The 57,671-nt window shown below is 43.4% G+C and carries 42 protein-coding genes and 2 riboswitches (1 of these 44 running past the window's edge); of the genes, 36 read left to right on the top strand and 6 right to left on the bottom strand.

Features of this window, described 5'->3' with window-relative positions; genetic code table 11:
* The 4 genes from L990_RS14455 to L990_RS14440 all read left to right on the top strand — a co-directional run.
* Positions 1-290, top strand: the end of a protein-coding gene (locus L990_RS14455) for an AraC family transcriptional regulator (protein WP_047450822.1). Its footprint begins 577 nt before the window's first position; 290 of the gene's 867 nt are visible here — the last part of the coding sequence; its start codon lies beyond the left edge, outside the window; its stop codon occupies positions 288-290.
* A 106-nt stretch (positions 291-396) separates the two neighbouring features.
* A complete protein-coding gene (locus L990_RS14450; RefSeq protein ID WP_231562285.1) occupies positions 397-1,242 on the top strand; it encodes a nuclear transport factor 2 family protein in 846 nt (281 codons plus the stop codon).
* Between the two features lie 367 nt (positions 1,243-1,609).
* Positions 1,610-3,118 carry a M20/M25/M40 family metallo-hydrolase gene (locus L990_RS14445; RefSeq protein ID WP_197057303.1) on the top strand — a complete coding sequence of 503 codons (1,509 nt, stop codon included), beginning with the start codon at positions 1,610-1,612 and terminating at the stop codon, positions 3,116-3,118.
* A gap of 371 nt (positions 3,119-3,489) precedes the next feature.
* The gene (locus L990_RS14440; protein ID WP_047450818.1) at positions 3,490-4,098 is read left to right on the top strand and encodes a hypothetical protein; all 609 of its coding nucleotides are present in this window, start codon (positions 3,490-3,492) and stop codon (positions 4,096-4,098) included.
* 389 nt (positions 4,099-4,487) lie between these two features.
* Here the strand turns inward: L990_RS14440 and L990_RS14435 are convergent, their stop codons facing one another.
* Positions 4,488-5,780 carry a retropepsin-like aspartic protease gene (locus L990_RS14435; protein WP_047450816.1) on the bottom strand — a complete coding sequence of 431 codons (1,293 nt, stop codon included), beginning with the start codon at positions 5,778-5,780 and terminating at the stop codon, positions 4,488-4,490.
* A 490-nt stretch (positions 5,781-6,270) separates the two neighbouring features.
* Positions 6,271-6,466, top strand: a riboswitch (cobalamin riboswitch).
* A 111-nt stretch (positions 6,467-6,577) separates the two neighbouring features.
* Here L990_RS14435 and L990_RS14430 point away from each other — a divergent pair.
* The 4 genes from L990_RS14430 to L990_RS14415 all read left to right on the top strand — a co-directional run bounded on the left by L990_RS14430 (position 6,578) and on the right by L990_RS14415 (position 11,705).
* Positions 6,578-8,860, top strand: a complete 2,283-nt coding sequence (locus L990_RS14430) for a TonB-dependent receptor (RefSeq protein ID WP_081981728.1) — start codon at positions 6,578-6,580, stop codon at positions 8,858-8,860.
* 36 nt (positions 8,861-8,896) lie between these two features.
* Positions 8,897-9,835, top strand: coding sequence for a sirohydrochlorin cobaltochelatase (locus tag L990_RS14425; RefSeq protein ID WP_052181047.1), 939 nt, complete (start codon positions 8,897-8,899; stop codon positions 9,833-9,835).
* Positions 9,836-10,167: 332 nt separating this feature from the next.
* A complete protein-coding gene (locus tag L990_RS14420) occupies positions 10,168-11,133 on the top strand; it encodes an alpha/beta hydrolase (RefSeq protein WP_047450840.1) in 966 nt (321 codons plus the stop codon).
* 158 nt (positions 11,134-11,291) lie between these two features.
* Positions 11,292-11,705: a hypothetical protein gene (locus L990_RS14415; protein ID WP_047450814.1), complete on the top strand. Its 414-nt coding sequence runs from the start codon at positions 11,292-11,294 to the stop codon at positions 11,703-11,705.
* 226 nt (positions 11,706-11,931) lie between these two features.
* Here L990_RS14415 and L990_RS14410 read toward each other — a convergent pair whose 3' ends face one another.
* The 3 genes from L990_RS14410 to L990_RS14400 form a co-directional block, all read right to left on the bottom strand.
* Positions 11,932-14,316 carry an outer membrane beta-barrel family protein gene (locus L990_RS14410; protein ID WP_081981727.1) on the bottom strand — a complete coding sequence of 795 codons (2,385 nt, stop codon included), beginning with the start codon at positions 14,314-14,316 and terminating at the stop codon, positions 11,932-11,934.
* 758 nt (positions 14,317-15,074) lie between these two features.
* On the bottom strand, positions 15,075-15,782 hold the full coding sequence (locus L990_RS14405; RefSeq protein WP_047450811.1) for a hypothetical protein: 708 nt from the start codon (positions 15,780-15,782) through the stop codon (positions 15,075-15,077).
* 1,557 nt (positions 15,783-17,339) lie between these two features.
* Positions 17,340-17,474 (bottom strand): DUF417 family protein, encoded by a 135-nt coding sequence (locus L990_RS14400; RefSeq protein WP_231562287.1) that lies wholly within the window; start codon positions 17,472-17,474, stop codon positions 17,340-17,342.
* Positions 17,475-17,784: 310 nt separating this feature from the next.
* Between L990_RS14400 and L990_RS14395 the strand changes: the two genes are divergently transcribed.
* From L990_RS14395 to cbiD, 22 genes are all read left to right on the top strand, one after another.
* Positions 17,785-18,822, top strand: a complete 1,038-nt coding sequence (locus tag L990_RS14395; protein WP_047450807.1) for a DUF5677 domain-containing protein — start codon at positions 17,785-17,787, stop codon at positions 18,820-18,822.
* Between the two features lie 151 nt (positions 18,823-18,973).
* A complete protein-coding gene (locus L990_RS14390; protein ID WP_047450805.1) occupies positions 18,974-19,810 on the top strand; it encodes an AbiJ-NTD4 domain-containing protein in 837 nt (278 codons plus the stop codon).
* A 198-nt stretch (positions 19,811-20,008) separates the two neighbouring features.
* Positions 20,009-20,530, top strand: coding sequence for a hypothetical protein (locus L990_RS14385; protein WP_047450803.1), 522 nt, complete (start codon positions 20,009-20,011; stop codon positions 20,528-20,530).
* Positions 20,531-20,803: 273 nt separating this feature from the next.
* Positions 20,804-21,712, top strand: a complete 909-nt coding sequence (locus L990_RS14380; protein ID WP_047450801.1) for a ParA family protein — start codon at positions 20,804-20,806, stop codon at positions 21,710-21,712.
* Between the two features lie 2 nt (positions 21,713-21,714).
* Entirely contained in the window at positions 21,715-22,113 is a 399-nt protein-coding gene (locus L990_RS14375) for a hypothetical protein (RefSeq protein ID WP_047450799.1), read from the top strand.
* 528 nt (positions 22,114-22,641) lie between these two features.
* Positions 22,642-23,628 (top strand): hypothetical protein, encoded by a 987-nt coding sequence (locus L990_RS14370; protein WP_047450797.1) that lies wholly within the window; start codon positions 22,642-22,644, stop codon positions 23,626-23,628.
* A 161-nt stretch (positions 23,629-23,789) separates the two neighbouring features.
* Complete coding sequence (locus L990_RS14365) at positions 23,790-24,026, top strand: hypothetical protein (RefSeq protein WP_047450795.1); 237 nt, start codon at positions 23,790-23,792, stop codon at positions 24,024-24,026.
* A complete protein-coding gene (locus tag L990_RS14360) occupies positions 24,019-24,480 on the top strand; it encodes a hypothetical protein (protein ID WP_052181046.1) in 462 nt (153 codons plus the stop codon). Before L990_RS14365 ends, L990_RS14360 begins: the two co-directional genes overlap by 8 nt.
* A gap of 161 nt (positions 24,481-24,641) precedes the next feature.
* On the top strand, positions 24,642-25,481 hold the full coding sequence (locus L990_RS19390; RefSeq protein ID WP_052181045.1) for a hypothetical protein: 840 nt from the start codon (positions 24,642-24,644) through the stop codon (positions 25,479-25,481).
* A 323-nt stretch (positions 25,482-25,804) separates the two neighbouring features.
* Positions 25,805-26,425 (top strand): hypothetical protein, encoded by a 621-nt coding sequence (locus tag L990_RS14350; protein WP_047450792.1) that lies wholly within the window; start codon positions 25,805-25,807, stop codon positions 26,423-26,425.
* A gap of 323 nt (positions 26,426-26,748) precedes the next feature.
* Positions 26,749-27,930: a hypothetical protein gene (locus tag L990_RS14345; RefSeq protein ID WP_047450790.1), complete on the top strand. Its 1,182-nt coding sequence runs from the start codon at positions 26,749-26,751 to the stop codon at positions 27,928-27,930.
* A gap of 635 nt (positions 27,931-28,565) precedes the next feature.
* Positions 28,566-28,774: riboswitch (cobalamin riboswitch) on the top strand.
* 112 nt (positions 28,775-28,886) lie between these two features.
* The gene (locus L990_RS14340; RefSeq protein WP_047450788.1) at positions 28,887-29,771 is read left to right on the top strand and encodes a sirohydrochlorin cobaltochelatase; all 885 of its coding nucleotides are present in this window, start codon (positions 28,887-28,889) and stop codon (positions 29,769-29,771) included.
* Between the two features lie 145 nt (positions 29,772-29,916).
* Positions 29,917-32,121 (top strand): TonB-dependent receptor, encoded by a 2,205-nt coding sequence (locus L990_RS14335; protein ID WP_047450834.1) that lies wholly within the window; start codon positions 29,917-29,919, stop codon positions 32,119-32,121.
* A gap of 61 nt (positions 32,122-32,182) precedes the next feature.
* Positions 32,183-33,637, top strand: coding sequence for a PepSY domain-containing protein (locus L990_RS14330; protein ID WP_197057302.1), 1,455 nt, complete (start codon positions 32,183-32,185; stop codon positions 33,635-33,637).
* Between the two features lie 60 nt (positions 33,638-33,697).
* Positions 33,698-34,894 carry an ABC transporter substrate-binding protein gene (locus L990_RS14325; RefSeq protein WP_081981726.1) on the top strand — a complete coding sequence of 399 codons (1,197 nt, stop codon included), beginning with the start codon at positions 33,698-33,700 and terminating at the stop codon, positions 34,892-34,894.
* A complete protein-coding gene (locus L990_RS14320; protein WP_231562284.1) occupies positions 34,894-35,952 on the top strand; it encodes an iron ABC transporter permease in 1,059 nt (352 codons plus the stop codon). The genes L990_RS14325 and L990_RS14320 overlap by 1 nt, the downstream gene beginning before the upstream one ends.
* Positions 35,942-37,012, top strand: a complete 1,071-nt coding sequence (locus L990_RS14315; RefSeq protein ID WP_052181042.1) for an ABC transporter ATP-binding protein — start codon at positions 35,942-35,944, stop codon at positions 37,010-37,012. Before L990_RS14320 ends, L990_RS14315 begins: the two co-directional genes overlap by 11 nt.
* A gap of 332 nt (positions 37,013-37,344) precedes the next feature.
* Positions 37,345-38,043, top strand: a complete 699-nt coding sequence (locus L990_RS14310) for a precorrin-2 C(20)-methyltransferase (RefSeq protein WP_047450784.1) — start codon at positions 37,345-37,347, stop codon at positions 38,041-38,043.
* A gap of 698 nt (positions 38,044-38,741) precedes the next feature.
* Complete coding sequence (cobJ, locus tag L990_RS14305) at positions 38,742-40,148, top strand: precorrin-3B C(17)-methyltransferase (protein ID WP_047450783.1); 1,407 nt, start codon at positions 38,742-38,744, stop codon at positions 40,146-40,148.
* A gap of 477 nt (positions 40,149-40,625) precedes the next feature.
* Positions 40,626-41,822 carry a precorrin-6y C5,15-methyltransferase (decarboxylating) subunit CbiE gene (cbiE, locus tag L990_RS14300; RefSeq protein ID WP_047450781.1) on the top strand — a complete coding sequence of 399 codons (1,197 nt, stop codon included), beginning with the start codon at positions 40,626-40,628 and terminating at the stop codon, positions 41,820-41,822.
* Positions 41,823-41,962: 140 nt separating this feature from the next.
* Complete coding sequence (cobM, locus tag L990_RS14295; RefSeq protein WP_047450779.1) at positions 41,963-43,750, top strand: precorrin-4 C(11)-methyltransferase; 1,788 nt, start codon at positions 41,963-41,965, stop codon at positions 43,748-43,750.
* Complete coding sequence (cbiD, locus tag L990_RS14290; protein ID WP_047450777.1) at positions 43,747-45,573, top strand: cobalt-precorrin-5B (C(1))-methyltransferase CbiD; 1,827 nt, start codon at positions 43,747-43,749, stop codon at positions 45,571-45,573. The genes cobM and cbiD overlap by 4 nt, the downstream gene beginning before the upstream one ends.
* Before the next feature lie 172 nt (positions 45,574-45,745).
* On the opposite strand, the gene L990_RS14285 is transcribed toward cbiD, so the two are convergent.
* Positions 45,746-46,267: an NAD(P)H-dependent oxidoreductase gene (locus tag L990_RS14285; RefSeq protein WP_047450775.1), complete on the bottom strand. Its 522-nt coding sequence runs from the start codon at positions 46,265-46,267 to the stop codon at positions 45,746-45,748.
* A 253-nt stretch (positions 46,268-46,520) separates the two neighbouring features.
* Between L990_RS14285 and L990_RS19385 the strand changes: the two genes are divergently transcribed.
* Positions 46,521-47,213: a hypothetical protein gene (locus tag L990_RS19385; RefSeq protein ID WP_052181041.1), complete on the top strand. Its 693-nt coding sequence runs from the start codon at positions 46,521-46,523 to the stop codon at positions 47,211-47,213.
* A gap of 81 nt (positions 47,214-47,294) precedes the next feature.
* On the opposite strand, the gene L990_RS14275 is transcribed toward L990_RS19385, so the two are convergent.
* Positions 47,295-48,581: a DEAD/DEAH box helicase gene (locus L990_RS14275; protein WP_047450773.1), complete on the bottom strand. Its 1,287-nt coding sequence runs from the start codon at positions 48,579-48,581 to the stop codon at positions 47,295-47,297.
* 585 nt (positions 48,582-49,166) lie between these two features.
* Here L990_RS14275 and L990_RS14270 point away from each other — a divergent pair.
* The 5 genes from L990_RS14270 to L990_RS14250 all read left to right on the top strand — a co-directional run bounded on the left by L990_RS14270 (position 49,167) and on the right by L990_RS14250 (position 57,307).
* Complete coding sequence (locus L990_RS14270; RefSeq protein ID WP_047450771.1) at positions 49,167-49,772, top strand: RNA polymerase sigma-70 factor; 606 nt, start codon at positions 49,167-49,169, stop codon at positions 49,770-49,772.
* 41 nt (positions 49,773-49,813) lie between these two features.
* The gene (locus L990_RS14265) at positions 49,814-50,803 is read left to right on the top strand and encodes a FecR domain-containing protein (RefSeq protein ID WP_047450769.1); all 990 of its coding nucleotides are present in this window, start codon (positions 49,814-49,816) and stop codon (positions 50,801-50,803) included.
* Positions 50,804-51,074: 271 nt separating this feature from the next.
* On the top strand, positions 51,075-54,641 hold the full coding sequence (locus L990_RS14260) for a SusC/RagA family TonB-linked outer membrane protein (protein WP_047450767.1): 3,567 nt from the start codon (positions 51,075-51,077) through the stop codon (positions 54,639-54,641).
* 11 nt (positions 54,642-54,652) lie between these two features.
* Complete coding sequence (locus L990_RS14255) at positions 54,653-56,086, top strand: RagB/SusD family nutrient uptake outer membrane protein (RefSeq protein WP_047450765.1); 1,434 nt, start codon at positions 54,653-54,655, stop codon at positions 56,084-56,086.
* Positions 56,087-56,155: 69 nt separating this feature from the next.
* Positions 56,156-57,307, top strand: a complete 1,152-nt coding sequence (locus L990_RS14250) for a thioredoxin family protein (RefSeq protein WP_047450762.1) — start codon at positions 56,156-56,158, stop codon at positions 57,305-57,307.
* The last annotated feature ends 364 nt before the right edge of the window (positions 57,308-57,671 follow it).

Here is a 57,671-nt window from a genome sequence, read left to right as displayed (position 1 = left end):
TGCTCGAAAGGAACTACAAAACAATTAAGTCGGTAAGTAAGTATGCCTCCGATTTAAGTATTTCTGAAAAGCGTCTTAATAAGGCAACTTCGCAAGTTTTGGATAAAACACCCAAACAATTGATAGATGAAAGGGTGTTGCTTGAGGCAAAACGGCTACTAGCCCATAGCAATGCAACGGTAAAAGAGATTGCCTTCGATTTGGGATTCGAAGAGCCAACAAATTTCATTAAGTATTTTCGCAAGCATACCGAACAAACACCATCCGAGTTTCGCGAGGCGTATCGGTAGCCGTATTTGCTTAAAAGTATCATTTTAACTCCGAAAATAACCTTTTATCCCTTTTTGTTTGTTCTCAACTTTGCAGTGTTGGTTAGTAACACTTAAACGCATGCAAATGAGGACTCGAATTTTAATTGCAGCAGCATTAACGCTTAGTATTTCTGCTCATTCACAAGCTAAAAAGGTTAGTAAAATGGAAACATCAAACAAACAAAAGGTCGTTGCTTTACTAAAAAGCATCGAAACAGGAGCCACAGAGCCCGTTGGCTACATTAATCCCAACAAATACATTCAGCACAACCTCGGAGTTGCTGATGGACTTGCAGGTTTTGGCGCTCTGCTACAGCAGCTGCCACCCAATTCGGCTAAGGTAAATACGGTTCGGGTATTTCAGGATGGCGATTATGTGTTTACGCACACCAATTACAGCTTCTTTGGACCTAAAATTGGGTTCGATATTTTCCGTTTCGAAGATGGTAAAATTGTAGAGCATTGGGACAACTTGCAGGAAACACCTGCAAAAGCAAATCCAAGCGGGCATAGCATGATTGATGGCGCTACCGAAGTTCTAGATCTCGACAAAACCGCAGCCAATAAAGCATTGGTGAAAAATTTTGTAGAGGACATTCTGGTTAATGGTAAAATGGAAAAATTGGCCGGCTATTTCGATGGCGATAATTACATTCAGCATAACCCACAGATACCAGATAAGCTTTCTGGACTTGGAGCAGCCTTAGAAGCTTTGGGTAAAGAGGGTATCTTCTTGAAATACGACAAGGTTCATAAAGTGTTGGGCGAAGGAAACTTTGTGTTGGTTGTTAGCGAGGGGCATTTTGGCGGGTCTTACAATGCCTTTTATGACCTGTTCCGCGTTGAAAATGGCAAAATAGCAGAACATTGGGATGTTATCGAGCCTATTCCAGCAAAGGAAAGTTGGAAGAATAGTAACGGAAAATTCTAGCTGAAGCAATACAACAAGGAGGCTGTTTAAAAAAGTATCACGGTAAGTTAACCACGTTGCAGCATGCTTCGTAGTATTTGGTGATACTTTTGGGCAGCCTCTTTGCTATTTTTATATCTGGCTAAAGAAATTTGAGGGATAAGGATTTATAAGTGCTAACTTCTTAAAGGTTGTTGATCGGTATTTTTGATGATTCCTCTTGTTCAAGATTGCTTGGTCTCTACGTAAGGAATCTACTTCCATTCTCACATTAAGGGTAATCTATTTTTTTCTGTAGACGTAACAACCTGGTCATTGTTTCGTCTTCCTATAAAAATACAATATGATTACCGCCTATAAAACCATTACTAACACTGTTCTTCTATGTATGCTTACCTTAGCTGCAGTGGCTCAAGACCAAAGCGCAATTCAAAAGGGATTGGCTTCCGTAACTACCTCGTCTATTGGTGCACATGTTAATTTTTTAGCGTCTCCACTGCTCGAAGGGCGATACACCTCAGAGAAAGGGGCTATGTTAGCTTCAGAATATATTGCCACGATGCTGGCTCACTATGACGTACAGCCCGCCGTTACCTCCTCATCAGGTGCAAAGCGTAGCTACTTCCAAAATGTCAACCTGTTTCGTTACTCGGTGCCAACCAACCTGCGTATGGCCATAGAGGCTGAATGTGAAACTACGATTCCGACACCCAATTCCGACTTTTTTATCTACAACAAGGCACTCTACAATGGCTTTTCTGTTGGTGGTCAGGTTGTGTTTGTAGGATATGGTCTACGTCTGCCAGAGTATGGTATAGACAGCTACGGGCAACTCGACGTAAGGGGTAAGGTGGTGGTGGTAATACCAGCTACCAAGAAAAACCTGCTTGCCACATCGTTGGCTACAAGGGGACTGAACAACGAGAAGATATCGGCAATTCAAATAAACCAGGAGGAGGAGTTAAAAAAGCGTAATCCGAGGGCTGTTGTATACCTATGCCCAGCAGAGGAGGTTTCCAGACGAAATCAGCTGCGCAACCCTACCATTTCCCCTTTCGACGATCTTATGGGAGTTGCACCCGAAAGCAACAGCGCGTCAGACCTGAGAATTTTTCTTTCGAAGGCTATGATGGCTGCTGCGCTTAAGGAGTATGGCGTGGCGCTAGATTCTCCCATTGATATTAAAAGTAAAGCCATACAAACTCGCATAAAGTTCTCCGTTTCGGCAGAGGTTAGCGCAGCCCCGCTAAAGGATCGTAACGTACTTGGAGTTATTCATGGAGAGGATACCACCCGTTGCATTATTGTTGGTGCCCACTACGACCATAATGGAATGTTTAATGGCGTTATCTACCCAGGTGCCGACGACAATGCTAGTGGAGTTGCTGGCGTGCTAATGCTGGCTAAGGCGATGAAGGAGTCGGGTATAAAGCCAAGTGTAAGCATTCTGTTTGCTCTATGGACTGGCGAAGAGAAGGGGCTTGTTGGTTCTACCTACTACGTTCGTAACCCTGTATACCCGTTAACCCAAACGGTTATGTACGTAAACTACGATATGATTGGCCGAAATGGTTTGAAGGATACCGCTAAGCTCAGCGCAAACTTTTTTTATGCCGACAGCTTTAGCCGTGTAAAGGAAATTGTAGAGGCTAATAACGCTAAGTTGGGGGGAATCCTAAACCTGTGCGGTACTCCAACTAAAGGAGGCAACTCGAGCGACTATGGCCCTTTTTCCGATTGTCTCGTTCCGTTTATGGGGTGGACAACAGGTAACCATCCCGATTTTCATAAGCCAACCGATACGGCTGATAAAATTGATCCCGAAAAGATTCAACGGATAGTCAAGCTTAGCTTTCTGAATTTGCTAGACCTGTCAAAAGAGTTCGGTAAAAGATAGCAGTATCTCGATTGGGTAACCCTCGGCAAGCTGTTTACCTTCTAAAAAAACTGTATAGGAATCAGTGGAGGGGATGCTGGTGACGTGTTGATATAAATAAACGCGAGCCTTTTCTCAATTAAAGAGATATGCTTTTACTGATAGCCATTTAGGGCTGGGAAGTAGAATGTGGCTGGATTGCTTATTAAAACGATAAAAAAAAGAAAACTTGCCAGTCCCGATTTTGCTTTTCTAAATGAAGCTAGACCTTTACTGTTATTTTTTATTTTTACATGGTAGAAGATGCTCGAAGGTTTCGTTGGTGTAACGATTCGGCGGCAGCGGCTCAAAAAGAGATAAGGAATCAGAATATTGTTTATTGGGAATTTTAGATGAAAAGAGTTTGGATTAATGCAGAAAAAGGGGACGATAAGATTATTGCAGTAGCTAAGGATAAAATATTGAAAGCAAATCCCAAAGCACATAATCTGCATCAGTACGAGGTGGATATTATGAATGATAGGGTTGCTGATGACGTATTTGGAATTCCGTTTCAGTATATAAAATCAATTCAGCTTCAGGATAATAAAAAGTATATTCAAGTTTATTTTGGACAGGAGTCGGAAGAGCATATTCGGATTAGGGATGATGCTCGTAGGCAGGAAGTGTTCGATAGCTTTAAGGAGATTATCCCCAACACCACCTACAAGGTTGAAAAATTTTGCAACACTAGCGCTGTAAAAAAGCCTTTGATAGCAATGGCTGTAATTTTCTTGTTGTTCTTATGGACGGTTATTTTGGCGGCAGGTATCGAAAGTGGGAATGAGTACGAGGTTGTCGGGAATCAGCGTTCTGTTGCTTCTGTTGTTTTGTTAGTCGCAGGCTTAGGTATTCCTAAGGTATTAATTATTTATGGTTCGTTTATGGCGCTTGCCGTGTACTCCTTAGTCCGAAAAATGAGGAACAAAACTAATATTCACACAATACTTATTGCTAGATAAGACGAATAAATGCACCGGGTCCATCTGCATTTAGCTACGCTGAGCTCGGTTGGCTACGCTGCTCTCCATTTCGTTGCGAGTCGTTTCGGTTGCAATGGCGTCGAACATAAGTAATGGTTTTCATTAGCGCAGCCACTACCACGGTTGCGCTTTGTTTTTTAGTTACTTTTGATTGCGGTCTGAACCGATCGCTTTGGGCGAGTTCGGCGTAGCCAACCCGTTACCTAGCCTCGCTTGCTGATTTATAATATGGCTAGCGGGGAAATAGGATGAGGCTGCATTGCCAATCTCTATAGGCATCGATAATAAGGTGACTATTCAAATAGCCGCTTTATTATGATGGTTGGTGAACCTAGTTTCGTCGGCATAAATAGTTTAGTCTGCAATGGCTACTTTTCGATGGTTAAGAACATTTTATTGTAGTTTATGGTGACTTTTCGGAATAGGTTAATAAAATCCATTCCCATCGATCCATCCTCATCTTTTTGCACTTTAGTAACTGTTTGGGGGGCAACCGCAATGTTCGTTAATTCGAATGCTGTTCCACTAACGGTTAGCGGGATATGTGCTAACCGAATAATATTAACGGTTTGCATGGCTCCAAATCCGCCTCCTCGATATGTGTCTTTAGTCCCCTTGCTGTCAATCATCTTCTTATGTCTGAGATAGTAGGGGTTAAATAGATCTCCTTTTACGTCACCTGTGTCGAAGTGGAATATCAGCCGTTCGTCTCCCGAGTATGCCTTTAGGTACGATTGGCCTTCGTCAAGCATCAGGTTGCGACCTGTTGGTGGTAGGCTGCTTTGCTGGAGAGGGAAAATAACTTTCCCATCGCGCGGATAGAGCTGCGTCTCGCCAACCATCCGAATAAAATCAAGCCCCAGTATGGCATCTATCTGATACACGGTATCAACTTCTGGGTTGGAAGGTATGATGGTAAAAATGGGATGCTTAAAGGCGATATCTCCAACCATTATGCTATCTACGGTTCCACATCTACCGGTTCCACTACCTACACCTTCAATATGCATCGAATCGCGGACTGTTCGAAAGCCTATTTCAGCTGCCAGCCGTTCTGAAACAGCCGATGAACTTGCACCGGTATCAAAGATAAAGGGGTAGGTTTTTCCGTGTATGGTAACAGGTACAAACATCAGCATGCCTCTTCCTGCTTTTTTGATGCTCAGCGGAAGTTCGGTGTCTCTATTTGGCCGAATAATCTCGGGCTTCTGCTCGTTACGTACCTCGTTATAGTAATTTGCTAGCTGGGTATAGAAGGAGAAGTTCTCCTTTCTTGCTGCTTCAGGTATTTGATCGAGAAAGCGGTAGAGAAGATCTGCACTCTGGGCATAGCAGCCTTGTTCCCCAAGTATTTTACTCTTAAATAGTACCATGCTGCAAACATTCGAAGATCCTAACTCGCTTTGGCAGTGGGCAAGGAGGGAGTCTATGCCAGTAAGTGCCTTTTGCGGTTGATTGAAACGTATATTAATCATTACTTCTGAAAGACCTTTAAGAACAGGTGTCTGAATTTTGTCCTTCATCTTTGGGTAGTCTTCCTCCAGCGCAAACCAGCTATTTTGGTTCAGATGGTTTATTATTCGTTTATCTGCCGATTCTTGGGCCTTAGCACCTGTTGTCGAAAGAAAAAGAGCAAGTAAGCAAACGATGGTAATCCTCATGTTTTTTAGGTTTGGTAGTTAGATTTTTCTTTATGTAAGGTTGACTTGCAAAGTATTCTATCTAGCAAATCGCAATTCTACTTCGAGCGAGATGTTTTTCGAATGGTTAAATTTTAGCATGCTTATAGTAGGATTACGATTTAAAAGATGGTTTGCAAATTAGCGTTTATCCTTTCTTTTGGGCATTTGTAGCGCTAAATAATACCTTCGAAAAAAGTGTTTTGCAACAGTTGTTGGCCCTGTGGTTAGCCTTTTGCCATATTACGGTAGCTGGTTTGTATTAACCATCCAAAATGGTTTGGAACTGTCCTTGCTACGGCTAAATAGCGATAGGCACATTTGCTTATATCTTTTTTTGTCGGCTTACCTCCTTTTTTGCATTTGCCTACCCTGCTGTTTCGATGGTAGTTTAGAGTTTATTGGATAGCTGTCGGCAGCCAATGTAAGTCGTCTTTCCGAAAAGAGGCGCTTGTTTGCATGTTAAAATCCATTACATTTGCCCCCGATTGGTAATTGGGTGTTTTACGATGCCCAATGTAAGGGAATCCAGCGTAAATCTGGAACTGTACCCGCAGCTGTAAATTCTCACCTAGTGTGCCGGAATATCTTAGCCACTGTTCGTGCCGAACGGGAAGGCTTCCGGTACGAGAAAAGTCAGAAGACCTACCAGTAAGGAACTCAAAAAGACATAATGGATTCCGGGATTTGAGGATTATGTCGGTTCAACTTAGCATTTCATTCTCCGTTGTTGGCGATTATTTGCTATTCGTTTATGATCATATTTTTTACTACTAGCTATGCGAAACATTAGCGTGTTTCTTGTAATCCTACTTTTAGGTGCTAGCCATGTCCTGTTTGCACAGAATGGTGTGGTTAAGGGTAGGGTTACCGATAAGGATACCCATCAGCCATTACGGGGGGCTTCTATTTTGGTAGATAGCCTATCTAGGGGTGTTGTCACCAACGATAGGGGGGAGTTTATCCTGCCCAACATTCCTAACGGCAAGCATCTTCTTTCCATCTCGTACACGGGCTATACCTCTCAGATGTACTCCATTACAGGCGAAAAGATGTTCCCCTTTGTGAATATCGAGCTTAAAACCAGCGTAAGCGAGCTTACCGAGGTGGTTATCACCGGAACGGGAACGCCGCACTACCTTAAGAGCGCCCCCGTACAAACCGAGGTGTTTTCTCAAAAGGCGCTTGATAGCTTTGGAGCTGGAAGCGTGGAGAGCTTGTTGGCTGGACTAAGCTCCTCCTTCACCTTCAGCTCCAATGCAATGGGAACCTTTATGCGCCTCAACGGACTTGGCAACGAGTATATTCTGGTGCTGCTTAACGGTAGGCGATTGTATGGCGATGTGGGCAGCCAAAATGATCTAAGTAGGATCGATCCAGCAACAATAGAGCGGGTGGAGATTGTAAAGGGGGCATCGTCGTCGTTGTACGGTTCGGATGCCATTGCTGGGGTGGTAAATATTATTACCAAAAGGAGCAGCAGCCCGTTTGTGGCCAGCAACGTAACCCGGATTGGCTCGTACGGGGAGTGGCTGCAAAGTAATACGGTGGGAGTCTCGAAGGGGAAGCTGCAGCTTACCACCACCTTTAACCGTAAGCAGCAGGATGGGTGGCAGAATAGCCGCTTCGAAATAGATAGGAAGGGAACGCCGAGCAATCCGTCCGACGATGTGCTGGTGCCAACCTTTACCTTAACCAAGAATCCAACAACCAGCATCAGCATAAAGCAGGGTATAAGCCATCAAGCTACCGCACGGTTGTCGGTTAATGCCGATGCCGATCTCTCGTACCGTAAGGTGTCTCCTCCCATACGGGCAAAGGGGTATCAGTTTCTTTACCACAACCAATCGTACGCGGTGGGGGCTAAGTACCTGCTTAAGGGTAATGGTCATGTAACGGTTGATGCTACCTACGACCGCTTTAGGTACCTCTACCAGTACGACATGAAGTATAACGTAAATCAGATAAACAGCAAGGGCGAGGCGCAGTTTATCACCTACTATCCTGGCGACCGCTCGCTAAATAACGATCAGCAGAAGATGACCGTAAACGGGCGTTTGGTTTACAGGCCCAATACGGTGCACAGCGTGGTGGCTGGTGTCGAAGGCGAGATGGAGTGGATGGAGGCCCCCTTCCGCCTTAAGGAGGGGACGGTGAATGGCTACATGGCAGCCGTATACGTGCAGGATGAGGTGGCCTTCTCCTCTAAGCTTGTGGCAACCGTGGGTGGCCGAATGCTGCACCATAGCGAATTTGGGCAGAAGTTTACGCCCAAAATATCGCTAATGTATAGGATGGGTGATTTTAACCTGCGCGGCACCTATGCCAGCGGCTTTAAAACGCCAACACTAAAGGAGCTAAACTACCGCTACGAGCGCGAGGATATGGGAGCCTACCGTCTTTACTTGGGGAATCCTAAGCTTAAGCCTCAGACATCGAACTACTACTCTGCTGCCGTAGAGTACAACGCCAAGGTGGTTGTTGCCAGCGTTACGGCCTACAGCAACTGCTTAAACGATATGATTGAGTACAGGGCCATTGCCACTTCGCGCGAAGATGCCGAACGCGGAGTGGAGGAGACAAAGCAGTATGGCAACATTGCCAATGCGCGCATACTTGGCGTGGATGCTCTGCTAAACCTTAAGATGGGAAAGCATTGGCTTTTGGGAGGAGGCTACAGCTACACCGATGGGGTTAACCTAACCGAATCGTGCCGATTAAAAGGTTCGGCTCTGCATAGCGTAAACGTTAAATGCCTATGGCAAACGGCCTGGTCCAAGTATAAGCTCAATGTTGGGCTGTTTGGCGATGCCCTTACCCGGCAGTATGGCGATGCCCTCTCCGAAAACTACTACGATCGTCAGGCGGCAGATGGCTACATGCTTTGGCGAGTTAATACGGTGCACGGCTTTACGCTCAGTAGGCGCCTAAAGGCCGAGGCGGCCTGTGGGGTCGAAAATATCCTCGACTACAAGGAGGATAAGCCGTATGGCTCGTCGTACGGGACTACAACGCCCGGTAGAACCTACTACCTGTCGCTAACCCTGAGGTTTGCCAACTAGCAGCAATTACTATAGTTCAACCAATAATAAAACAAAATGAGAAATGTAAAAAGTGTTTTAGCGCTAATGCTCGGCGCGTCGCTCCTGCTTGCAGGCTGTAAGGACGATAAGGATGGTGATGCAGACTACAACCCTGTATCTGGGAAGAAGGGAGTTTTGTTGGTAACCTTTGGCAGCAGCTACGGCTACTACGACGGCGAAGACACCTCTCCGTTTAAGTACCAAAAGCCCAAGGATACCTTCGATAATGTGATGAAGCAGTTTAAGGAGACGTTCCCCAACGAGGAGGTTCGCATGGCCTACACCTCGGGCATAATAATGAATAAGCTCAGAAAAGATGGGAAGGCCAACCTCGATTTCCCGAACGAGGCGCTTAAGAATATGGCTAAAGAGGGCTTTGAGGAGATTACCGTGCAGTCGCTTCATATAATCCCCGGTGCCGAGTATAACGAGATGATGGGCTTGGTAAATGACTTCAAAAAGAGTTACCCCAAGGTTAACATCAAGGTTGGACTTCCGTTGCTTTACAGCAATACCGATATCCAAAAGGTGGCCGATATCATCGTAAACCAGTATAAGGCGGTGCTGGATAAGAACGAGGCCGTTGTATTTATGGGACATGGTAACGAGAAGTTCTTGGCCTACAACGCCTACTACAAGCAGCTGCAGGAGGCCGTAAGCAAGAAGTATCCCACCTACAAGCTGTACATCGGAACCGTAGAGGGTGAGCCCGGAATAGAGGATATCGTAAAGCAGCTAAGCTCGCAAGCCATTGCTGGGAAGAAGGTAACCATTGCGCCGCTAATGTCTATTGCTGGCGACCATGCTAACAACGATATGGCTAGCAGCGAACCCGACAGCTGGAAGTCGACGCTCGAAAAGGCCGGTTACACCGTGGTACCCGAGCTGGTTGGCTTAGGAGCCTACAAGGAGATTGTCAACATATGGGTTGCGCATAAAAAGGAGTCGAAGTAGCAGTAACTTTTTTATAGGTGCATTCTATCCGAATTCTGAAGGCGGCATTTCAATGCTCGTCTTCAGAATTTTTTGCGTCTTGGGTGTTTGAGATATTAGCTGCAACATTATAGAGGTTTTAAAGAAAGATGGTTACCTGCTATTTGTCCATATCGGTAAACTTCATACCTTGGATGAAAATTGTAATTTACGGCTTTATAAAAACTAAAAAGGATAAGTGTAGCACTCAAGGAATGGTATAGGCAACCGTTGGGAGGTGTAGCTTACCATGCAATTGCTAAGTGTTTTGCCTTGATAGGTGTTGTTCCGGAATGTTTACTAAAATCATATGTATGAAAAAGCTTTTGTTTACGATTGCAGCGGCTATCCTATCGGCTGGTCTATTTGCACAAGCTCCTAGCGATTCAGTCTTATCTGAATCTGAAGTCATTTTAAAAACCCCATCAGGAGATATATCTGGTACTTTGACGATTCCTAGTACGGCAAAATCCTCGCCGATAGTCTTGATTATTGCAGGTTCGGGGCCAACCGACAGGGATTGTAACTCAGCTATGGGAATTCGAACAAATGCCTACAAGCTGCTTGCTGCAGATTTGGTGAAAAATGGCATTTCATCGTTGCGGTTTGATAAGCGGGGAATCGGTAAAAGTAGGCAGGCAAAGACCTCTGAAAGCGAGCTCCGATTTGAGACTTATATAGATGACGTTGTTTCATGGATTTCTTTACTAAAAGCGGATAAACGATTTTCGTCAATTACCATATTAGGCCACAGCGAAGGCTCTTTAATTGGAATGGTTGCCGCAGAGCGTGCACCCGTAGCTGGGTTTATTTCCATTTCGGGAGCTGGGAAACCGATTGATAAAATTTTAAGGGAGCAGCTGCAAGCTAAGCTACCACCGCTACTATTAGACGAGTCAAATAGGATCTTAGATAGCTTAAAGGCTGGGAAAACAGTCTCGAATGTAAATCCTAGCTTAGCGACACTATATCGCCCCACCGTTCAGCCATACATGATTTCTTGGATGAGGTATGATCCTACGAAGGAGATTGGTAGGTTGAAAATCCCGGTACTAATAGTACAAGGGACAACCGATTTACAGGTTACTGTTGAGGACGCAAAACTGCTTTCGGCCTCAAAGCCTGAAGCAAAGCTTATGATTGTAGAGAATATGAATCATGTCTTAAAGAATTCAGACTCCGATCTTCAAAAGAATATGGAAACCTATCGGAATCCAGACCTACCCTTAAAGGCTGAATTGACAGCAGGTATAGTTGATTTTGTAAAGGGCATTAAGTAAAAAAGGCATAACAGCGGGTGTAAAACATGGCGGTTTAATAGGGGGGGGCGTTCTCAGCAGTGTTGGGTTTCGTTGCTTCACAATTCGTCATGTTTTATATCCGCAGATCATCATAAGTATAAAAGAAAAGTACCTAAAACAAAGTAGCATTATAGCAGATGAATGTAAACATTAGGCTAAGCAAAACTGGGCAAGCATTTTTCAAATCTAAAAAGTATCAAATTCGAGTTAACGGAAACCCTATCGGACAAGTTAACTCCCGAAATTTTAAGCTATCCGAAAATCTTTTGCCAGGAAAGTATTTAATTGAAGTGGAAGAGGAGGGATGTTTGATAGGTAAGGATATAGTCGTAAATCCAGAACAAATGCAAACTATTACAATAAATCCGAGTATGACATTTTCAAGTATACGGGGTTTTACTATTGGACTTGCCATTATAGCTATTGCTGTTCAATTTTTTATGCTTGATAAGGTTTCACTCCCCTTAATGTTTATCCCTTTAATCCCTTTGCTGTTTTTTGGGAAAGGAAGCTTTAGCAAAAGTTTTTCGCTAACGATCCAAACGGGTTAAGCCTTTGGGTTGAGGGGAAAATATAGCCAAAGGCTCGGTATTGCTAGGGGAATGGTAAGATTTTTATACTGGACTTTAGCTGAAACCCTTCTCTTTGGCTGAACCTGCTCTTCCATAAAACTACTTATAGACCTAGTATCATTTATTGGGGGAATATTGGGTCACTAAGTAAAACATTATTTTCTGAGCAGCACTCTTAGTCCTTATCTGCTATCTTAAGTCCGTGTTACAATCTTCTTATTATATCATTGCTGTCAATTTTGCTTCTGTTAGCTACGCTCTTCTTAGAGGTAAATGTGTACGACACATTGACAAAGAAGGTCCTAGAAGGCTGCTTCCCGTATATTGTATAGTTAAGTTCTGGGTTTTTAATAAGCACGTATTGGCGTTGAGTTTGAAAAACATCATTTATGCCTACGCCAACATTTAGTGATTTCTTTAAAAGTTGGTGATTATAGGCTATATTACCATACGCCTGCCCCTTTACGAGTTTGGTTGCCTCAATCATGCTCGATATGTAAAATACAGAGAGGTCGATGCTGCTATTAGGGCTAACTCCCAGCCGGTTGTTTGCTGAAATTGCAGCCGTAAAATGCTTTGTTTGGGCAAAACCTTGGGGGATATATGCGTAATATACCTGGGTATTCCAATTCAATGACCACCATCTAGAAACTTTCCCATTATAACCATAATCAAGGCCAGTATATATAGCATGTCCGCAGTTTTCGTTTGACTGGTAAATAAGTCCGTTCTTGACAGTCCAACTTTGGGTAACAACGTCTGCAGAGTAGCGAAAGTAGGGCGTCAGGTAATGGTTTTTATACCGATATCGAAGTTCTATCCTATCCGAAAGTATTGGTTTTAGGTATGGATTGCCAATGTTATATTCATAATCAGAATTTCGAACTGTAAATGTGCTGAGCAAAAAGAATGGCATTCGGGAGATAGATCGAGAGTAGCTAATTGCCAAGGAGCGATTTTTATCGATTTCGTAGGAAAACGTAAAATTTGGAAATAGGTCGTTGTTTTGGCTTTTTATCTGTTCGCTACTATTGGCTTGTCTATTAACTCCCGACTGGTTGGCCAACTCTAAGCGGCAACCAAGCCTAATAAAGATTTTTTTCGAAAAAGTTTTGCTTGCAGCAGCATAAAATGCCAGTATATCTTCGTCAACATCGTAGGAGGTGGTTGGGGTGCTGTTGGATGCTACCGCATAGCTGCTGTTGCGATTGGTTAATACGTACTTTGCCCCAGCCTGTACCCCCAGCTTATTCATATAGTTTTTTACAAAATCTACCTGAAAAGTTCCATTTCTAGTTTTGGCATCGGTACAACTCTGCTCTGTAAAATTATTCGCTGTATTATTTTGGTAGGCAGATTGAATGAACGAATCGTTACCATTTTTATGAAAAACTAAATCGGCTAAGATTTGAAGCTGGCTTTCCAATGTGTCAATTCTCCAAGTATAGTATGCCGAAGCATCGTATAAGTCTGTCGTATTCCTAGATTTTTTTTGTGTTTCCCCTGTATCATTAATATCCCAGTGATGGTTATAGTATATAGTTTGTGATGTTGATTTACTCTGCAAAGGGAAGGTATTCTTACCCGATAGTTCGACTCCTATGGTATGATTCTTTGCTAGATCAGCAATTGCTCCCATACGAAAGTCATCTCCTCTCGGATAAGAAAAGCCGTCGCTTCTTTTTAATACTATTTTGTCAATGTTGATGTATTCATTTAAGGAGTAGCCATCCTTGCTATGCCATCTGTTATTCCCGCTACTGTAGAAGAACGAGCCATATAGCTGCCACGACTGGGTACCATAGCTAAAATTAAATCCACTATTTTGGTTATTGCTATTTTGCTCAATATACGATGCGGAAGTCCGCGTAGTAAGCTTATACCCAACCTTTGCTTTTTTGGTGATGATGTTAATGGTTCCTGCTTCAGTTTCCGCATCGTTCTCTAAAGCGTTGGATGTTTGAACTTTTATGGATTGAATATCCTCTGCCTTTAAGCTGTTTATATAGCTGTAGACTTGTGATGTGGGTAGCTTTCTTCCATTTACGAGTATGGCAGCAGGCTTGTTTTGTATTAGGATATCACCTTTTGGATCGACAAATACCATCGGCGTTAACCGAAGCAGGTCGATCCCGAAATCGCCGCTGGTGGTAGGAGCGTTCTTGGCATCGAAGACTAAAACATCGCCTACCTGCTTAATAGTCGGTTTGGAACCTTTTACTACTACACCCTCAATTTTAGTTGAAGAGGGCGTGAGTGAAATAGTTTCGAGATTTACCTCCTTGCCATTAGCGCTAAAAGGGATGGTTTTTGTTTGATACCCAACCAGCGAAATCTTGAGTATTCCCTTGGAGATGCTGATGCTATTTACTTTAAAATCCCCCGATTTGTTAGATGTTGTGCCAAAAAGAAAGGTTGAACTATTTTCGGATAAAACAGTAATGTTGGCATATGACAGAGGAGTCCCCTGTAGGCTGTCTTTTATTGTACCTTTTATTACAACCTCTTCCGATTTAGCACTCAACGTAAAAGGAAAAGTGAGTAATAACCCAAAAACAAGGACTATACACCCAAGTTCTATACGGTTCATATATCAATGTGTTTAAATTAATGGAATAGTTAAACCTAAATGTATCAGGGGATAAATAAGTAGTATGCTTTGCTCTATTCCCCAATAAAACTAGAGGTATAAATAAAACTATAACGAAACTATTATAGTAAATATTTTGCAGCTATCACGAAAAAGGCAATTTAAGCATACGAGACACGGAAATTTATTAACTTCATTAAAGTATCTAGATGTGCGATGTGCGATGTGGGATATGAGATATGGGATGTGAGATCTGAGATTTGAGATCTGAGATTTGCGATAGCCATTCTTTAACTTCTTTGACTTCTGTAACTTCTCTAACTTCCGCATACTTCCGTTTAACTTCTTTTTTCAACACAGAGACGCGGAGACACAGAGGGCACAGGGATTTAGATATGCGATGTGGGATATGAGATGTGAGATATGCGATGTGAGATGTGAGATTTGCGATGTGGGATATGAGATATGGGATGTGAGATTTGAGATTTGAGATATGCCTTCTCTAACTTCTTCTAACTTCCGTTTACCTCCGTCTACCTCCGTTTAACTTCAGTATAACTTCTTAAAAGTATCTTCCGTCTATTTCCGTTTAACTTCTTTTTTCAACACAGAGACACAGAGGGCACGATATGAGATTTGCGATAGCCATTCTTTTAACTTCTTTGACTTTTTCTAACTTCCGTCTACCTCCGTCTACCTCCGTCTACCTCCGTTTAACTTCAGTTTAACTTCAGTATAACTTCTTATAAACACTTTCTTTAAAGGATTAGCGTGTTTTGGAGGTCGCACCACGGACCTGCCAGCTCGGGGTGTTTGGTGTTAAACCAACGGAAGTAGAAGTATAGGCGTAGCCCCGAATTCTCGGCACCGACATTTAGGGTAAAGGATGATTTAGTGCACTGGTCTACCATTAGGTTAGTGTCGATCGGAGAGGAGGGCGCTATGGCACCTACCGTATACCTATACTCTACGCAGGTGGCATCCTTGTGTATCGAGGCTCTTTTGCCACCGCTAAAGCACTTAACGGATACGGCTCCCCCGCCAATAGGCTGTAGAATGGCATCTACCTGTTCGCCTACTGGAGTTTGAGGAATGAAGTGCGTACTTTTCGGGGTTCGTTTATTTATGCAAAACGTTTCCATATCGGTGGTGGTAGCAGTGCGGGATATGGCTATGTACGCAAACATATGCGTCTCCTTTTCGAACTCATGAGCCATATCTATGATGTCGTACAGCTGGCTGGTAACGGCGGCGGTGCGCGAGTTAATCTTATCGCTATATTTTATAAAAGCTGGTTGCCAGTGCTCCTCTATTTCCTTCCACCGTGCAGCATGTGCCGGAGGTACCCCCAGCCTTTCTGCATTGGTGATGGGTGCCCCCTGCTGTAGGTAGTCGTTTGTATTACGGATGTAGGTGGCAAAAAGCGAAATCGTTTTTGGAATGCAGTTCCCTATAATCAGTACCATAGTAGCAGCTATTTAGTGAGTCGTTAAGCTTGCCGGGTTAGCCCGTCGTTTGGTAGGACTAAAGCACCACAAAGTTACGACGGCGGTAGCGCCAAAATCCATAGGCCTATAGGTCTATTTTTCAGGGTAAAATGGCCTTTTGTTCTTAATCTATATTAAAAAACTGCCCGTGTTATGCTTTCTAGGTAGCTAAGCGGATATTCATTTTGATGTGTTCGACTACTACGATAGATGCCTGAGAGTGATACTACAGCTGCATCTGTATGGCAGCTCTGATACATCTATCGGATACTATAAATGGAACTGGCTAGCTCTATCGCTGCATCTAGTTGGGGGATTGATCCATCTGGGTAGTACTATCGCTGCATCGAGGTGCTTGGTTCGCTATATCTGAAAGTCTGATTGCTGCATCTAATTTGCCGTTAGATGCAGCTAACCACTACTATAGATGCATTAGGGTAGTAGTATCGCTGCACCTGGACCATTTTAGATGCATCTCTCCGCTAAACAGATGCACCTAAAAGTGCTACTTATGCATCTGTAGTAGGTTACCTAAGCATCTAAGCTAAGGTTAGATGCATCAGCTAGCGCTACAGGTAGCGCGATCCATGTGGGGCGATGCATCGATATAGATGGGTAGATGTATCGGATAGGGATTTAGATACATTCAACTATCATTACAGATGCATCGATATAGCTGCTCAGATATGTCTATTCTGCTACTATAGCTGTATATGGCTAGTGCCCATAGCCGTCAGGCTAAGGGATGTTAGTCTTCGGTTTGACTCTTCTAGGGTCGTGCTTCTACAACGACACTTTTCTATAAGCCACTGATGCCTCCGGCATCAGCTCCTATAGGTAGCCATTCCGGAGGAATGAAAGGTTTATAGCACGAGTGAGTAAGTGTTTTGTCGACCCCGTGAGGGGCGAACATTATAAAAACGGCTTAGCATGACGGCTATGACAGCCTCGTCCAAACAAGGTATTCTCTCGTTGTAGACTTCCTTAAGCCAACTCAGATTAGTGATCTTTCAGTGTAGATTAGTGATCATCCAGCTCAGATTATGCAGTTTCTAAGCTAGATTAGTGATCATCCAACTTAGATTATGCAGTTTCTAAGTTAGATTAGTGATCATCCAACTTAGATTATGCAGTTTCTGAGTTAGATTAGTGATCATCCAACTTAGATTATGCAGTTTCTAAGTTAGATTAGTGATCATCCAGTTCAGATTATGCAGTTTCTAACTTGGATTAGTGATCATCCAACTCAGATTATGCAGTTTCTAAGTTAGATTAGTGATCATCCAGCTTAGATTATGCAGTTTCTAAGCTAGAATAGTGATCATCCAACTCAGATTAGTGATCTTTCGATGTTTGGCCAACGCGATAGAAATTAAGCCGTAAATTATGAGAGTAATATAGAATCAAAATTGCATAACAACCAAAAATAATTGGTAAAAAAAGGAGAAAGCTACTAACATTCTTAGGTGTGTTTTCTAATTTTATATAGCCCCTTTTTTTTGACCAGTATAGTAAATAGGAGGAGATAAAGGACTGTTAGCGACTGTTTTTCAATTTCATTATCCGCCTTGCGCTGTCAGATGCTACGAGCAAACCGCCCGCCATCATGATGATGTCTTTTATGACCAATCGTTCGGCAGCCGACAGGTACGGAAATCCAACCTGTGGCATGGGCATATCGCCGCCACTGCTTTGCCACCCATCTACTTGAAAATGGAACGGACTTGCGCCCATTCAAATCCTGCTGGGCCATAAGAACTCTAAAACAACAGAGATTTACACCCACGTAAGCATGCAAAGCCTACAAAAAGTAAAATCTCCATTTGACGATTTGTAAATATTTAGCTTTATTTGGTGAATGAATAACCCCAACCCCAACCGTGGTTATACACCCAAAATTGGATGGATAACCACAACTTTGTTGGGGTTATAAACGAGTTGGCGTAATTAGCGACAACATTGCAGACAAATTCATAAAAGAGTGGAAAGACCTTATTACATAGAAAACCTGATACAAGATAGAATTGATAAAGAACGAAGCAAATATCAAGGAACCTCTGAAGAATTTGAAAAAGAGTTTAATAAAAAGATTCCTGAGCTAATTAAATCTATCACAGGTGGATTGGCTGAAACAATTTTTGAATATTGTGTTGGCGAAGAAAATGACTTAAAGAAACGTGAATTAGAAATAGTAGATAAAATTGAAAGTAAATATAAAACTGGATTGACTTTGTTTGAGGGATTTATAGAGTTGAATTCAAAAATAAGCTCAATTACCTATGATAAGTTTTATAAAATCTTTGATACTTATGAAGACCACCAAAAACTTGATACTCTAATATCAAATCATGTTAGAGCTTGCCAAATTGCAAATGAAATTAAAGTATTGGTTTCAAATGGATTTGCAGATGGTGCTTTTGCAAGGTGGAGAACGTTACATGAAATCTGTGTCGTTTTTCTTTATTTATATGATTCATCATACGAAATCATTGAAATGTATAATGATTATGCAGTGATTGAAGAATATCGAAAAGCTATATCATATAATGAATGCTCTGATTTTTTTGACTGGGAACCTATTTCAGAAAAAGAGCTTAACCAATTATCTTTAAATAAAGAAGAATTAATAAGTAAGTACGGGAAAGATTTTCAGAAAAGTTATGGATGGACAATGAGGAGTCTTCCAAATGGGAAAAGAAATTTTAAGGAACTTGAAAATCTTGTAGCTAAAGACAATTTGAGAGCTGTCTATACTTGGTCGAATGAAAGCATTCATGCAGGAGTTTCTGGAATAAATACAAAACTTAGCTTAAGAGATGAAGAACAAAATAATTTTTTGACAGGACCAAATGATTGTGGTTTTTTAGACCCTATTCAATATGCAACTGACTCTTTATATGAAATGAGTTCAGTATTACTCGGAATGGAAGATTCTATTTTGAATAAGGTTCTTGTTGAATTATTAGTCTTTTTCCAAAATGAGATTGTAAAAGAATTTGATAGAATTGAAAATGAATAACTACGCCTAACATTTTGTATAAGTAATGGCAGGCGATGTGGTAAATATTAAGGTTTGTAGCCCGTTCAAACTGCGTAGTAGTTTGGCAGGAAAGAAGTTCGCAATCTGCCACTACTCATACAATTTACCGTTACCAGTAATTTAAGACAACATGAAATTAAGATTCTCTGATAGAATAGGAAAGACGGAAATTAAAACAGATCTTTTAAGAGAAGGACTTTCACCTGAAATGGATAATGCCTTGTGGACTCTTATCCATGACTTTATTTTAGATTCAAAATCCAATGATCCACGATATGGCGAAAAATATTCTGCTTTAACGACATTTTACAGAAATCTTTGGATTCATTTCTTTAAAAGACCAATTGACAATATGCCTCGACATTATTCTCAAGTCGACGGTTATGAAGCAAAAAAAATATTACGTGAATGGTTTTATAAAGCTTACTGGTATGACAGATTAAATCTTGTAGAGTTTTGCTTTGAAGATGAAGACAAGCGATTCCAAGACATTTGTAACAATTTTTTCAAAAGAGAATTTTCAGCCTATCGCTTCGTGGACGGAGTGATAGTTGAAGTTAATTCACAGGAAGAAATAATTGAGATTGAAAATGCTTTAAATCAATCGGACAAGTTTAAGCCTGTAAAGACGCATCTATCTACAGCACTAAATTTGTTATCAGACAAAAAGAAACCAGACTATAGAAATTCGGTTAAAGAATCTATTTCAGCTGTAGAATCTTTGTGTAAAATAATAATAACTAACAACTCAACAACACTTGGACAGGCACTAAAGGAGATAGAAAAAAAGCATAATATACCAGGAAGTTTAAAAACTGCTTTTAGTGCTTTATATGGCTATACCTCAGACGAAGGAGGTATTAGACACGCTTTATTAGAAGGCGACAGCAATGTTGACCTTGAAGAAGCAAGATTTATGTTAGTCGCATGTTCAGCATTTGTCAATTACTTAATATCAAAAATATAAACTGCTGGTAACACACGGTATAGTCAACAAGCGGGTGAAGTAATAGGTGAAAGTTTACTGCACCGCAGCAGCCGCAGTGCAGGCTGAGAGAACGGAAGGCCGCAAGCGCTTGTTGCCGATGCCGCTAAACGTTGTGCGTCATACTAAACGGGATCGCCTAAAAACGATAAAAAGCACAAATTAAAAAATCAACTGACAATGAACAAAAAACTATTTATCGATTCATTAAGAGAAAAAACTGTAAAAGCTTTACTTGACCTTCTTAGACTTGTGCAAACTGGGAAATCAAATATTGACCCTGACTTTCTTAGTTGTATTATCGATGAACTAAATTCAAGAGAACTTTCTAAGACAGAAGCAAGGGAATTTGAAGACCTAATGAATTTATTATTTGATGATGATCAAACTGAAAAAGTATTTTCCAAAGAAGAAATTGAAAGCATAATTAAAGAAACGGATAACCAACCTAGTAGATATGTTCCTCTAAAAATAATAGTCGGATTAATTTCAATTATCGGGTATATTGTTATAGTGATTGGAATTATTGCAATGATATTATTGGCCAAAGATGAACAAGTATTGATTGGATTTGGATCTTTTGTGGTATGTGTTATAATTGCCTTACTCTTACTTGCATTCTCCAATCTAATTCATGTTTTTATTGGCATTGAATATAATACACGTAAGATAAATGAAGTCATAAACAAATCGATTAAATAAATTATTGATAGTACTATGTAAAAATTTCATGAGTTTATATCATTATGACTCAATTTTGTGCTTTCATTGAAAAGTGTTTTTTGTAGGTGTAAAAGTACGAACGCACAACACACGGTATAGTCAACAAGCGGGTGAAGTAGTAGGTGAAAACTTACTGCGCCGCAGCAGCCGCAGTGCAGGCTGAGAGAGCGGAAGCCCGCAAGCGCTTGTTGCCCATACCGCCAAACGTTATGTGGCATTTTAAAAAGAGTTCATCACATAAAATAAATTAGTATGAAAACAATCTCAGTAATTAACTATAAAGGAGGAGTCGGTAAAACTACATTGACTGCAAATCTGGCTGGAGAATTAGCTAGACGTGACTACAAAGTGTTAATGATTGATTTGGATCCTCAAGCAAGTTTAACATTTTCGTTTATTCAACCTGAAGAATGGAAGAAAAATTTAGCATCTAATAAAACAATAAAGAATTGGTTTAAACCGAGCCTCAAAGATAAAAAACTTAAATTTCAAGATTTAATTTTTGAACCTGACAATGTTCAACGCTATTTAAATGGAAGTGGACAACTCCATTTGATTTCATCTCATTTAGAGTTAATAAATGTGGATTTAGAATTAGCAACTTCATTAGGTGGAGCCAATATGGAGCAATCGAAGCAAAATTTTCTAAAAGTTCATAGAAGATTAATAAATGGGATTGAACAATTAGATGATGCATATGATGTAATATTAATTGATTGCCCTCCTAATTTTAATATAGTTACAAAAAATGCAATTGTTGCAAGTGATTCTATACTTATACCTGCTAAGCCTGATTATTTATCTACACTCGGGATAGATTATCTTATTAGAAGTTTAGATAAATTAGTTAAAGATTATAATGACTACTGTCAAGTTGATGATGAAGAAGAATTTGAAGAAATAGACCCTCAAATAGCGGGTGTTTTATTTACAATGGTGCAATTTTATGGAGGTGAACCCATCTCTGCAATTAGACCTTTTATATCTCAGACTAAAAAATTAGATATTCCTGTTTTTGATTCATATTTAAGAGAAAATAAAACTTTATTTGCAGATGCTCCGCAATATGGTGTTCCTGTTGTTTTGACAAACAACCATAGACCCGATATCGTATCTGAGATTAATGAATTTGTTGATCAATTTGAAAAAAATATTTTGTAGAAATGAATAAGAAAAATATTATAATAGAACAGTATGATGCCTTAAGTAATTTTTTGCAAAAGTTGAGTAAGGAGGAAATTGCCGAATTGGAAAATGGTAAAAAAGAAATAATGTTTGAATTAAAGGATAAAAGTAAAACATCTGGATTAAAAATACTTTCATTCGATGAATTTGTAATTCAATCAATTATTGACGAATTAAACAAGATGAACTCCCGAGAAGATGGATTGAAATTAATAGTGGATAAGTGTTCTTCTCGTTTAGATTTTGAAGCTCTTGCAAAAAAACTAGATATACCATTTACAAAAAAGGATACTATTGAGAAACTGAAAGATAAAATAGTTGAGGGGACTATTGGTTTCAGGCTTCGCTCTCAGGCTATACAGGATAAACAGGATTGAAAAAAACGGCATAGAATCGAGTAGGCTGCCCCGCCAGTAAGCACTGACGGGGAGAACCTCTCATACCACTGTACGTACGGGTCGCGTATACAGCGGTTCGTTAAGATGAGGAGCAACCTTTTCGTAGTGCGTAAGCATAGCCTCATACCCCCTTTTTCGTAGCTGCTATAAGGTAATGGTAGTTCCCAAAATGGGGCTTTGGGCAACCGCCCATTATTTATAAAGTATACTTTTAATTTGGTGGCTATGAGCTCGCTTCGGGTACGGTTTCACAGCAGGCCATATTTGGCTCGACTCCCAGCAGATGGGTGACCATTTTTCCGAGCGTTCAAGTACACGACACCTAAAGGATGCATTGACTACAAAAAACACATAGCACTGTTTAACGCTGCCAGATTTTGGCTACCTTCGAAGCAGTATCCTACCTAGTGGAGCTACAGGTGATCCGGAAACAATCGCAGCTAGCTGCGATTACTGAGATGTTAGCGGTAATTTTAGAACACACTTTGCGAGTAAAAAATTTGCATAATGAAAAATGCTGATGAATTCTTAAAGATTTACAAAGAAATAACTGAAGAAAGTTTTAAAAAATGGGGCTATTATTATCCACCAAGAACCTGGAAGGAATTTAATTCCTGGAACTTTAATTTTTTTGAAAAATATCTGAAAAGTAAAGAGAATGGGGTAATAAAAACGAAGTCTTACATTCATTTATCAGCAACTTTGAATGATTTTGGGTTTTATAATGTCTTTCAAAAACTTGATTTTGATATGCTTAATAATGTACTGTATCAAACTTCAAGACAAAATCTTCTAAACAAAGCTATATTAGCAAGTGGAACAGACCATTGTGATGTATTCTTTGATGCACTCAATGCTTTTTCTTGTAACGATTTTGAAATTATTAACCGTTTCTTCCCCAAAGATCTACCTCAATCTAAAGGGCGATTTTATACTGAAGTATCGGTTAATTTATTAAAGGTGCTTTATTTTAAAGAGAAGGAATTTGAATTAGAAGCCGTTGATAAGGCTGATAAATTTTTAGTAAAAAAAATTACAGTTTGGGAAAAGTATGTGATTTTATATTTTAAGGCTTTACTATTGCAAAATGCAGTTGAAGCAAGCAATTGTTTACAAGAACTCTGCATTGCATATCAAAAAATGGAACATTCAGTAAGTAAACTTCATAATAAACTTGCTAAGTGTTTTGCGTCTGAAATACATGGATTGTATCGTTTTGCAAAAATAATCGACGAACAATTATTTAATAGATTAACTCAACCACAACATCATAGTTTCTGTAATGAGTTTGAATTATGGCAAAAAGAAAATAATTACCCCAAAGGAAGACTTTATTATACCTATCCAGTAGAGATGGATTATATGAATAAAATATTTGAAGCAGAATTCCCAATTGTTGCACTTTATAACCCTTACCCAAATAAAAAGGAACTCTATAAAAATGTTGACAAATTTATTGAAGACCTAAATGGAAATGTATTGAAAATTTTATGATGAAATAAAAACTACCGCTAACACACGTTATAGTCAACAAGAGGGCGAAGAGATAGATAAAGTTTAAAAAGCCGCAGCAGCAGTAGAGCAGACTGAGAGAGCGGATGCCCGCAACGCTTGTTGCCCATGCCGCCAAACGTTATAGCCTATTATAAAAAACGATGGAAGTAACTGATAAAAATACATTTATTGATTTTCTTGAGAAGTTTAGAGAGGATTTGAAACAGAATCCGGAAAATTGGGAAAACAAAGACTTAAATGATTTTTTAGAAGCAATGTCAAGGTATACTGAGGATATTCAAGGATATTACGATAATACAAATCAGGACATTGATTCCGAAAAACCAAGTTGGAAATTATTCGCAGACATTTTAAAAGGAGCATCACTTTATGAGTAATCGATATCCAAACGCATGGAATTTTTCTAATACTGACAAGAATTTGATTTCTAAGGATGGAAAATACAAAATTGAATATAGAGAAATGTATGAGATTGCCATGGGAGCACCATTGGGTGCTGAATGCTTCTTGATTGACAATGAAAATAATAAGAAAATAAAAGTTTGTGATTGGGCTGGTGGACCTGCAGTTTGGGATGAACAAAAGAATCGTGTTGTATTCCCAATTTGGACAAAAAATAGAGACCAACAAATAAGACTTGTAGATATTGACAATAATGAGGTTTTGACTTTTTCTGAAATATTTCGGGTTTTGGAAATAGTCGGCTTTGAAGGAGATACTATTTACGGAGTTGATAGTCCGATTCACAAGACGAAAGAATTAAATTTTGATTTGATAAAAGAAAATGTTGACTCTAAGTATAGATTAATAGCAGGCTATAATACGCAATAATAAACATAGGGCATAAAGTGCTATTTTTGAATAAAATAACATTTAATCAACGGTTTAGCGGGCTGATAAGTTTATGTTTCAAAATGCGCATGTTTCATACCGCAGCCGTTGTGTTTAGTTTTAAGAAACCGAAGTGAAATCATTAAACCTTATAAAAGAGCATGATTTTATTAAAAAAATATAGTCAACAGATTGATAATTTCGTAATTAGAACTCTTGCTGATTTTAAAGAGAAAGAAGGAGAACCATCATCAATGGGAATTTATTGTTGTCCTTGGAGTGGTTGGATTAGCTTAAACTTCAATATCAAAAAGACAGTTGAAGAAACGGGAAATAACTGTCCTGATTTTGAGTATGTTGAGTTCGGATTAATTGACTTTGAGGATTGGACAAATGAATATGATTCAAAAAAGGCTTCGTGGCAAGATGAAACTGGATTTATTTACAAATATGACGAAGAATTAGGAGACGAAGGGGTTAATAACTTCTTTTTTATTTATTTAAAATCACTCTATTGGACAATAAGCAAAAAACATAAATTGCCTGACACATTAATTCAAATGCTTGACAGCAAACATCAAACGTTTATTCAAGAAACATCATTGGACAGATTGGGGAAATTCATAATTCACCAAATGCGTGATGAGGCTATTCTGTTGTATGAAAACCACAAACAAAATGCCGAGTCTAAATCATTGAATAAAAATCAAGCAAAAGAGTTTCTTGAACTTGAAAAAGAGAGACAAAAATTGTTACGAGGATTAAAGAAAAGTGAATTAGAGGCTTTAGATAAACTGATATTGAATATTGTAGACAATGCGGCATTTACATTACTTCGAGGAATTCAAGAAAGTATGGATGGTTGCGAAGGGACTGAAAATATTGAATTGAAAATTGATGGAAAAAAGGTAAGTGAATTAGATTTGACATCAGGTTCATTATTTGGAGACTACTTTGATTGGGTTCAAAAATTTAGCAATTATGGTGAATTCCAACATTAAAAACTAAAAACAATAATGTGTATACAAAATGGGCGAGATTCTTGTAAGTTCGAGGGCTGTAGACCGCTTTAAATTTTCACGGTTTGATAAGTTTGAAGCCCGCAATCGCCCACATTTGCATATACATGTCCGTCATCGGGAATTTATAACCATAAAATGGTTACCGAATAAACCCAGAATTGCACTTCGTACTTGAAGTGTATATACTTCCTTAAGCTGCTGCTTATTGGAATAGCATTGGCAAAGATAGTAGGCATTACTCAATGAGAGAGAGGCCTTTTTTTCTGTAAAGCATTTTGTATAACATTTAAATATAGCAGATAATGATCAGAATTGGAACGGGAATGATGCGAATCAAAAAGTATCATGATTATGGAATCATATGCGAAAATTGTGGACGAAATCATCAAATATTTTATGTCTACCAGCAGTATTTCCATATACTATTTATCCCTTTTTTTCCGTTGTTTATGAGGACTGTAAGGTGTCAGTGTGCCTACTGTAATGATACGCTGAACCTAAAAAAGAAAGAGGAGTATCTGTCGAAGGCAAAGAAGCCATTTTACCTGTATTCAGGAATCATTATTGTTGTTGGATTTATTGCCTCCGTTATAGTGGTAAATACTAACATTCAAAAGCAGAAAAGAGAATTTGTACGTAACCCTGTAGTGGGCGATGTTTACGGTATTGTTAGAAGAGAAAAGGATACGATAACATCCTACTACCTAAAAGTGACCGGTCTAGAATCGGATACGGTAAATCTTTTACATGGAGCACTTCAGTATAATGGTTATGTAAGCTCAATGATGGATACCGACTATTTTGTAAAAGGTGATGTACTTAAGGTGTCAAAATCAGATTTACAAAGCTACCTCGATAGTGGAATTATTAACTCTGTTGACAGAAACTACGATAGCTATAGTCGGTTTAGAGTAGAGAAGTAACCATTTGCTCAAACCTCGCTGGGGAGCAACTTCTTTATTAACAGGCTACAGCCTGTTGTAATAGCGATAGTAGGCAACCATCGTTTTGTAGTATAAAAGGATTACCGGCTTGAATACTTGCGTGCATACCCGATAGTTCTTTATGGCTTTTTAATGGACATTGTATTGCTTCGTTTATGAGCCTATTACTTGTATTCGATCTGGCCGTTCTGAAGGCCTGAAGCTATAACTCTGAGGATAGGTGTACTAATTCATACCGCTAACCTTTGGGGTCAACCAAAAAATTAGAAAGTTGTACTTATAAGAACTAAATATTTAACGACATGAAAAGAGCAATTTTGATGGCTATTTTGGCAGTGGTTACCTGCGGGATAGTAACGGCACAGCAGCTCCCAGAAGCAAATCTGAAATCACAGGCAGATAGTGTTAAGCTTGTTGATTACGTAAAAAGCAATGGGAAAAACCCCCAAGAGTATATCTTAGATAAGCTGGCTAACCATAAGCTGGTGATATATGGTGAAGTCCATAAGCGTAAGGCATCGTGGGATCTGCTAAAGTCGGTAGTTAACGACCCTTCTTTTTCAAAGAAAGCGGGAGTTGTCTTTTTGGAAATAGGGTGCGATAATCAGGAGAAAATGGATCTATTCTTTGCAAACAAAAAGATGGATAATGAGCTTCTTCTCGATATACTTAGAAATGCTCAGATGCAAGGATGGGACGATAAAGGAATGTATGAGTTTATTATAGAGCTATGGAACTTGAATAAGAAGCTCTCTAAAAGAGACAAAATACAGGTCGTGCTTGCAGATGTCGCTCGTCCATGGAGCTCCCTTAAAACAAAAGAAGAATTTAGCAGCTACTTCAAGTCGGTTCCCGATCGTAACCAGCAAATGGCAGATATCGTAGAAAAGGGGATAAGATTTCGAGCTGATAACCGCAGTGGCTTATTTATAGTTGGATTTGGACACACTTTTAAATCTAAAATTGTATTAGGTCAGAACACCTACGCCTCGGCAGGATCGATTTTGAAGGAACGTTTTTCGGATAGCGATGTATTTATTACTTGTCCGCATTCTGGAATTATAAGTAATAATGGGGAGATGAAGGGGATGACCCAAAATGGGTTATTCGACTATGCTTTTGCACAAAATGGAAACAAGCCTGTAGCTTTAGATCTTAAGACGACTCCTTTTGGTGAGGGTAATTTTGACTTGATGCCTGAAATACCATCAGAAAGCATTGGCCATTTTGAAAATTGTTTTGATGGATATATCTTCTTTATGCCTTTGGATGCTGAACCTTCATACTATGTTCTTCCGGAGCTATTTACAGAAGGATTTTTGCAAGAACTTAGAAGGCGAACTAACGTTTGCGGATATGATGAATGGCAGGCGTATGGAGTTAAGGTGAAAAACATCACGATGGATGATATTAATAAGTACGTGCAATCTACTTCGCAGACCAAGTACTGGAACAACCTGCAAAGTGCTAAAAAGGGGAAATAGTAAGTTCTACTATAATCCTAGGCCCTTGCTGTTCCGAGCCTGTACATGTTTTTAAGGGGATATCAATTGTTCAGAGTCTGCGAATAAGCGCTGATTTGTGGCGTTATTATATTAGCTCTTCTTTCTAAGTTCTATCAAAAGAAGGAGAGCTAACACCATACGCTTGTTAAAGTAATGATGGCAGTGGCTGTTGCAATACAGCCACTGCCTACCACTATGTAGGCTGATTATATGTGTAGTATGGGAGTCTTCAGTGCTTGGCTGTCTTGCTTAACTCGCTATTTATGAGCTTTATTGGCACCCATTTTATTAGTTACATCTTCGATACTAAACATTACGCTATGCAATTCTTTAAAACCCCCAAAACAGCGAAGGGGTGGTTTTACAGGGGAGTGGTTGTTGGTGCTGCAGCGGGTACGCTGGGTGCAGTGGTAGCCCTTTGGTTTTAGCCGCTAGCTGCTGTAGCCGCGGGGTACGGCTGGCGTTGTACCATATTTTTTATTTATATCCACCATTTTTTTCGAGCTGCTAACTCCGCTGTTTTAACGGTAGTTAGTTCTATGTATAACCTTAATTGAGACCCATTGGCGTTGGCTGCTGGGCGGTAGCTGCTTGTTTGCATTTTTAAATCCATTACATTTGTACCCGAATAAGGTGACTGGTTGGGAATCCTTCTCAGCCAGTAAAAGGGAATCCGGTGTGAATCCGGAACAGTACCCGCTACTGTATGCCAATAGCTGCGTTGCAGCTGGTATTGCAAGTCTACGCCACTGCCTTCGAAAGAGGGTGGGAAGGCCGCAATACTAGGTAAGTCAGGAGACCTGCCTCATTCAACAAACACATGTATTGCTTCCGGGTAAGAAGTAGCTGTTGAATATGAACCTAGGCGTATTCTTCACTTTTATTTTCCTGCATTTAGCAAAGGGCATGTTGTATTAATTTTAATTTTTAATACAATGATGATTACGAGGTTAAAGTTGCTTATGGGTTGGCTTATATGCCTTCCGCTGTTGCTGCACACCACCACGTTGGCGGCAGCCGGTAGCGAGGCCGAACCCAAAAGGGCAATTCTGCTGGTGGCTTTTGGTACATCCTTATCCGACTCTAAAGGAGCCATCGACAGGGTGGGCGAGAAGGTGGCTAAGGCATTTCCGAACACCGAGATTCGCTGGGCCTACACATCTAAAATTATTCGAAAGATTTTAAGGAAGCGTGGCGAGGAGATTCTTTCGCCAGCAGAGGCGCTAGCTAAGCTGGGCGAAGATGGTTACAGCAACGTTTACGTGCAGTCGCTACACATAATTCCAGGCGACGAGTACGACGATTTGGTGCAAACGGCCAACGCCTTTACCAAGATGCCTAAGGGGATTAGGCAGGTAACGGTGGGTACTCCGCTGCTATGGAGCGATGCCGATATGTGCGAGGTGGCATCGGCCCTGATGGCCAATGTTCCTGCCGAGCGAAAGGGAAAGGAGGCGGTTGTATTTATGGGGCATGGCTCTAAGCACACCTCCAACGTCTACTATCCAGCTATGCAGTACTACTTTGCCAAGGTCGATGCCAACACCTACATAGGAACGGTGGAGGGTACGCCCACGCTCGACGATGTGGTGGCCTCCCTTAAAGCAAAAGGCGTAAAGAAGGTGTGGCTAATGCCCTTTATGCTGGTTGCTGGCGATCATGCGGTAAACGACATGGCCGGTAGCGAACCTACCAGCTGGAAGTCGCTGCTTACCAAGGAGGGATTTACCGTAGAGGTTGTCCTAAAGGGGATGGGCGAGCTAGATGCCATAGGTAGCATTTGGGTAAAGCATCTTCAGCAGATAGCAGCAGGGAAGTAGAGTGCTTCCCGAGATATAATGAAGCACATATCAGGTATCACGAAAATTTGTGGATAAACCGCTAAGTGTTTTAGAGCGCTTTTTCGCGCTACGCATATCGTGATACTTGGTGCCATCAGTTAACAAACCAACCAAAAAAAAGAGAATGAATAAGATATTGGCAACGCTGCTAGCGCTGATGCTAGCGGTAGCTGCAGGCGCACAATCGTACACCATTAAGGGAACCGTAGCTGAGAAGTCTAACGGAAAGCTAATTGTTGGTGCCAACATAATGGTAAAGGGATTAACCGTTGGTGCGGCCACCAACGTCAACGGAGAGTTTACTATTAAGGTACCTAAGGCGGGTGATTATACGCTGGTGGCAACCTATACGGGCATGCAGCGTCTGGCTCAGCGCGTAAGCGTTCGTGGCGATGTGTCGGACCTAGCCTTTAGGATGGAGGAGTCGGTTGGCGCTATAGACGAGGTGGTGGTTACCGGAACGGGTACTCACCACAGCCTAAAGACAGCACCCGTACAAACCGAGGTTTTCTCGAATAAGACCATTGCCAAGCTGGCTCCCCGCTCGTTCGAGGAGATGGCCACCTCCATTAGCCCTTCGTTTGATTTTACGCCTGGTACCATGGGCTCGTTTCTACGTGTCAATGGCTTGGGTAACGATTTTGTTGTGCTTATGGTAAACGGCAAGCGCGTGTATGGCGATGTAGGCGGACAAACCGATCTAAACAGAATATCGCCCGATAATATCGAGCGCGTAGAGGTAGTTAAGGGTGCCTCGTCGGCCCTGTACGGTTCCGATGCCATTGGTGCAGTTATCAACGTTATTACCAAAAAGAGTAAGAGTACCGTTAGCTTCGACAATACCACCCGCTTTGGCGCGTATGGTGATTTTCAGCAGGCCAACACGCTCGATTTGAATATTGGTAAGCTATCGTCGAATACCCAGTTTGCCCGTAAGCAGATTGATGGCTACCAGCTAAGCCCATTTGAAATTGATGCTAAGAGTAAGGTTTTAAGTTTGACGGAAGCCAAGGCGGTAAACCGCTTTTATGACAATACGGTTAGCCAGCGCCTATCCTACGGCATAACCTCTAACCTCGATGTTTATGCACAAGGCTCTTGGTACGAAAAGGACTATTTCCGTCCAAAGTCGGTGGCTGATTTTGGTTTCTACTATAAGGATGTAAGCGGTGCTGCTGGCGTTAAGTATAAAATAAACGGTAAAAGCACCATCACCTTCGATGCGGCTACCGATAACTTCTGGTACTACTACCACTACAATAAGGATGTGGTAGATAGCAAAACAAAGAAGCTACTCTTTTCGGATGGACAAAAAACGCTAAACACCAAGCAGGTGCGCAATGAGTACAATCTAAAGAGCGTAACGGCTATTGGCGATAAAAATCTGCTTACAGCAGGGCTTGATTATGTTAATGAAAACATCGACTCTCCGGCACGCTTTAAGGGCGGCAGCGCCGACGCCTACACTGCCGGAGTTTACCTGCAGGACGAGTATACGCCTATAAAGAGCTTAAGCATTGTTGCTGGTGCTCGCTTTGTAGACCATAAGGCTTTTGGTAGCCGACTTACCCCCAAGATTTCGGCGTTATACTCCTTAGGCGATTTCAACTTACGTGCATCGTATGGTAGCGGGTTTAAGGCGCCAACCCTTAAGGAACTCTACTTCGAGTACTTTAAGACAGGAACCTTATACTTAGGGAACGAAAATCTTAAACCTCAATCGTCCGATTTCTACTCTGCATCTGTCGAGTATAATAAAAAAGGCGTATCGCTTTCGGTTACTGGCTACCGTAACGAATTAAGAAACCTAATCGATTATGGACCTGAACAGATACCGACACCCGAGCAGGCTGCTCAAGGTGCGAAGAAGGTTAAAGTGCACCAGAACATTTCGGAGGCACGTTCGCAGGGTGTGGACTTTTTGGCAAATGCCTACGTGGGCTATGGCTTTACCGTGGGTGGCGGCTACTCGTTGGTAGAGGCTAAAAACTTAACCTCCAATACAACACTTGAAGGGGCGGCTAAGCATTACGGAACGGTAATGGCCAGCTACCGATACTCCTACAAGAGATATGTGCTAAACGCCTCTATTAACGGTCGTTTGCAGGACGAAAAGTTCTACGCTAAGGGTAATGCTCGTGGATACAACATCTGGAAGTTTACCACAACTCATACCTTTAAGGTTTGCGCAGGCGTAACCATCGATGCTATTGCTGGTATCGATAATATTTTCGACTACGTAGACGATGCTCCGTACGGAATGCCTTACGGAACGCTATCGCCGGGGCGTACCGTATTTGGTGGACTGAATTTTAAGATTTCAAAGTAGCTTATACTGGAGGGGTAGGTAGCCGATGTTGGTTGGCCTATCCCTTTTACAGCATATTGGTATGGTAAAACTTTTTGTAAAGATTCATAAGGTTCTGGGAATGCTGCTTAGCATTCTATTCTGTGTTTGGTTTCTGTCTGGGATGGTGCTGGTTTTCGTTGGATTTCCGCACTATAGCCAGACAGAAACTTTTAGATCTCTGGCAGCGGTAGACTCCTCTGCTGCCCGTTCGCTTCTCTTCCCTGCCGAGCTGGGTAAGGGTACCATTACCATGGAGATGCAGGAGGGGAGGGCGGTTTACCGTGTTGGTAAGATGGCCCGCACGGCCAAAACGTACTATGCCGATAGCCTTACCAAGGTGGCTAAACCTACCCGAAAGGATTGCATTGCAGCAGCTCAGCGGGTGGTTTCGGCCGATACGGCTAGGGTTACCAAAATATCAAAGCTCGATATCTGGCTTCCTTGGGAGCAGTACCAGTCATCATTGCCCATATATAAGGTTTACTTTGCCGATAAGGATAGGTCGGTGGTGTACGTAGCAGCTAAGAGCGGCACCATTGTGCAGCTAACCACGCGCAGCGAACGCTTTTGGGCGATGGTTGGTGCCATTCCGCACTACATACTTTTTAAATACCTCTCCATCAACCATCCGTTCTGGAACTCGTTGCTGCTTGCCCTACTGGTGCTGGGTGCGGTGATGTGCCTCAGCGGTGTGGTTGTGGGGATTGTACGAATGAGGCGGGGAAGCCGAGGTTTTTCTTCGCCATATACAAAGGCTTGGATACGATGGCACCATGTGGTGGGCTTCTACTTCGGTATCTTCACCCTAACCTTCTGCCTTAGCGCCTACATCTCGGTGGCGGGAGTCCCCAGCTGGATTGCCAAAAGCGACGAGTCGGTGGATTACCAGAAGGAGTGGAACCAGCCCAAGGTGAAGCGCGATGCTTACAGGCAGAGCTTCCCTGCGCTACAGGGGCTGCTGGCCTCTCGGGGTGATGTAAAGCGGGTGGTATTTGCCTCCTCGTTGGGCAAACCGTGCTACCAGCTCTTTAGCAAGGGCACCTACGAGCCAGAGGTTTACCTAATCAAGGGCGACTCTGTTGCACCTTTAGAAGGATATAAGGTTGCCGATGTGGTAGGCTATGCGAAAGAGGTGTTTGGCTACGTGCCTCAGAGGCGCGAGCTGCTTCAGAAGTTCGACAGCTACTACCAGCTTACCCGAATGGGAGCCCGACCGTTGCCTGTGCTGAAGATGGAGCTGACGGATGCCAACCGCTCGTGGGTGTATGTATCCACCCAGACTGGCGAGCTGGTCACGGTGTACGATGCCTCGCGCCGAGCCGAACGTTGGCTTTACAGGGCGCTGCACACCTTCAATATACAGTGGCTAAAGGAGCACGAGTGGCTGCGTAAGACGCTGCTGCTGCTGGTTTGCCTATCTGGACTGGTGGTTAGCGTGAGTGGTGCTGTGCTTACTAGTAAGTGGGTAAAAAGAAAAGTAGAAAGATATATGTAATGGGTGGCCGTGGCTTGCTGGTAGCAGGTTGCGGCTTATCCTGTTTAAAATAGTTGAGCTATGAATACTAAACGAGCAGTCCGATTGCGGTATATCCTAATGGGGATGGCGGTGCTAATGCTACTTCCGTGGGTGGAGTCGTGTGTTGGCGAGGTTAACACGGCCAAGCGCATTGCCGATGAGTTTGGCGGTAAGCTACAACCTATGAGGTATGCCAAGGGCTTTAAGGTTTACGAGAAGAAGGGGGTAAAGCGTATCCTTATCCTCAACCCGATTGATTCGACCGAGGTGCTGGGTGATATTATTGTGGAGCCTAGAAGCAAAAGGGGCGTAGCGCAATATCCCAACTCCATAAAGGTGCCGCTCGAGCGTACCATCTGCCTATCATCAACCCAAATAGCCTACTTTACCGAGCTTAATGCCATTGGTAGCTTGGTGGGTATTAACAGCAGCGACTATCTTTTTAATAAGGACATTAAGGCACGAATTGCCGATGGTAAGATTTTGAGGCTGGGTAAGGAGGGTAACTTCGATGTGGAGAAGATTGCTGGACTAAATCCCGATGTGGTTTTTGTGTCGCCCATAAAGGCTGGCGGCTACGAGGCTATTGTAGGACTGGGGCTGCATCTTGTTCCCATTACCGCCTACGACGAGACAACGCCGTTGGCACGTGCCGAGTGGATTAAGCTGATTGCCATATTTACGGGACAGGAGGCTGAGGCCAACCGTATTTTTGCCCATGCCGAAAAGGAGTATTTGAGGCTAAAGGCGTTGGCGGCTAACGTAAAGAGTAGGCCAACCGTCTTTTCGGGGAAGATGAAGGGCGACAGCTGGTATGTGCCCGGTGGCGAGAGCTTCTACGCCATCTACTTTAAGGATGCCGGTGCCGATTATATTATAAAGGATAAGGATAAGGGCGGCTCTACGGTCGACTTTGAAACCATTTACCAGAAGGCCGCACACTGCGACTTTTGGAGGTTACGCACCAGCAGTCCTGCAGGGTTTAATAGCGCCTCGCTATTGGCCGAGGATGCCCGATACGGCTACTTCGATGCCTTTAAGAACCGTAAGGTTATGCTGATAAACCTTCGCGAAACACCTTACGACGAGATAAACCCTGTGCGTCCGCACCAGATGCTGGCCGACTACATCTCCTTTTTCCACCCCGAGCTGCTACCCAAGTATAGGCGCGTATTTTACGATACGCTTACCTACAGCAACGAGGTGGTGGCACCTAAGGAAAGGAGGAAACGGTAGTGGAGGAGGTACGCGTATCGGGTAAGCGATGGGTGTTGGTGGCTCTTTTGGGGCTGGCAGCCTCGTTGGTGCTTTTTGGTTTAAACCTAGCATTGGGATCGGTGTATATTCCATTTAGAAACGTGGTCGAAGTTTTCACTGGTGGTGCTTCATCCAACCTGGTTTGGGAGAATATCCTGCTACGTACGCGCCTGCCTCAGGCTATTACCGCTGCGGCAGCGGGCATGGGGCTGGGTATTGCAGGGCTGATGATGCAGACCCTTTTCCGCAATCCGCTGGCTGGTCCATCGGTGCTGGGGATATCCTCAGGGGCGAGCTTAGGGGTTGCCGTGGTGGTTATGGCTACCGGGCAGCTGCTCAACATCTCGCTAAGCATGCTAGGCTTTTGGGGCGATTTCACCATCATCCTATCGTCGTTGGCGGGCTCGCTGGCGGTGCTGCTGGTAATCCTGTCAATCTCTAAACGGATTGGCGGTACGCTGGGAGTGCTAATCTTGGGGGTGATGTTTGGCTATCTGGCCAACTCGATGGTGGGCATCCTTAAGTATTTTAGCCGCGAGGCCGATGTGCACAGCTACGTGATTTGGGGGTTAGGCAGCTTTAGCCGCCTATCGCTTGGCAAGTCGATGATGTTTGCCGCCATTACCGTGCTCTTCTCGCTGGTTGCCTTTTTTCTGTCAAAGCAGCTTAACCTTATTTCGTTGGGCGACCGTTACGCCAGCAACCTAGGCGTAAGGGTAGGCCGAGCTCGGGTGCTGATAATTTTGGTGTCGGGTATACTCACGGCCATCGTAACAGCCTTCTGTGGACCGATTATATTTATAGGATTGGCCGTTCCCCATTTAGCAAAGTATCTGGTTCGGACATCCAACCATGTTTACCTGGTGGTATTTACGGCCCTGTTTGGAGTGGCCACCGCGCTGCTGTGTAACCTTATTGCCCGCATGCCCGGTTTCGAAACGGCTCTACCCGTAAACTCGGTTACCGCTTTTGTGGGTGCACCTGTTGTCATATCCGTTATACTACGTCGAAGAAAATCTAATGCCGATGGAGAGTAAGCATCATACTACTAAACAAAAGATGGCGCCTATGTTGGACATCAGCGACCTTACCATAGGTTACTCCGGTGGTAAGGTGGTTGCTCCCAACCTAAACGCCACGCTCGAAAGGGGAAACTTGGTATGCCTCCTTGGTGCCAACGGTACGGGGAAGAGCACGCTCATCCGTACGCTGTGCGGCTTTCAGCCTGCGCTAAGCGGCAGCGTTACCATTGGCGGGCGCGAGGTGGCAACGCTTAACGCCCACGATTTGGCTAAGGAGCTAAGCGTGGTGCTTACCGATAGGCTTTCTGTTCCCAACGCAACGGTAGAGGAGCTGGTGGGCTACGGCCGCAGCCCCTACACCGGCTTTTTGGGTAGGATGTCGAAGGAGGATAGGGCAATGGTTGCTGAGGCTATGGAGTGCTGCCAGATTGCCCATAAGCGCAAGGAACTGCTGAGCAACCTAAGCGACGGCGAGCGGCAAAAGGCCGTTATCGCTAAGGCTATGGCGCAGGATACGCCGCTGATTGTGCTCGACGAGCCAACGGCATTCCTCGACCTTCCTACACGCGTGGAGATAATGCAGCTGCTGCGAACGCTGGCCTCCAAGTCGCAAAAATCTATCCTAATGTCGACCCACGATATGGAGCTGGCGCTACAGATGGCCGATAAGCTGTGGATACTGCACCGTAACGGTCCGCTGGATGTGGGCAGTCCCGAAGACCTGCTGCTGTCGGGCGTCTTTAACAACCTCTTTGGACAAACCAACGTGCAGTTCGATGTGCGTACAGGCCTGTTTAAGGTGGCCTACGAGTATCATGCTACGCTGCCTGTTGCGGGGCATGGCTTTCACTTTACCCTGCTGCGTCGCGCCTTTGCCCGCCGTGGGATAAAGCTCGAGCACTCGGCCAACCGCGACTCCTTTTGGCTACAGATAGCTACCCATGCCGAGAAGCCCTACACCCTTTTCTTCGAGGAGGTGCCTGTGTCGCACCATAAGTCGATAGACGAGCTGGTGGACAAGGTGGAGCAGTGCCAGGCAAAGCAGAAGGTAGAGGCAGTTGCAAGTGAACCTTGAAGAAGTAAGATATTTAGATGAAGTTAGATGAAGTTAAACGGAGGTAGATGGAAGATATTTATTAGAAGTTATACTGAAGTTATACTGAAGTTAAACGGAGGTATGCGGAAGTTAGAGAAGGCAGAGAAAGCAGAGAAGTTGAACAGAAGTTTAGATGAAGTTAATCGGAGATAGACTGAAGTTAGAGAAGTCAAAGAAGTTAGAGAAGGCATATCGCACATCTCATATCTCATATCGCATATCTCACATCTCATATCTCACATCTCATATCTCATACTGTGCCCTCTGTGTCTCCGTGTCTCTGTGTTGAAAAAAGAAATAAAATAAACCCAATGAATACGCTATATCCAATAACAGGCGTCGGCCTTGGTCCTGGCGACCCCGACCTGATAACCGTAAAGGGGCTACGTATGCTCCAGCTGGCCGATGTAATATTCTACCCGGCAACCAGCATGGCCGATGGTAGGGCTAGCAGCTTCTCGCTGCCTATCCTACAAAAGCTCGACATGGCGCATAAGGCCATTCCGCTAAGCCTACCAATGGGGGCCGAGGATCGCGAGCGCAACTACCTCGAAGCCTACTCCATCATCCGAAAGGAGTACGAAAAGGGGCTTAAGGTGGTGGTGGTAAGCGAGGGCGATATCCTCTTCTACAGCACCTTTGGTTACATCCTAAAGCTCATACGGCAGGATAGGATTCCGTTTTACCTTATCCCGGGGATGCCCGCCTTTGTGCACGGCGCATCGGAGATGGGGCTACCGCTGGTTGAGGGTAACGGACGCTTTTCGGTTATTGCGCTGCCTAGCACCTTTACCGAGATAGAGCAGAAGCTAACAGGCAATGAGGCGCTGGTGGTGATGAAGCCAAAAGTGCTGGATGGCTGGTACAATTTCCTAAAGGGGATTGAGCGACCATTCTTCTATGCCGAATATCTGGGTACAGGCAAGCAGTTTGTAACCTCCTGCGCCGACGACCTGAAGGAACGAACCATACCCTACTTCGCCGTGGTGATATTCCCAAGCTTTAAGTAGTGATGGAGAAGGATATTTATACAGAAGTTATACAGAAGGTAGACGGGAGTTAAACAGAAGTTACATGAAGGTTGGGACGTAAAAGGAGTTAGAAGAAGTTAGAGAATGGTGGTTATCTCACATCGCACATCTCACATCTCACATCTCACATCTCACATCTCATATCTATATCCCTGTGCCCTCTGCGTCTCCGTGTCTCTGGGTTTAAAAAAGAAGTTATACGGAGGTAAACGGAAGTTAGACGGGAGTTACATGAAGGCTGGGAAGTAAAAGGAGTTAGAAGAAGTTAGAGAATGGTGGTTATCTCATATCTCATATCTCATATCTCAAATCTCATGTCTCATATCTAAACCCCTGTGCCCTCTGTGTCTCCGTGTCTCTGTGTTTAAATGGGGATGAATAAGGCAGCCGCACGGCAGTAAACCATTTGGGAAGGTAAATGCTCCATTGCCGCACGGCAGTAGACCATTTAGGAAGGTAAATGCTCCGTTGCCGCACGGCAGTAGATCATTTGGGAAGGGAAATGCTCCGTTGCCGCACGGCAGCAGACCATTTGGGAAGGTAAATGCTCCGTTGCCGCACGGCAGTAAACCATTTGGGAAGGGAAATGTTCCACTGCCGCACGGCAGTAAGGAGAAAGATGTAGGCAATTTATAGAATAGGCTTATGCCTAATGGAAACGAGAAAAAAATTATGCTATGGCAAGTAAAATATATGTAGTTGGGATTGGTCCCGGCTCTAGCGAGCAAATCACGCCACAGGCGGTGGCGGCCATCGGTGCTTCCGATGTTATTGTGGGGTACAAGCTGTACCTAAAGCTGATATCCACCCTAATAGGGGAGAAGGAGACCTGCGGCACGGGCATGAAAAAGGAGCGCGAGCGCGCCGTGGCAGCCTTCGATATGGCTAGGCTTGGGAAGACGGTTGCCGTGGTTAGCAGCGGCGACTCGGGCGTGTACGGCATGGCCTCGCTGATGTGGGAGATGAAGCTGCAGAACGCCGCCGACGATGTGGAGATTGAGGTGGTACCCGGTATTAGCGCCATGTTTGCAGGCGCTGCCCTGCTGGGGGCGCCGCTTGGCCACGATTTCTGCTCCATCTCCCTAAGCGATCTGCTCACCCCTTGGCAAACCATCGAGCGCAGGATTGAGGCTGCCGCATCTGCCGACTTTGTGACGGCGGTGTACAACCCCTACAGCCACGATCGCTACTGGCAGCTCAGCCGCCTAAAGGAAATCTTCCTGCAGCATCGCTCGCCCGACACCCCCGTAGGGCTGGCCCACCATGTGGGTAGGGAGCAGCAGAGTACCGAGGTGGTGCGCTTGGCCGATTTACGCGCCGACATGGCCGATATGTTCACGGTGGTGATTATTGGCAACAGCCAATCTAAATATAAGGATAACGTTATTGTAACCCCTCGGGGCTACTATTCCGAGGAGCAAAAGTCGGAGGATAATGTTGGTAGGATGATTATGAACGAGAGCTTCAGAACGATTCTTTCGGAGCTGGATGCTACGGGCATGAGCCTAGAGCACCTGTGGGCATCGCTGCACTGCATCCATACCACGGCTGACTTCAGCGTTGCCAAGATGCTTTACCTCACCGATGGGGTTATCGAGTCGCTGCATAAAAAGTTTTTCTCGGGTAGGCCGCCTGTGGTGGTTACCGATGTGCGCATGGTGACAAGCGGTATCCGCAAGGCAATGGTCGATAAGCTGGGGATAGAGGTAAAGTGCTACCTCGACGATCCTCGCGTAGCGGTGATGGCCGCACAGGGCAACATCACCCGCACGCAGGCAGGGGTACAGCTGGCCGTGGAGGAGCATCCCGATGCGCTTTACGCCTTTGGTAACGCGCCTACAGCGCTTATCGAGCTCACCAAGCATATCCGTAGGGGCTCCGCGCAGCCCTGTGGCGTAGTGGCGGCACCCGTTGGCTTTGTCAACGTTAAGGAGTCGAAGTGGAGGTTGAAGTACGGCTGCAGCCAAATCCCGGCTATAATTGTAGAGGGACGAAAGGGCGGAAGCAACGTGGCGGCCACCATCATCAACGCCATCCTCTCGTGGGACGAGGCCGAGGCCATGCATCCCGGCGAGGGAGTGTAGTGGCAGAAGAGAATACAGAAGTTATACGGAGGTAGACAGAAGTTATACGGAAGTTAAACGGAGATATGCGGAAGTTAGAAGAAGTTACAGGATAAGCACAGCGGTTATTAAACGCCAGTCCCCCTTGGATAAGGGGGCAGGGGGATGGACGCTGATGAGAAACTCGGAAGAGGAAGTTAAACGGAGGTAGACAGAAGTTATACGGAAGTTAAACGAAGGTATGCGGAAGTTAGAAGAAGTTAGAAGAAGTTAGAGAATTCAGAGAAGACAGAGAAGTAAAGAAGTTATAGAAGTCAAAGAAGTTTAAAGAATGGCTATCTCACATCTCATATCTCATATCGCACATCTCACATCGCACATCTCACATCTCACATCGCATATCTCATATCTCATATCTCACATCTAAATCCCTGTTCCCTCTGTGTCTCCGTGTTTCTGTGTTTAATTTGTATTTTTCGTGATACTAAAAATAGAACCATGCATCTAACCATCATAGGAATATCAGACGAGAATACGCCCATTTTTAGCAGCGAGGTAAAGGAGCGGCTAGTGGGCGATGGCGTACGCTTTGCCGGAGGCGAGCGGCATCGCGAGCTGGTAGAGGCGCAGCTTCCAGCCAACGCCTCTTGGACAAACATAACCGTTCCGCTGGCTCCATTCCTTCAGAAGATGAGGGAACGTGATGGCGCATGGGTGGTGTTTGCCTCTGGCGATCCTCTTTTCTTTGGCATTGGAAATACGCTGCGTAGGGAGTTTCCTGATGCAACCGTAGAGGTATTTCCAACCTTTAACTCGCTGCAGCTGCTGGCGCATAGGCTGCTGCTACCCTACGGAACAGCCTCGGTGGTAACGCTTACAGGCAGGCCGTGGCAGGCGTTGGATAAGGCTTTAGTTGATAATCAAAAGCTGATTGCCGTGCTTACCGATAAGGTAAAAACGCCTAGTACCATTGCCCAGCGGATGCTTACTTTTGGTTACGCCAACTACACGATGTTTCTGGGCGAAAAGCTTGGTGGTAGCGAAGAACGGGTTAGAGAGCTATCGTTGGAGGAGGCTTTAACGGCTGATTTTATCCACCCCAACTGCTTGTACCTGCAGCAGGATGCCACACGCCCCATTCGTCAGGGTATTCCCGATGCCGAGTTTCAAACGCTCGAAGGTCGGCCAAAGATGATGACCAAGATGGCCGTTAGGCTGGCATCGCTGGCGGCAATGGATATCCGTAACCGTAGCGTGCTTTGGGACGTTGGTGCCTGTACGGGCAGCATCTCCATCGAGGCTAAGCTGATGAACCCTCTGCTCGACGTCCACTCCTTTGAGGTGCGTGAGGAGAGTGCAGCCATTGTTGCCGCCAACGCCCGCAAGTTTGGCGCACCGCTTACCTACCATGGTGGCGATTTTGGAGGTGCAGATATCAGCGCAATTCCAAAACCCGATGCGGTGTTCCTAGGCGGCTATGGAGGAAAGATGGAGCTGCTACTCGACAAGGTTAACACCGTACTTGCTGATGGAGGCATTATAGGCTTTAATGCCGTAAGCGATACCAGCCTTGGGCAGTTTGCCGCTTGGGCTGAGTCGAATGGCTACCAGCAGCAAGCCTCATCAACCATAAAGGTAGACGAGCACAATGCTATAACGGTGGTGGTGGTTTCTAAGAAGTTAAACGGAAGTTAAACGGAGATGGACAGAATATAGAGAACTTAGAGAAGTCAGAGAAGTTAAAAGAATGGCTATCGCACATCTCATATCGCACATCTCATATCGCACATCTCACATCTCACATCTCATATCGCAATACTAATAAAAAAGATAAAATGAACGCAATAGTAACCTATTCGGAGGCAGGGGCGGCACTAGCACAAAAGCTGGTGGAGCAAGGCTTTGCTGCCGATTTATATACCCCTAGTACCGTAGAGGTGCATGGTGCTGCCGCATTGGCCGAGCAGCTGTTTGCCAAGTATAGCGCCATTGTCTACATCGGCTCGTTGGGGATATGCGTAAGGGCGATTGCCCCCTCGCTTCGAAGCAAGAAGAGCGATCCTGCAATAGTCAACATAGACGTAAATGGACGCTACGTGCAGCCTGTTATTTCGGGACATGTGGGTGGTGCCAACGACTTGGCGCAAGAGCTGGCCAGACTGCTAGGTGCAACGCCAATTCTCACTACAGTGAGCGACACTACCGAGCGTTGGTCGCTCGATATGTTCCCTAAACAGTTTGGCTGGATGTTGGAGCCTACGCGAAATCTCACGCACCTAATGGCAGCCTTTGTAAATGGTAAGCCAACCGTGCTGCTGCTCGAGGTTCGCGACGAGGGTACGCTGATGCTGGAGAATAGCCTGCCTAACAATGTCACCGTTTTTTATAATCATAGCGAAATCGAAATTGCGAAGTACGAGGTGGTGATTGCCGTTACCCCTTTCGTAAGAGATTTGGGCGAACGGGTGCTCTGCTTTCGTCCAAAGGTCTTGCATCTGGGAACGGGCAGCCAAAAGGGTATTTCGTCGGCTCCTTACGCTCAGCAGGTGGAGCAGCTGCTGTTGGAGAATGGCCTATCGCCGCTCTCTATAGCCTCCATTGGTTCGGTGGATATCAAAAAAGAGGAGCAGGCGTTTATTGATTTTGCTGATAGCCGCCATGTTCCGTTTGCTACCTTCACGAAGGAGGTGCTAAGCGCCTACGACGTTCCCAATCCATCGGAGCGGGTGGAGAGCGAGGTGGGTTGCAGCAGCGTTTCGGAGGCGGTTGCCATGCATCTGTCTAAAAACAGCCTGCTTTTGGGTAAGGTTAAGGCCGAGGTCGACGGCAAGCACTTTACGCTATCGGTAGCCATCGATAGGAGGTTCGAACGTAAGGGCTTTGTGGAGATTGTGGGGGCTGGTCCAGGCGACCCCAAGCTGGTTACCGTTAGGGGAAAGGAGCTGCTTCAGGTGGCCGACCTTATTCTGTATGCCGGAAGCTTGGTGCCCAAGGAGCTAACCTACTACGCTAAAAAAGGCTGCTTGGTACGCAGTTCGGCCGATATGGACCTTCAGCAGCAGGTCGATTTAATGGAGGAGTACTACCGTAAAGGGCTGCTTATTGTCCGCCTTCATACGGGCGATCCCTGCATCTATGGTGCCATACAGGAGCAGATGAGCCTAATGGACCAGCGGGGTATGAGCTACCGTATAACGCCTGGGGTGTCCTCGTTTCAGGCGGCAGCGGCTGCGCTACAATCGCAGTTTACCATACCTGAGGAGGTGCAAACCATCATCCTTACCCGTGGTGAAGGGCGTACGCCAGTACCCGAGCGCGAGCAGCTTCGTAACTTGGCTCGCTCGCAAAGTACCATGTGCATCTACCTAAGCGCCTCTTTGGCGGGTAAGATAGAGCAGGAGCTGCTGGAGCATTATTCACCCGAAACCCCCGTAGCCGTATGCTATAAGCTAACATGGAAGGAGGAAAAGATATACCGATGTACGCTCTCTACGCTGGAGCAAACGGTGAAGGAGAATAATCTGAGCATGACTACCCTCATTGTTGTTGGTAAGGCTATAGACAACCGTCAGGGCGAGTCGAAGCTATACGATAGAAACTTTTCTCACGCCTTTAGAAAATGATACTAGTCTTTGGAGGAACGACCGAAGGGAGGATGGTTGCCCAGCTTCTCGACATTCAGCAAATGGAGTTTTACTACTCCACCAAGCTGGGTTCGCAGCAGGATGTGCCCGGAAGGCATACTGCTGGAGCAATGAATGCCCAGCAGATTGTTGAGTTTTGTACAGCGAATGGTATCCGTCTGCTGGTTGATGCTGCGCATCCCTTTGCGGTGCAGCTGCACGAGAATATTAGCCAAGCGGCTGCTTTGCTAGGCCTCAAGGTGGTTCGTGTAGAGCGTAGGTCGCCGGAGTACGCTCTAGCCAATGTACGCTTTTTCGATTCGTGGCAAGGTATGGCGGAAGCTGCATTGGAGTCAGGTGTAGAGCCAATCCTTGCCCTAACTGGCGTGCAGACTATCGTTCCTTTAAAAGATTTATGGAGTAGCCGCAGGTGCTACTTTCGCATTCTCAATACCGTTCAGTCGGAGCAGCTGGCTCGTGCTTCGGGTATTGCCATGAGTTGGATAATTCAGGACTCCAATCCTGAGTCGGAGGAGGCGCTGATCGAGCTGGTGCGGAAAACAGATGCGCAGGTTATCCTTACAAAGGATAGCGGCTATAGCGGCGGTCTAGAGGCTAAAATTGCCGTATCTCAGCAGCTAGAAGTGCCGTTATGGGTATTGAAACGTCCATCATTACCAGCGTTCGACTATGTGGTGTACGAGCGTAAGGAGCTGCTGATGCTGCTGCTAAGGCTGAAGAAAGAGCTGCTGGCTACCGAAGAGCTAAGGCCCGGTTTTACAACTGGCACATGCGTTTGTGCAGCCGTTAAGGCCTCCATTATTGCGTTGGAAGATGGTGCATTTCCAAACGATGTTACCGTTTATTTGGCTGATGGCACACCTGCTAGGTTTGCTATTTTTCCAAATAAATTGGATGATGATGTTGCTTCTTGCTCTGTAATCAAAGATGCTGGCGACGACCCCGATGTAACTCACGCCAAAGAGGTGGGGTGTACCATTTACCGAAGGGAGGACGTAGGTGTTGAATTTAAACGTGGTGTGGGAATTGGCTTGGTAACGTTGCCTGGATTGCAGGTTGCCGTTGGCGAACCAGCAATTAACCCAGTGCCACGAACGATGATTGCACAGGTGGTGGAGGAGATGGCGCAGCACTACTCTATTACAGGTGGGTTTACCGTAGAGCCATTTGTTCCTGAGGGAGAGGAGCTAGCAAAGCGGACCTTTAATGGACGGGTGGGAGTAGAAGGTGGCATCTCGATACTTGGTACTACGGGACGTGTTTTCCCCTATTCGGCCGAGGCCTTTATGGGGGCTATCCGCCAGCAGGTAAGGGTGGCTCGGTCGTTGGGGTGTAACGAGATTGTGGCTACATCCGGAAAACGGAGCGAGTCCACGTTAAAGCCGCTCTGCGAAGGTGTTCCAGCCAATGCCTACATCCATTTTGGAAATTTTGTTGGAGAAACCATTAAGATTGCCGACGAAGAGGGTTTTGACAGGATAACCATTGGGATAATGCTAGGGAAGGCCGTTAAGCTGGCCGAAGGGCATCTCGATACGCATAGCCGTGAGGTTACCTTTAACTCTCGTTTTCTTGCAAACTTTGCGCAATCGCTGGGGTATGCCGAAGACGTTGTTGAGGCTATTAACAACCTAACGCTTGCCAATGCGGTTGTTGATCTAATACCTTTTAGTGTAGACGAACCTATTTATCAGAATATAGCCAGACAATGTCACTCGGTTTGTCAGCAAGCTGCTGGGGATCGCTTACGGGTGAGGTTGGTGCTGATTGTAGGCAATGAGGCGCCTATAGTGGTTGGATAGTCGGTTTTGTTATTTTGTATCATATAGATCGTAGTAGGTAATAAAAAAGGCTGTAAGGAACGTACCGCAGCACATATCAATAAAAGTTACCATTGTTTGTTGCAACGTGGTTACTTGTCGCAATGCGCGATACTCCTTTTTAGACAGCCTCTTTCTTTTTACCTCAGTCCTGTTAACCAAGCACTAGCTGCTTGTACTCTTTTTTAGCGACGCTAAGCTGCTCCTCTGTAGGATTCATTGCGTTGTGCAGTACTACATAGCCTATAAAATCGGCGTTTACATACTTTATGCTGACAATAACGGAGTTCAGAAAATCTTCTATCGAGAAGCCTTTGTCTCCATTCTTTTGGTAGGCATCCTCTACACCGCCCGTGGTGGTTACAATTCCGAATTTTTTACCTTTTAGCGCGTTGCCATCTGGACCGTAGGCCCATCCATAGGTAAATACCTCATCAAACCAGCTCTTGAGAATGGCTGGCGTATTAAACCAGAATGTAGGGAATTGAAGGATTATCTTGTCGAAGGAGGTTAGCAGCTCCTGCTCTTTGGCGACATCAATCTTTCCGTCTGGGTAAGCCTGTGCTAGGTTGTGGATGGTTACCTCGCTGTTGTTACCAACCTCCTCTAGCAGCGCCTTGTTGGACTTAGAGTTGAGGTGGTAAGGGTGGGCAAATACAATAAGTACTTTTTCCATATTAATTTGTTTTGTGTGATTCAGCCTTTATACAGCAGCGAATTTATTATCTTAGCATGCAATGTGCAAGAAGGGAACTTGATGTAACATACTAACTTGAAGGTAACTATTGTTAGGTATGAAGATATTGGGGAATGAAAAAAAATAAAAAAAAGTACTCAACCTAATGTTGCCGTGTTAGGTTGACTTGGTTGATCTTTATACTTACATCTTGCAGAGGCTGAGTTGAACAAAGTAAAATGGTGATATAGGAATGAAAGGAAGAGGGTTAACGATTTTGATTTTGGTGCTATGGCAGCACGTATTTGGGCAGTTTGCCGTTGTCGAAAAGGCGGACGTCATTAACGTAAAAAGTAGCGCCAGTGTCGGTAGCAGCAGCGTTGGTAGGCTGGTTGACGGCGCTGTAGTGTATTGTCTCGGTGAAGAGAAGGATGGCTGGATCTCTATTGATTATGATTTGGGAAAGCTAAGCAAGAGCGGGTTTATTCTGGGCTCGTCGGTAAAGCGGGTGGATAGCCTTCCAAAAGTCCCCTGTAGTAACCTTACTGAAACGCTGGCAACATGGAGTGCCGATTCGGTAGTGCTGACTGCTGCAACAATTCCTTTTGATCCGAAGTCTAATAAGCTCCTTTTTGTAAGAGGAACCTCTCTTAGCGAGATGACAGCACTTATCAAGATTAACGGTAAAGATATTTGGGGTACTGACGGAAATGTTCCGAAGGTTCAGTATGGTCAGCTGGTACTTCAGTATGGGCGTAAACGGGTGTTTCTTCCTACTGATAACTTGTTTGAACCGAACCTGAAGAATACAAAGGTTTACCACGATTGGAAAAATAAAAGAATCTACATATCCACCTTAAATGGAGATGGGGCTGGAGGCTATGCCGCCTTATGGATTGTAGAAAATGGGAGATTTAAGAGCTACTCGGTTACTCGTCCTTTTTAGGAGGGGAAGGTCTGTTGAACGGGCTAAAAAAGCAGGATGACCTGAATTGCCATCCTGCTTTTTTATATCTAAACATATGTATTATCTTTTCTTAGATGCTGAACGTTGACCTTCTCGCTTTTTTCTTCGGAAAAAGTCGCCGTTGGCTTTGCTGCCCCTGTAGCCTTTGCCTTTTGCTGGGGCTGGCGCAACCTTAGCGTTGTCCATAGCCTTGCTGGCTCCTAGTGCCGATGCCAAACTCACAAACGGGTGGTCGTACACCACGCGGATCTTCTTCTTTATCAGGTGCTCTATCTCGTTAAGATGCTTTACCTCTTCGGGAGCAACCAGCGAGATGGCCACCCCTTTATTTCCGGCACGTCCAGTTCGTCCAATACGGTGCACGTAGGTCTCAGGAACCTCCGGTAGCTCGTAGTTGATAACGTGAGAAAGTTGATCGACGTCAATACCGCGGGCGGCAATGTCGGTGGCAATGAGAACCTTCGTTTTTCGATCCTTAAAGTTGTTAAGGGCATTTTGGCGGGCGTTCTGCGATTTGTTTCCGTGAATGGCTTCGGCTCGAATACCCTCTTTAACCAGCGACTTAACGAGCTTATCGGATCCATGCTTGGTGCGGGCAAATACCAGCACCGATTCCACCGTCTCGTTGTTGAGTAGCGTTACCAGCAGATCTTTCTTCTGCTTAGCCTCCACAAAGTACACCAGCTGTTTAATGATATCTACGGTTGAGGACACGGGGGTAACCTCAACCCGCTGTGGCTTATGGAGCATGGCGTTGGCCAACTTTTGGATCTCGGGCGGCATGGTGGCCGAAAAAAGCAGCGTTTGACGTTTCGCTGGAATAATTTGTAGTATTCGCTTAATATCATGAATGAAACCCATATCGAGCATTCTGTCTGCCTCATCGAGGACAAAGAAATCGAGGTGAGGAACCTTTACGATGCCCTGATTGTAGAGGTCGAGTAGTCGACCCGGGGTGGCAATAAGGATATCAACCCCAGACCTTAGTAGGTTAACCTGAGGCACCTGCGAGACGCCTCCAAATACAACGGCATGCTTTAGGTTGGTGTATCGGCCGTAGGCCTCGAAGCTCTCGCCAATCTGTATGGCGAGCTCCCTTGTTGGCGTTATGATAAGGGCCTTTACCATTCTGCGCTTGCCATGCTCGGCACTCTCGGTGAGCTTTTGAATGATGGGGATGCTAAAGGCTGCCGTTTTCCCTGTGCCAGTTTGCGCACATCCTATCAGGTCGTTACCATCTAGTATCTTCGGAATAGCCTGAGCCTGTATGGGAGTTGGTGTTGTGTATTCTTGTTGTTTTAAAGCCTCTAGTATGGGCTGAATTAAGTCTAGTTGTTCAAATGTCATGCAGTACGTGTTAACCGTCTCGGTTATTCTTTATTTTGGACGGCAAAGGTAAGAACTTTAATGGAATATGCGATGAAGGACGGAAGATATTGCGGGAAGGTGTTTTAGGACGACATTGGAAGGAGTTATTTTAGGAAGTTATACGGGAGTTAAAAGAAGGCTGGAAAATTAAAGAGGTTACAGAATAAGCGAAAAACTGCCAATTGCTAGTTCGCCTTGGATAAGAAGGGATGTTGGTGAGAAACTTAGAAGAGGAATCTCCAATCTTAAACTCCAATTTGCAACTTATTGTTTATTGCAGCAAAATCAGAGAGTTAATAGGTAGATTCTCATAGGTAGATTCTCATAGGTAGCCAATTGTTGCTGAAGATTATTTATTGTGCCTATGACTATTTTTTAGTTCTGTGAGAGATACTGATATATATGGATTGTTCACAAAAAAAATGATGTGTAAATATTAAAATGCAAGGATGAGTAGTACTTCTTTGCTCAATTTTTTATTTCTTGTGAGCTGTTTACTGGGAGTTGCCTTTAATTTTTTATAGGGCAAAGGATGTGGTTTGGCTGTTACATGTTATCGGATAAATGGAACTAAATTTTTCAAATCGACTCGTAAATAAAAGACTGATTGCCGGAGATATAGAATTCTTCGAGCATCTTTATGGGGTATACTATAACAAAGCAGTCTTCTATGCTAACCAGTATTTGTTAGATACCGAAATGGCTAGAGATGTTGCTCAAGATGCTTTTATAACACTCTGGGAAAAGAGGAGAGAGATAAACCTAGAATTGAGCGTACAATCTTACATTCTTACGATTGTCAAGAATAAGTGCTTAAATATTCTTAGAAAAAGAGTTTCTGAGCGTCGGTATGCCAATAAAATCATTAAGCAAGAAGATGTGGACAACCTTTTAGCTCTTAGCGATAGCACCGCAGACGAATATTTATTGGTTGAAATCTCAGATATGGTCGAAGAGGTGTTGAATGATATGCCCGAAAAGATGAGCGCTGTTTATCGATTGCATAGGGAAAATGATCTTACTTATGATCAAATTGCTCAGCAACTTAACGTTTCTGTAAAAACGGTGGAGTATAGGATGAGTAAGGCTCTGTATTTCTTTAGGCTTAAATTCAAGGATTACTTGCCTACCTTTATCATAATTATTTTAAAAGAAGTAATAAACTCTTAGGGGAAGTATTAATATAAACGTATATATTTTTCACTCATTCGATGATGGACAAAAAGATTATAGTAAAATATGTTGAAGGTAAGGCCAGCGAAGCTGAACGGGAAACCGTATTGAAGTGGATTGGTCAAAGTGAGGAAAACCGGAAGGTATTCAATCGAATAAAAAACATATGGGTTCTAGCTAACCTTCCTAATAAGGAGGTGTCGGCTCAGGATGTGGCTCTTTTTTCAAAGCGGTTGCGTAAGAAGCAATGGCTTGGTCGTGCATATTGGGGAGGAATTGCAGCTTCGATTCTGCTTTTGGTAGGTTTCTTTACTTTTAGAACTGTTGATAGCTATCGTTCTCAGATCCATTTTTTGGAGACACAAAATATTGTACAACTTGAGTATACAACAAATAGAGGAATAAAAGGGGTTGTTACCTTACCAGATGGTAGCAGGGTGCGTCTCAACTCCGATAGCTACATAAAATGTCCTTCAAAATTTGGGTCTAAGTCGCGCAATATAGAATTTTCTGGAGAGGGCTTTTTTGAGGTGGTGAAAAATCCTGCAGTTCCAATGATTATAAATCTGGGGCATGGAATTAGCGTTAAGGTTACAGGAACAACGTTCAATTTATCATCATATAAGAATGATAAAAATATTTCTGCATTACTTCTTTCTGGTAAGATTACGATTGTAAAACAGCAACCTCATATGAATAAGGAGATTGAGGTGAAACCAAATGAGATGGTGTTGGTACAAAAATCAGATAGAACAGTTGATCTCACTACACCTAAGACGACATTCTCAACACTTGCATGGAAGGATGGATGGCTTGTTTTTGATGAAACCCCAATGAAGGAGGTTATTAAAAAATTGGAACGTTGGCATGGGGTTAGAATCATCGTAAAAGATTCGGATTTGCTCGATAAGCAGTTTACTGGGAAATTTAAGGAAGAGTCTATTTCTCAGATATTAGAGATGATGAATAAGGTTTCGCTAGTTAGGTATGAGCTAAAGGATAGCATAGTGACTCTTAGTCGCTATTAATATAAAGGAGCCTATATCTACTCCTTAAAATGCACAAAAGGGATACTTGTTGATATTTACAGCAGCAAGTATCCCTTTTTTTGAATTGTACTATATTTTTTAATCCCTTGAGTGGCTGGCTCTATTTTCTTTTCTTTTTTTTGACAATTATTTGCGCCTGATTACGAGTCGCTTTGGTCAGATACTTCCTGTTTTTTCAACAAAAGAAAATAAGTGTTTAGGGGGATGCTGTTGCCATGTGTATATAAAATACAAACAACACAATAAACCTATGGAAACTACAAACCATTTCAAGAAACAGAAGCAGTGGTTAGGCATTCGTCGATTGCTGCTTACCGTTGTGTGTATGGCTGCTAGTGCTGCGATGGCATGGGCTGGCCCTATTACTATCAATGCAAAAAATCGGGTGCTGAAAGAGGTGCTACAAGAAGTTGAAAAGCAGAGTGATCTTTCTTTTATCTATTCGTCGAGTACCGTTGATGTTAGCAAAAGGGTTACGTTTAGCTGTAAGGATCTTCCTGTCGAGGTTGCCCTCAAGCAACTTTTTGAAAAAGCAAAAATAAATTTTTCAATTGAGGGGAAGCAGGTTATTTTAACCCCTTTGAAAACCGCGAATGTCACTTCCCCATCAACAAGCACAAAGTCGAGCGGAAATCAGGTGAAAATAGTTAAGGGAAGGGTGGTTGATGAAACGGGACAGGGAATACCGGGAGCATCGGTTACCATTAAGGGGACTCCTATTGGAGTAGCAACCGATATTGATGGCAATTTTTCACTTACCCTGCCTGATAATGCAACATCTATTTTAGCATCCTTCATTGGATATACTAAGTTAGAGCAGAAGATAGATCTAAAAGGGACGCAAGTATTTTACACCCTAGAGTTAAAGCCAGAATCAAAAAGGATCGATGAGGTTGTTGTTACTGGCTACCAGACCATCTCAAAGGAAAGAGCGACAGGGTCGTTTACCGTAGTTACGCCTAAAGTGCTGGAAGGGAAATTACAAACAAGCATTCTTGATCGGTTGGAAGGGCAGGTTTCTGGTCTTTCTTCCTATAAGGGTAATCCAGTGATTCGTGGTACATCAACCATTAATGCGAATAGAGGAATTCTTTATGTGGTGGATGGTGTTCCTTATGAGGGGAGTATTGATGCAATAAACCCTGCAGACATTGTGAATGTTACAATACTTAAGGATGCTACAGCAGCATCAATTTATGGAGCTCGATCTTCAAATGGAGTTATTGTTATTACGACACGTGGTGGGGCTATAGGTAAGACCGCTGTCTCCTATTCCGGGAGCATAAAATTTCAAGGTCTTCCAGATCGCGACTATCTAAATAGAATGAGTACCTCGGAGTTTATCGATCTCCAAAAGGAAACGTTTGGAATTTACCCTATTAGCAGAGCAAATGCCAATCAGTGGCAGAATGATGTACAGGTTTTACTGATTGATCATAAAGAGAAAAAAATAACCAGCGAACAGCTTGAAGCGGGACTTAACAGTTTCCGTAGTAAGGATCGATATAATGAGGTAATAGACGAATACCTTCGAAGGAATAGCATTACGCATCAACATAACATTTCGTTTGGAGGAGGTAGCGACATTCATCGGTATAATATTTCAGCAAACTATCAGCAAGATTTACCCTATGAAAGGGAGCAAAGTCGCAATCGTGTAGGATTTAACCTAAAGAATTCGTTTAACTTCTTTAAGTGGATGAAGGCTGACGTCGGCATATTGGGTAGCAACGTCTCTTCCGATTATGATAACGGAGTGTTAGGAATGAATATTTTGAATGGAGGACCTGCTTCATACTATACTCTTAGAGATGAAAATGGGAATCCGAAACAGTGGTACAATATGGATGGCAGCACTAAGTCGCAGAAAGAAATCGATAGACTTAATGCGTTGGGCTTACTCGACGAGACTTATATTCCGTTGAACCAAATGGCATCTCGCCATTATACGGCCAAGAGCAACTACTTAAACATGAATTTTGGGGTGAACTTTAAGCTCTACGATGGCTTAACTGCAGATATTCGCTACCAAAATGAGCGTACCGATGGCTATAGCCAGCAGTACGATACCAAGAACTCCAACAAGGTAAAACGAATGATTAACGATGCTACCCAAATATTTAAAGATGGTAGTGTTCGAAATAATATTCCTCAAGGAGGGCAACTGCTTAAGAATGATTATACGAGTAACTCGTATACTTTACGCGGACAGCTCAACTATACCAATACATTTAAAGATGTTCACGAAATACAGGCTATTGCAGGAGCAGAACGTAGGCAGGTGGTTAACAAGTCGGAGGGGGTATACCGTGTAGGGTATGACGACCAAACTCTAGTATACAGTCCTTTCGATGAGCTTATGATGAATAAGCCAATAGTTGCGGCAGATGGGGATCCTAATTCAGCACCTCAAAGTCAAACTAGAAAGTTTTTTTACTCTAACTTTAGGCCAGATTCTGAATCTCTTAAATACAGAGAGAAGGACAATCGCTACCTATCGTACTACGCCAACGTCTCGTATACTTATAATAGAAGGGCTACCTTAAACGGTAGTATTCGAGTGGATCAATCTGATCTTTTTGGTACTGATTTTAAGAATCAATTTAAACCTTTATGGTCTTTAGGTGCACATTACGTGATTCTCGAGGATAGATTTGGATGGTTGGACAGACTGGTAGGACGTTTAACCTATGGTATTAATGGAAATGTTGCTAAAGAAACAGGACCTTATACGATTGTGGTGGATGATGCAAATAACAATATGACTAATGAAAACCAAACCTACGTGCAATCTCCTCCTAATTCTATGTTACGATGGGAAAAAACTCAGGTAACGAATGTTGCTGTAGATTTTGCAACCTTTAAGAATAGGCTTTCCGGGTCAATTGAATTCTATAACAAGAAAAGTACAGATCTTTTGGGCCAGTTTTCTATTGATCCTACCCTCGGATGGAGTTCTGTCTTAATGAACTATGCTAGCATGTATAATAGGGGTGTAGAACTTAATCTGAATAGTACAAATATTAAGGTAAAGGATTTTACATGGACTACCAACTTCATTTTTGGATACACTAAAAATGAGATTACAGCGGTTGAAGCAAGTTCGGAATCAGCTTACAGTTATTACTCTGGTACAAATATAAGAAAAGGGTATCCAATGGGAGCTTTGTTTAGTGTTAGGTACAAAGGGTTGGACGACAAAGGGATTCCTATGGCATATAAGAAAGACGGAACAGTTGTAAAGCGAGCAGACCAGCTGAGTAAGGAGGATTTAGTTTATTCAGGAACCACAACACCTCCCTATAATGCCTCCTTAAGCAATCGCATTACTTATAAGGGATTTGACTTGTCGTTTATGTTTATCTACTATGGTGGTAATGTTATGCGCGATGTAAAGGCAAAAATGCTGTTCACCTCTCATCCTGTTTACTATACCAGCAATATGGATAAGGATATGATGAATTTTTGGAGAAAGCCAGGTGATGAAAATGATCCAAATATGAATCCTGCTTTTGCATTTGGAAACTCAACGGCTAGGGCTGCTACTGATATTTGGGGGGCTGCCGATAAGCATATTCAAAAAGGAGATTACATTAAGCTTCGTGATTTGACGCTGGGATATACTATTCCTTCTAGCGTTCTCAAGAAAGCAATGGTTCAATCGGTAAGGGTAAACTTCCAAGCTCAAAATATTTGGAAATGGGTTGCCAATGATGCGGGCTTAGATCCTGAAGTATGGAATGGTAGCTCACTTTCACCTTCGCGAGGTGTCCTTTATCCTGCAACATACACGTTAGGTCTTTCTGTTAACTTTTAATGACTGTCGCAATGAGAAAAATAGCATATTTCCTTTTTTTAGGGATAATTCTACTTCAGGGATGTAGTGATTTTTTGGAGAATAAGCCTAAAGGGATTACCATCCCATCGGTTTTTCAGGACTACCAAAAGCTAATGTCTAGTGTATCCTTAACACGTGTGGGGAGCATCTATCCAATGTTCTTAACTGACGACGTGCACCTACTTTTTAACGTTAAAACAGCAGATAGCTACAACTTTGCCAATAAAAGCGAGGTGCAACGAAATACCTACTCATTTAAAGCAGGTCAGCTATTTACTCCAGGTCAATCGGATGGACTATGGAATAGCCTGTACGATCAGATTTTTACCTATAATACGGTAATTAATGAGGTAATGAGCGTACCCGATGCCTCTGAAAAAGAAAAATTAAGGCTGAGATCGGAGGCGCTAGTTGCTCGTGCATTCCAGTACTATATTTTGGTTAACGCATATGCAAATCAATATGACGCGACAACAGCATCTAAAGACTATGGTGTACCATTAATTTTGGTAGCAAATATAAACCAGAAGGTACATCGTAGTACGGTTGCCCAGGTATACAAGCAAATTGAAGATGATTTGAAGGAGGCTCTTCCAAATCTTAAAGATAGGGCTGCCTTTGTAACCTACCCTTCGAAGGCTGCAGTTTACTCTTTCTTCGCACGTCTTTACTTAACAATGGGAAAATACGAGATGGCGCTTGAGAATGCGAAGCTGGCGCTAGGGGTGAAAAGTAGTCTTTACGACCATAAGCCGTATGTTGTAAATGATGTAACCACTTGGGGACGTATTGTGGGTGTTAATGGAGGTACATTTCTTTACGATATTGATAACCCAGAATGCATATACCTGCGTAATGTAAGCGAGCAGATAAGTAATACCTGCTGCGTAAGCGTAGATTTGAAGAATGTTTTCAAAAAAGATTTACCAGATGGTGCTGTCGACATGAGGCGTGCGCTGTTCTATGCCGATGATAAGGTAAACTATGGAGGCACCCCTTTAGCTTTTCCTGGAGAGACAACATTTGGGCCTTGGATTAATCATAACTATGGTTTTACAACATCCGAGAATATGCTTATTGCAGCTGAATGCGAAGCCAGAATTGGATCTAAGGATAAGGCAATTGAATACTTAAATACGCTAAGAGATTCGCGCATAAAGAGTAATCAACCTCTTTCTGCTCTTGATAAAGAGGATGCTCTTTTAAAGGTGTTGGATGAAAGACGAAGAGAGTTTGCTTTTGTTGGCTATCATCGTCTGTTTGACCTGAAGCGACTTAATAGGGAGGAACGATTTAAAAAATCGGTTATTCACAATGTAGAAGGTGTAGAGTTTACTCTAAAACCAAATGACAATAGGTACATTCTGCCCGTAAGCCAGGAGGTGTTGGATTTTAATCCAGATATGCCACAGTACGAGCGTTAGGCAACAAAATAAGACAATCAAATCCAAAGTAGGCGATGTAAATCGCCTACTTAAAATAACGACATTAACATGAATAAACTTGTAATCATTTTTTGTATTCTACTTTCAATTGGTGCTAGCGCTCAGGAAGGTATTCAATTCGACCATTCCTCATGGAATGAGGTAAAGGCTAAGGCCGCAAAAGAAAATAAGCTCATATTTGTTGACTTCTATACGCAATGGTGTGGTCCATGTCTTGCCATGGCCGAGGATGTATTTGTGTTGGAAAGCGTTGGTAATTTTTTCAATGCTAACTTTATCAATGCAAAGATAGATGCAGAAAATGGAGAGGGTATTGAGCTTGCCAAGCGTTATGGCGTGAGGTCGTATCCTACATTTGCATTTATTGATCCTAAAACCGATCAGGCTGTTCATACTTCCGGTAGTCGTCAGGACAAGGAAACATTTCTGTTTACAGCAAAATCGGCTCTCGATCCGCAGAAGCGCTCAATCTTTTTAGAAGAGCAGATGAAAAAAGGGAATTCAAGCCCTGAATTTCTCATGGATTTTGCTTGCTATGCAGCATCGCGCTATAATAGAGATGCCGTTGATAAAATTGCAGAAACACTAGCAAAAACATCTGGTTACTCGTTGGAAAATGAAAAGGTATGGGCCCTTTTTAGTAAATCGATTTCAGGACGTAGCAGCTCCTATTTTAAGGAATTGGTGAATAATTATGCTTCATTATCTAAGAAATATGGACAAAAAGCTGTTGATGGTAAGTTGTTTAAGGAGTTTAATTTCTGTCCTGATGAGGCCGAATTCGATGCCGTTCCTAGTTTCAAGGGGAAAGATTTCTTGAAGCAAAAGAACAAGGCTGATAAGCTAGTGAAGGAAAAGAAGTTTAATGAGGCTGCTTTGGTAATTGATCCACTTATGGCAAATCCAGGAGATTATAAGGATGAACTTTGTGTTTTTCTCTACTTTACTTCTCGGATGATTTGGTATGGTGAATATCCTGAATATTGGGTGAAAAAGTGTCTTTCATATGCCCAGTATGCTGCTTACAACTATTCAGATAGGAGAGACGTAACCTACCATCATGAGTATGCATTACAGCTTGAGCGTATGCTAAAAGCGATGCCAGATGCGGTTAAGTATATCCCCGAAAGTATACTAAAAGCGGGTAGTAGAGATTATAACTTACGATCACCGCTGCTAAAAAGTAAACCCGTTAAGTAGTGTATTCGTGCACATTGAAATTTGCCCCTTTAAATGTCACAGATAAGTAGCGTGACTACCCCAAAAATTAACTTTAAAAATTGGGCTGTTTTGAATTTAAGAAACAGCCTGATTTTTCACCCTATTTCAATTATTTCGTTATAACTCGGTAGTTATTAGAGAACTTTACTTGCAGGTGCATGTTGGATTGCACCATGCTGATGCTCTTGCTGTTCTCATTAGCAACAAAAAAAAGTAAAATGAAGAAGTTGTTTCTAACGACCCTAGCATGCTTAGTGCTCTCAATAGGCATGGCCTTTGCCCAGCTTTCCGACCCCGTATCGTGGGCGATGAAGAGCAAGAAGGTAGGCGCCGATGAGTTTGA

It is taken from the genome of Alistipes sp. ZOR0009, assembly GCF_000798815.1.
GTDB lineage: Bacteria > Bacteroidota > Bacteroidia > Bacteroidales > ZOR0009 > Acetobacteroides.
This window is presented reverse-complemented; position numbering and strand designations above follow the sequence as displayed.

Bases quoted from the DNA above. Each gene is read 5' to 3' on its own strand.
- L990_RS14425 (WP_052181047.1), top strand. From the start codon at position 8,897: ATGAGAAATGTAAAAAGTGTTTTAGCGCTAATGCTCGGCGCGTCGCTC.
- L990_RS14265 (WP_047450769.1), top strand. From the start codon at position 49,814: ATGATGGACAAAAAGATTATAGTAAAATATGTTGAAGGTAAGGCCAGC.
- cobM (WP_047450779.1), top strand. From the start codon at position 41,963: ATGAACGCAATAGTAACCTATTCGGAGGCAGGGGCGGCACTAGCACAA.
- L990_RS14315 (WP_052181042.1), top strand. From the start codon at position 35,942: ATGGAGAGTAAGCATCATACTACTAAACAAAAGATGGCGCCTATGTTG.
- L990_RS14410 (WP_081981727.1), bottom strand. From the start codon at position 14,316: ATGAACCGTATAGAACTTGGGTGTATAGTCCTTGTTTTTGGGTTATTA.
- L990_RS14405 (WP_047450811.1), bottom strand. From the start codon at position 15,782: ATGGTACTGATTATAGGGAACTGCATTCCAAAAACGATTTCGCTTTTT.
- L990_RS14330 (WP_197057302.1), top strand. From the start codon at position 32,183: ATGGTAAAACTTTTTGTAAAGATTCATAAGGTTCTGGGAATGCTGCTT.
- L990_RS14385 (WP_047450803.1), top strand. From the start codon at position 20,009: ATGAACAAAAAACTATTTATCGATTCATTAAGAGAAAAAACTGTAAAA.
- L990_RS14335 (WP_047450834.1), top strand. From the start codon at position 29,917: ATGAATAAGATATTGGCAACGCTGCTAGCGCTGATGCTAGCGGTAGCT.
- L990_RS14400 (WP_231562287.1), bottom strand. From the start codon at position 17,474: ATGCCACAGGTTGGATTTCCGTACCTGTCGGCTGCCGAACGATTGGTC.
- L990_RS14270 (WP_047450771.1), top strand. From the start codon at position 49,167: ATGGAACTAAATTTTTCAAATCGACTCGTAAATAAAAGACTGATTGCC.
- L990_RS14325 (WP_081981726.1), top strand. From the start codon at position 33,698: ATGAATACTAAACGAGCAGTCCGATTGCGGTATATCCTAATGGGGATG.
- L990_RS14370 (WP_047450797.1), top strand. From the start codon at position 22,642: ATGAAAAATGCTGATGAATTCTTAAAGATTTACAAAGAAATAACTGAA.
- L990_RS14285 (WP_047450775.1), bottom strand. From the start codon at position 46,267: ATGGAAAAAGTACTTATTGTATTTGCCCACCCTTACCACCTCAACTCT.
- L990_RS19385 (WP_052181041.1), top strand. From the start codon at position 46,521: ATGAAAGGAAGAGGGTTAACGATTTTGATTTTGGTGCTATGGCAGCAC.
- L990_RS14360 (WP_052181046.1), top strand. From the start codon at position 24,019: ATGAGTAATCGATATCCAAACGCATGGAATTTTTCTAATACTGACAAG.
- L990_RS19390 (WP_052181045.1), top strand. From the start codon at position 24,642: ATGATTTTATTAAAAAAATATAGTCAACAGATTGATAATTTCGTAATT.
- L990_RS14340 (WP_047450788.1), top strand. From the start codon at position 28,887: ATGATGATTACGAGGTTAAAGTTGCTTATGGGTTGGCTTATATGCCTT.
- L990_RS14275 (WP_047450773.1), bottom strand. From the start codon at position 48,581: ATGACATTTGAACAACTAGACTTAATTCAGCCCATACTAGAGGCTTTA.
- L990_RS14415 (WP_047450814.1), top strand. From the start codon at position 11,292: ATGAATGTAAACATTAGGCTAAGCAAAACTGGGCAAGCATTTTTCAAA.
- L990_RS14450 (WP_231562285.1), top strand. From the start codon at position 397: ATGAGGACTCGAATTTTAATTGCAGCAGCATTAACGCTTAGTATTTCT.
- L990_RS14255 (WP_047450765.1), top strand. From the start codon at position 54,653: ATGAGAAAAATAGCATATTTCCTTTTTTTAGGGATAATTCTACTTCAG.
- L990_RS14350 (WP_047450792.1), top strand. From the start codon at position 25,805: ATGATCAGAATTGGAACGGGAATGATGCGAATCAAAAAGTATCATGAT.
- L990_RS14445 (WP_197057303.1), top strand. From the start codon at position 1,610: ATGCTTACCTTAGCTGCAGTGGCTCAAGACCAAAGCGCAATTCAAAAG.
- L990_RS14260 (WP_047450767.1), top strand. From the start codon at position 51,075: ATGGAAACTACAAACCATTTCAAGAAACAGAAGCAGTGGTTAGGCATT.
- cbiD (WP_047450777.1), top strand. From the start codon at position 43,747: ATGATACTAGTCTTTGGAGGAACGACCGAAGGGAGGATGGTTGCCCAG.
- L990_RS14365 (WP_047450795.1), top strand. From the start codon at position 23,790: ATGGAAGTAACTGATAAAAATACATTTATTGATTTTCTTGAGAAGTTT.
- L990_RS14430 (WP_081981728.1), top strand. From the start codon at position 6,578: ATGCGAAACATTAGCGTGTTTCTTGTAATCCTACTTTTAGGTGCTAGC.
- L990_RS14435 (WP_047450816.1), bottom strand. From the start codon at position 5,780: ATGAGGATTACCATCGTTTGCTTACTTGCTCTTTTTCTTTCGACAACA.
- L990_RS14375 (WP_047450799.1), top strand. From the start codon at position 21,715: ATGAATAAGAAAAATATTATAATAGAACAGTATGATGCCTTAAGTAAT.
- L990_RS14380 (WP_047450801.1), top strand. From the start codon at position 20,804: ATGAAAACAATCTCAGTAATTAACTATAAAGGAGGAGTCGGTAAAACT.
- L990_RS14440 (WP_047450818.1), top strand. From the start codon at position 3,490: ATGAAAAGAGTTTGGATTAATGCAGAAAAAGGGGACGATAAGATTATT.
- cobJ (WP_047450783.1), top strand. From the start codon at position 38,742: ATGGCAAGTAAAATATATGTAGTTGGGATTGGTCCCGGCTCTAGCGAG.
- L990_RS14420 (WP_047450840.1), top strand. From the start codon at position 10,168: ATGAAAAAGCTTTTGTTTACGATTGCAGCGGCTATCCTATCGGCTGGT.
- L990_RS14310 (WP_047450784.1), top strand. From the start codon at position 37,345: ATGAATACGCTATATCCAATAACAGGCGTCGGCCTTGGTCCTGGCGAC.
- L990_RS14250 (WP_047450762.1), top strand. From the start codon at position 56,156: ATGAATAAACTTGTAATCATTTTTTGTATTCTACTTTCAATTGGTGCT.
- cbiE (WP_047450781.1), top strand. From the start codon at position 40,626: ATGCATCTAACCATCATAGGAATATCAGACGAGAATACGCCCATTTTT.
- L990_RS14345 (WP_047450790.1), top strand. From the start codon at position 26,749: ATGAAAAGAGCAATTTTGATGGCTATTTTGGCAGTGGTTACCTGCGGG.
- L990_RS14390 (WP_047450805.1), top strand. From the start codon at position 18,974: ATGAAATTAAGATTCTCTGATAGAATAGGAAAGACGGAAATTAAAACA.